The organism is Amphibacillus jilinensis Y1, from assembly GCF_000306965.1.
In the GTDB taxonomy this organism is placed as follows: Bacteria; Bacillota; Bacilli; order Bacillales; family Amphibacillaceae; genus Amphibacillus_C; species Amphibacillus_C jilinensis.
In genome coordinates this window covers 8,415-66,085 of the sequence record NZ_JH976442.1, presented here as the reverse complement: position 1 = coordinate 66,085, position 57,671 = coordinate 8,415, and the positions used below count along the sequence as shown (strand labels likewise).

Here is a 57,671-nt window from a genome sequence, read left to right as displayed (position 1 = left end):
CGCATTAAATACTCATTCCAATGATCCTAGAGAACAATATTATCTAATCGGAACAGTATAGGAAGTGAAAATGAGCTATAAGAATATATGATTGTTAAGATATCGACTGAAAATCAACATGATATATCATTCTTTTTATCGATGGCAGCTAAGGGACTATTTTAAGGATAAAACGGAAATAATCCACTGTGTCTATACCTCAGTGGATTATTTCGTCGCAGTACTTTTCAATTGGGGAAAGCCAACCTTACTTAATAATAATTTGTCACCTTATATAACTATGCTGATTACATAGTCTATACTGAAATATGTTGCAGTCGCAGTTATCCCTATAAAAGGAAGAGATAGTATCACTACTAACGATGCCTTTGGTAGGTGCATGGGTCCGAAGCTTCTGTTATTCAAAAAGTAATAAATGACAGGCATTGCTATTCCTATTCCTACTATAGAACTTATGGGTAATAAAGGGTCAAATTGATAAGGAGAAAAAAAACTACCAACCAAATATATTCCAATACTATAGAGAAGCATTTGCATGAGCAAGGATTTAAAAATGACTACCCTTGTTTCTATCTCTTTATCCGCTTCCATTAAAATTCTCCTCTCTTACTGCATTTGATCAAAATCACCTTAGCAGAGACAGTTATTATAACTTGGGTGAAGGGAAAAGAAGCCATAAAATACTCATAACAAGAACACCCAGTAATATTTTTGAATATCTAATCCCATCTATTTTACATTTATGGTATCATTTTTACATTTAAATGTAAAGTCATTACCATAAATAATTTTGTAAAGGTGTCTTGTTTCTACTGGCTTTAACTAATTATTTAAATTAAGAAAGAGGTTGTGATCGATAGTATTTACAAGCGTTGTTTAATTCTTAGGAAGGACGTTTCCCTTAGTGAGAAAGGTAGTTGGCTTTGCCTGTAGGAAAGATACTGAAAGATTAGAGATATGTATTAATTATAAATCAAAAAAATATGGAGAAAAGGAGTGAGACACTTAATCAATACTTAGTGGGATGGCTAGGTTATTACCAATTAGCAGAACCCCCCCTCTATATTCAAAGCGCTAGATGCCTGGGTGAGTAGAAGGTTGCGAATGATTCGGTGGAAAGAATGGAAGAAAACCACAACGAAAAAGAAAAATCTGATTCGTTGTGGTATTGAACCAGGTAAAGCATGGGAATGGGGGAACACGAGAAAGGCTATTGACGGACGTCACATAGCCCGATATTAGGTCGAGCACTTAATAATCAATACTGGGGGGCAGGTCAAGAACTTAAAAGTCTATTTGGTAGATACGAAACTGCACGTTGGACTTAAATGAAACCGCCGTATACCGAACGGTATGTACGGTGGTGTGAGGGGACGGGGGTTAATCACCCCCCTACTCGATTAGACTTGCTTGATAAATCGCAACAGAGTCCTCGCGTGTTAGCTTTTTAAAATTACCAAAGCTTGCATGCGCTGTGACTGTTTTGTCTGCCATTTCTGCAATGGTTTCTTCATTAATATTATAATCTGCTAATCGACTTGGCGCTCCGATTGACTTCCAGAAATCGCTTAGAGCGTCTATTCCTTTGATAGCAACCTCGCGATCCGAAAGGGCACCTTGTTCAATGTCAAAGACGCGCTCGGCGAATTTTTTGAAACGTGCCACGTTCTCATCTAGCACGTGCTTCATCCAGTTTGGGAATAAAATAGCCAGCCCACCGCCGTGAGGAATGTCGTGAACTGCAGAAACAGCGTGCTCTAAGTTATGTGTTGCCCAATCGCCTTGATAGCCCATATTGACCATCCCATTTAAAGCCATTGTCCCACAGTATAAAATAGTAGCACGATGCTGGTAATTTTCAAGGTCAGCTAGCAGTTTAGGGCTCGTTTCGATTACTGTTTTTAATAAGCCTTCTACCATCCGATCTTGAAATGGCGTATTGGTTTCGTGATGGAAATAATGTTCAAGTGCATGTGACATCATATCAACGATCCCATATACAGTCTGATCGCGTGGGATAGTATATGTATATGTAGGATCTAAAATAGAAAATCTAGGATAAGTGACCGCACTTCCCCATCCATGCTTTTCTTTTGTTTCCCAATTCGTAATCACCGAGCCTGCATTCATTTCCGAACCAGTTGCTGCTAACGTAAGGACAGTTCCGAACGGCAATGCATCCTTAGCTTGATATTTTTTTGTAACAATATCCCAGATGTCATGCTCCGATTTGGCGCCAGCTGCAATAGCTTTGACACAGTCGATTGTGCTTCCACCACCAACAGCTAAGATAAAATCAATTTGCTCATTTTTGCAGATCTCAATCCCCTTACGCGCTGTCGTGACGCGTGGGTTTGGTTCGACACCTGATAACTCAAATATTTCAGCGTTTATTTCATTTAAAAGATCAAGCACTTCCTGGTAGAGTCCATTGCGCTTGATGCTACCTCCACCATAAACGAGTAGCACACGGTTACCATAAGTGGGGATCTCTTCTTTTAAATGGTTTAACATATCCTTACCAAAAATAAGTTTTGTAGGGTTGTTAAAGATAAAGTTATTCACTTTATATCGCCTCCTTATTTATATAATGGTCACAAATAAAAGATAAGTAAAGTAATAAGCACAGTGGTGTTAGTATATGTCTTTGGATAGGAGGTTATGACAAACGGTGAAGCAAGAGGAATTTGTTGATATTTGGAATCCATTCAGATTCACCTGTATTAATATTAATATATAAAATAAGTAATACAGAATGACACAGAATAAATTACGTGTTAAAAAGGACGATGTATAACTTCAATTTCAATTAATTAAAATGCGATAAAAACAGCTAATATAGCGTTATCATAATTTAGATACTATATCATCGCTTTAGTTAACTAAAATTTGAACAAAATATGAACTTTTATTATAACAGTTTTAAAATGTGATCTTTTTCACTTTATTTTTAGCTAGTAAGGGTATATACTTTAAGTAAGATGATATGGTATTAAAAAAGTGTTGAAAAATGAGGAGGTAACGGAAATGAAAGTAGCAGAAGAAGTTACAAAAAATAATCCTTGGAATGGTTTCGTTGATGGTAACTGGCAAAAAGAAATTGATGTCCGTGACTTTATTTTAAAAAATTTCAATTTATATGAGGGTAATGAAGAGTTTTTAGCTGGACCGACAGATGCAACGAAAGCATTGTGGGATCGCGTTATGGATTTAACAAAAGAAGAACGTGAGCGTGGTGGTGTTTATGACTTAGATACAAAGATTGTATCAACCATCACTTCACATGATGCGGGGTATCTTGACAAAGGTAAAGAGAAGGTGGTTGGTGTACAAACAGATGTACCTTTCAAACGTTCTCTACAACCATATGGTGGTATTCGTATGGCGCAGGTATCAGCAGAATCTTATGGATATAAGCTAGATGAAGAAGTAGAGAAGATCTTTACGGATTATCGTAAAACGCATAACCAGGGTGTATTTGATGCTTATACTCCAGAAATTCGAGCGGCGCGTCGTGCAGGTGTGGTAACAGGTTTACCTGATGCTTATGGCCGTGGTCGAATTATTGGTGACTATCGCCGCGTGGCACTTTATGGTACAGACAAATTAGTTGAAGCGAAAAAAGCTGAGTTGGATTTAATTGGTGGAAATGGTGTCATGTCAGAAGATATTATCCGCGATCGTGAAGAGCATATGGAACAAATTCGTGCGCTTCAAGAACTTAAGCAATTAGGGGATATTTATGGTTTTGATATTTCTAAGCCAGCAACTACTGCTCAAGAAGCTTTTCAATGGTTATATCTTGGCTATTTAGCAGCAATTAAAGAACAAAATGGTGCTGCGATGAGTCTTGGTCGTGTCTCAACATTTTTAGATATTTATGTTGAGCGTGATCTTGAAAATGGCGTGCTAACTGAAGAAGAAGTACAAGAACTAGTTGATCACTTTGTTATGAAACTACGTCTAGTTAAGTTTGCTAGAACACCTGAATATAATGAATTATTCAGTGGTGACCCAACATGGGTAACAGAATCATTAGCGGGTATTGCTGAAGATGGGCGTCCGTTAGTAACGAAGAACTCTTATCGTTTCTTGCACACACTAGATAATTTAGGACCAGCACCAGAGCCTAACTTAACGGTATTATGGTCTGAGCAGTTACCAGATAATTATAAAAAATATTGTGCTGCGATGTCGATCAAAACAAGCTCAATCCAATATGAAAATGATGATCTGATGCGTACGCATTATGGCGATGACTATGGTATCGCATGTTGCGTATCGGCAATGCGTATTGGTAAGCAAATGCAATTCTTCGGTGCACGTGTAAACTTGGCAAAAGCTTTACTTTACGCGATTAATGGTGGTGTCGATGAAAAGTCAAAAGCGCAGGTAGCGCCTAACTACGCACCAATCACTTCTGAATATTTAGAGTATGATGAAGTTAAGAAAAAATATGATGTCATGTTAGATTGGTTAGCTGGTGTTTATGTGAATGCACTTAACATTATTCATTTCATGCATGACAAATATAGCTATGAAAGAATTGAAATGGCACTTCACGATCGTGAAGTCTTACGTACAATGGCTTGTGGGATTGCAGGATTATCAGTTGTTGCCGACTCATTAAGTGCAATTAAACATGCAAAAGTTCGTACGATTCGCGATGAAGATGGTATTGCTGTTGACTATGAAATCGAGGGAGATTATCCTAAATACGGTAACAATGATGATCGTGTCGACGAAATTGCTTCTGATTTAGTTAAAGCATTTATGAATAAGATTAAAAAGCATAAAACATACCGTCAATCCGTTCATACGCAATCTATTCTTACCATTACGTCAAATGTTGTCTACGGTAAGAAAACAGGAAATACACCAGATGGCCGAAAAGCGGGAGAACCATTCGCGCCTGGGGCTAATCCATTACATGGTCGTGATACAAATGGTTCGTTAGCATCATTGAATTCTGTTGCTAAAATGCCGTATGACTATTCATTAGATGGTATTTCTAATACATTCTCAATTGTTCCTAAAGCACTTGGTAAAGATATAGACACTCAAAAAGCCAACCTTGCGGCGATGCTTGATGGATATGCTAAGAAAAAAGGTCATCACTTAAATGTTAATGTGTTTGATCGTGAAACATTGTTGGATGCTATGGAGCACCCTGAGGAATATCCGCAATTAACCATTCGTGTGTCTGGCTATGCTGTTAACTTCATTAAGTTAACAAGAGAACAACAGATCGATGTTATTAATCGTACTTTCCATGATAGTTTATAAATAATTCTAGCTGTAGGAGAAGATTTATCTTCTCCTACTTTTATCAAATTTAGGAGGGGAACAACATGAAAGGTCGCATTCATTCAATAGAAACCTTAGGTACAGTAGATGGTCCTGGTTTGCGGTATATCATTTTCACCCAGGGATGCCTGTTACGTTGCCAATTTTGCCATAACCCAGATACATGGAAGATGACCGGTGGTAAAGAGATGACAGTTCAAGAAATTGTTGAAGATGTTAAATCTTATATTCCATTTTTCGAATCTTCTAATGGTGGTGTGACAGTTAGTGGTGGAGAACCATTGATTCAAGCCGAATTTTTACTTGAATTATTTACTGAGCTTAAGAAATTGGGTGTCCATACATGTATTGATACATCTGGTGGCTGTTTCAGTCGTTCACCTCGTTTTATTAAAACTTTAGATGAGCTAATGGAAGTAACTGATTTGATTTTATTTGATTTGAAACAAATTGATAACGATAAGCATAAAGAACTTACCGGTGTGTCTAATGAGCACATTCTTGATATGGCACGTTATTTGGATGAGAAGCAAGTGCCAATTTGGGTACGGCACGTGTTGGTTCCGGGTGGCAGTGATGATGATCAATTGTTACAGCGCTTGTCGGATTTCATTACAACTTTATCTAATGTTGATCGAATCGATGTTTTGCCCTATCATAAGTTAGGTGTTTACAAATGGGAGAATTTAGGTCTGTCTTATCCGTTAGAAGGTATAGAGCCACCTTCTGAAGAACGGGTGAAAAATGCAGAGGCTATTTTAACGCGGAAAAAGAGTATTGCTTTAACATAAATTGAACGTTCAATGTGTAGGGGGGATTCGATTTTCTCCCGGTGATTTTATTTGTCGCTATCTTTTGAGAGTAAACACGCACGATTTTTATCGTGCGTGTTTTTTGCGTTATAAGCAATTGAATTTAACAAAGGAACATACTAAAAAAGGAAAGAATACACGGTTTTGTGCAAAATGAATCTGATCGTCATTTTCCTACATAATAAGTTTCTGGTGGTCCAAGATAGCTAGCTTTTGGCTTATTTGCTTTGGAATAAATAACGAGCTTTTCTAAGACAAATCCTGGACTGATAGCATAGATGCGTAGCAAATTTACACCTTTCTTGACTTTAATTGTACTAACGTGCTTATGGATATTATTTAGCACCCCTTCTGCCCAGGTGTGGCCGTTAACACGGTAGTCATCAGGTAGAATGTTAACTGTTTTCACATCATCATCGTTAATTTGAATGCCGCAAAATAGCTTACTTACTTTGGTTACTGGATTTAGACGGCTGCATGTATAGTTCTAGCTCATAGTTGCCTGCTTCTGTTAACATAAATTGATAGTCGAGATAAGGAGCATCTTTTTTGAGCACAAAATGCTCTGTCGTTGGGAAGGCTTTAACGGCGGATAAGGTTTTACCGTAGCCTTGGATCACTTGGAATTGGTTCAATTCACCTTTTGTGTTGGTGCCATGGTGAACCTTCAGTGTGCTGTTCGGTTCCGTCGACGGTGATGATGAGCCTGGTCTTATTAGCTGGTCACACCTGCATAAGCACTGGGTTTTGGTTTTCATCTTCATTCCAATGCGTAAAGCCTATATGTTCAGATAGTCCAAGTCCATACCATTTCCCATTTTCAATCGTTTGGTACTGTTCAACAAGCTTTTTTTAAACAAGCCCGCACCTGTTCAGCCTGTTTGTTTGCCTTGAGTTTGCCTCGTTTGGCAGCGGCATTATTTTTTTCCTGTAAGGAGCCATAGCTTTTGAAGGTTTAAATTCCCTACCGCTGGATAGTAGACAAGAGCGAAATAAGCAGAAAGGTTGTCGGGATCGACAGCATGATAAAGCTCTTCAGCTATTTGCAATAGTTGATCAATTTTCGAAAGCATCAAGTCTGTTTCCTTGTAGTTAACGGGGTGATAAACATTGACATTCATCGCTTCGGGTCGTCGGTTATGGGCGAGCTTTGTATAACCTATTATTAGGTCAAACAACTTTTCTTGATGTTCCTCAGTGCATTTGTTTGCAAAATTCTGTTCAATCCAATGCTTGGTATAAAAGTCAGTTTGGTTAATTGCGTTTGTACCCCATTTATCAAAGTCGTAAGCTAAGTCCAGGAAATAAGATAATGGGAATTCCTGAGTAGCAATACCACCTACGTTAACAATCCAAAGATCTCGGACACCAAAATCGTATGCCATGGTCATCTGCTCCCAAATTTTAGGTAAGTAAGAGCTGTTGATCCATTCGTATGAAATCGGACCCCCATGATAATCAAAGTGATAATACATGCCATAGCCGCCTTTATGATTAAGCATTTCTCTTGTTGGTAGAGTCCGGAGATTGCCATGGTTATCATCACAAAGCATTAATATGACATCTTCAAGTTCCTCTGAATGTATAAGCCCTGGAGTATTTTCATCACCATAAAAGAAAGGTTCTACTTCTTTATATAAGGCGAGCATCCTAGGTACCTCTGATAGATCAGGGTGTATATGTTTGTGGATGAGTTGATTTTGGTTTTGTAATACATCTTGAAGCATGTTGATATTGTCTGCTAACGTTGCTTCTTTCCCCATGATGGCTGTATCCTGTTCGCCACGCATCCCGACGGTAATCACATTCTCGAATTGGCCACTTCGCTTTAAGCCATCTTCCCAAAACTTGATAATACCTTCTCTGTTTGTGATGAAATTCCAAGCATCGCCTCATTAGATTTCCTAAAGTATTTTTTGGAATGATTAGCTGGTAGTGTATGGTTTAATTGTAGCGTAGTCGTAATGATCTGATTAAAGTAATTACTTTAATAATCACATCTTCTTAGTAACCAACGACCCATTAGTAGGAGCAAAATGCTCAATGATTAAAGGTTTTATGTTTAATAATTGATAAAAAAGGAATAGTTAATCTAGAGGCTAATATATTAAGGAGTGATAAAAGAATGAGTGATGTATTATTTACCTCGCGTGCTGTAGCTCAAGGTGGGCGTGAAGGTCATGTTAAGTCTGATGATGGTGTGATTGACTTAAATTTAGTTGATCCCGCAAGTAAAAGTAGTGAAACGGGCTCGAACCCTGAACAACTATTTGCTGCTGGATATGCCGCTTGTTTTGATGGTGCATTAAATTTAATGGCCTCAAAAGCCAAAAAAAATATTGAATCAACGCTATCATCTGATGTCAGTTTATTAAAGGATAGTGCAGATAATGGTTTTAAAATAGCTGTTGTTCTACACGTGGAAATTAAAGGTGTTTCACAGCAAGAAGCGGAAGATTTGGTTAAACAGGCCCATGACTTCTGTCCGTATTCTAAAGCAACAAGAGGCAATGTTGATGTTGAACTAAAAGTAGATGCTGTCTAAAACTGATAGGAATCGATGGAGTCTAGGCTTCATCGATTTTTATTTCTAGCTAAAAGGATGATCAAAATAAATTATCTTTTAGATAACGTTGTCAAGCTTCGTTCGTAGAGGTATAGTAGAAATGGAGAGCAACTTGCTTCAATCGACTACATAAGGATAAGAGGCATTTAAATGTTTGAAGCGGCTACAAATTGGTGGGGAATTTTAAAAATGGTAAATGCATAGTACTTGAGGAGGGTGAAAAAAGTGTCGGACGAAAAAATATTAATCGTTGGTGCAGGTAGAATGGCGCAGGCGATTATAAAAGGGTTGAAGAAAGCGGACTTTGTTAATATACTCGTTGCTAATAATGGTAATCATGAGCGGTTGAGTGAAGTGGAGAGAAGGTTTTGTGTCGATGCCACAACCCAGTGGCAGGAACATGTATCAGATCAAGATATAGTGATCTTGGCTATGCCTCCAGAAGCACACGAAGATGTATTAGCTAACTTGGCGCAAGTGATGACTGATCAACTCGTTATAACGGTAGCTGCCGGAGTTGATATTTCTTATATGGAAGAACGCCTCCCTGATCAAGCTGCTGTTGCGTGGGTAATGCCGAATACTGCAGCATCAAAAGGGGAATCGATGACGTTGTTTGCGCCCGGTACACATGTAACAGATGAACAAGAATATTTTGTTGAAAAAATATTGTTTAGTATTGGTAAGTTTAAAAAGTTAACGGAGCAACAAGTACATGCCTTAACGCCGATAACAGGGAGTTCGCCAGCTTTTGTATATCGGATGGCAGATGTGTTAATTAGAAAAGCTGAAGATACAGGTGTTTCTGAAGTTGTGGCTAAACAACTTGTAGCCCAAATGGTTAGAGGGGCTGCAGAGATGCTAACGTCAGATTTGAAGTGCCCTAAAGATCTTATTGATGATGTTGCTAGCCCTGGGGGAGTTACAGCAGCTGCGCTAGAGGTATTTGATAAGTATCAATTTGATCAAATGATGGAAGAGGTTCTCGTTGCTTGTTATGATAGAGCGAACAATCCGAAGTCATCGTAGAAAGCAACTCTTGACATTGATAATCATTATCAATTAATATAGTCAAGAGGGAGTGAACAAGTGTGAAAATTGTTTTGGTTTATGCGAGCATGTCAGGTAATACTGAAGAAATGGCTGGGGCTATTGGTGAGCGAATAAAGTCCTTGGGTTTTACGGTTGAGTCATTTCAGATTGATATTGATGATATTGCAGCTTTTGATCTCGTTCATTATGATGCAATTCTGTTTGGTACTTACACATGGGGAGACGGAGAGCTCCCTTATGAAGTAGAAGATTTCCATCAAGACTTAGGTGAAGAAGATTTATCGGGAAAATTAGTCGGACTTTTTGGCTCATGTGATTCCTATTACCCTGCTTATGGGGTGGCATTAGAAATAATGGCTGAGCAATTTAATGCGGTGGGATCAACAGTGGTTGAACCCTTATTGAAAGTCGACTTAACTCCGGACCAAGACGATATTGAAAGATGTCAACAATTTGCTAATAAGTTCATTGAAGAGCTTAAGAATAATCAATAAAAATGAGCGCAATGAGACCATTGCGCTCATTTTTATCACAGATAAGTATCTGTAAAGCGTTAGTCCTAAAATAGAGAAGAGAAAAAATCTGTTTAGGTGGGAGATAACGCATGTTAATCTTCTGATCCGCCCAACGATCAATCGGAGGATGGGTAAGATCGTAGACTAAAAGCTTCACATCTTTAAGAAGGATTACAGAATAAGACCGCCACTTCTTGTAGACCTCGTCCGCTAATTAAGTGGTCCTTTTATATCCGTTACCAAAAGACGAGTCGAGATATGTAAAAATTTTAGTGAATCTGCGCTTACTTAATTGGTAGCTTTTACTGGAATTTAATCGTATAATAAGATTAATATTGATAGAAAATGAGGATGACTTAAATGGTAAAGGAAATCATTTCTTGGTTAAAAGCGATAATTATTGCTTTGGTTATTGTATTTGTCGTTAGAGAATTTGTCATGACGCCTTCAATAGTAAAAGGTGACTCAATGTTGCCTAATCTTCGTGATGGCGATCGCATAATTATTAGTAAAATCAGTTCTATTGATCGCTTTGATGAAATAGCATTTTATGCACCTGATGCAGATGATAACTATGTTAAGCGAGTGATCGGTTTGCCTGGAGATCAAATTAAAATAGAGAATGATGTCCTCTACATCAATGATGTACCTTATGAAGAGGATTACTTAGATGAGTTAAAGGTGCAATTGCATGATAATCAGTTGTTCACTTATAACTATGACTTGGAGGAAGAGCAAGGCTATCATGTTGTTCCAGAAGGCTCATATTTTGTTCTTGGTGATAATCGCCCGATTAGCCGAGATAGTCGGAATTTTGGAGTGATTTCTGAAGACGCTATAATCGGAGAAGTTGTGTTTCGAATTTGGCCATTAAATGCGATGGGTGTTATTAATCATTAATGAATAGTTTGACAGAATAAGAGATAAGTGTTTTAGTGTAAATATAATCATATATCTATCCACTAGGGGCGCGTATTAAACGCTGAGATAAAGTTTTTTCTTTGGTCCCTTTGAACCTGATTTGGCTAGTACCAACGGAGGGAAGTGGGGCGTTGTCATAGACTACCTTTCTTTATCTAAAAAGATAACCGCTCCAATTCGTTGGGGTGGTTTTTTATCGCTCTAAAATATAGGTTGGGATAAAGGGAGCGTTAAGATAAATAAAAGCTACATTATTAAAGGAGGAAAAGAAATAGTGCTAGTGAAAACAGCTCTAACTATTGCGGGAACTGATCCTACTGGAGGGGCAGGTATACAAGCGGACTTGAAAACTTTCCAAGAGCGACAAGTTTTTGGGATGAGTGTATTAACGTCAGCTGTTGCTCAAAATACACTGGGCGTACAAGCTGTTGAGAATATGCCGATCACTTTTATTGAACAACAATTGGCGTGCGTATTTAATGATATTGAACCAGATGCAATAAAAACAGGTATGATTTCTACAATTGATATGATGGAGTTAATTGCGACATATTTAAAGAAGTGCCCTTCCATTCCTTATGTGATGGATCCTGTTATGGTTGCGACTAGTGGCGATGCTTTGATGGAGACTGCGTCGCAAGCTGTTATCCGTGACTTGCTATTACCGCTAGCTTCCATAGTAACGCCTAATTTACCAGAAGCAGAAATATTAATTGGGCAAAAAATTGAAGGTTTAAATGAAATGGAAAGAGCGGCCCGTTACATTGTAAATGATTTGGGGGCATCCTCGGTCGTTATAAAAGGTGGACACTTGGAGGAGCAAGCTATTGATGTATTTTACAATGGTGAACAGATAGAACATTTCGTTGGGGATCGATATCAAACTAAGCATACTCATGGTACGGGGTGTACGTTTGCAGCTGCTATTACTGCAGAATTAGCCAAAGGTCAGGATACCTATCAAGCTGTTTCGTTTGCAAAGCAATTTATTACGGATGCAATTCGATTTCCGTTAGGTATTGGTAAAGGAAACGGTCCGACTAATCATTGGGGGTATCGATTAAAAGGTTTGCCAACTCAGAGAGGAGATGCGTAATTATGATAAATACAAAGGCGATTATAGAAGCGGTTAAGTCGCAGCAACCTTTAGTGCATAATATAACCAACCAAGTCGTGATGAACTTTACTGCAAATGGACTATATGCACTTGGGGCTGCCCCTGTTATGGCGCACGATCATAACGAAGTTGCAGAAATGGCAAATAATGCTGATGCCCTTGTTTTGAATATTGGAACCTTGACATCGGAATTAGTAGAAGCTATGGTTATTGCCGGAAAATCTGCTAATCAAAAAGGCATTCCAGTTGTTTTTGATCCGGTTGGTGTCGGTGCGACCACTTTGCGTAATCAGGCGGCTGAGCGCATTTTGTCGGAAGTAAAGTTAAATTTAATTAGAGGGAATGCAGGTGAAATTAGCCAACTTGCAGGGGTGAAAGCTGATGTGCGCGGTGTTGATGTACGTGGTGATTTGGATCACCTTTACGTTGCTAGACAAGCGGTTAAGAAGCTTGATATTCCTGTAATGGTTACAGGTCAAGAGGATGTTGTTGCCGATGCAGAGGAGAGTATCCTTGTAAAGAATGGTGCGCCTATTTTAACCCAAGTCACGGGGACGGGCTGTTTATTAAGTGCCGTAACAGCCGCATTTTTAGCGGTAGATCTTCAAACCCTTGAAGCTGCAACTGCAGCGGTAGGCTATTATACAGTTGCGGCTGAGTTAGCCAATGAGCAGGCTAAATATCCAGGTCAATTTCAGCTGGCTTTTCTGGATGCGCTGTCTTATACAACGGCTGAACATGTTCAAGGGCGTCTGTCTGTTGAACGTGTAAAAGGAGCGTGATAGCGTGTTTAATAAAGCATGTTTAAATGTTTATTTCATTTTAGGAAGTATGAATACACCTGGGAGAGATCCGTTGGATGTCCTTGAGCAAGCGTTGCTAGGTGGGATTACTTGTTTTCAATTCCGCGAGAAAGGTCCAGGTGCTAGAATTGGGTTGGACAAGTTTCATTTAGCCAAAGAAATGCAAAGGTTGTGTGCGCAATATCAGGTTCCTTTTATTGTTAATGATGATGTTGGTTTAGCGCTAGCTATTGATTCAGACGGTGTCCATGTCGGGCAAGAAGACCAATCGATTCAAGAAATTAAGGCCATTGCACCAAAAGGGATGATTGTTGGTGTGTCGGCAACTTCTGTGGAACAAGCTGTCCAAGCTAAACAAGATGGAGCTGATTATCTTGGTGTGGGCCCAATTTATCGAACAACGACAAAAACTGACGCCAAAGAACCGATTGGTTTAAAAGGCATTTCTCAGATAAGAGCGGCAGTTGGTACTTTACCTATAGTAGCGATTGGTGGTATTCAAGCAGAACATAAAAATGAAATAAAAGAAGCTGGAGCAGACGGTGTCTCGGTTATTTCTGCGATTAGTGCGGCTGAGCATCCTCAAGAAGCTGTGCGTTCATTTTTCGCAGATAATGACGCGTAAAACACCTAGAGTAGCGTTCAATCTTTCGAAGAGGGTGCTAATGGGCTGATTCACTCAACTAAGTAAGGTCGTAGACTAAAAATGCAGAAGGATTACAGACTAGAACCGGCACGTCCTTAAGAAGGGTTACAGACTAAGATCGCCACGTCCTGTGGCAACGTCTGCATGACCTACATCTTGTAGTCTCCCAGCTCACCGATTGAAGGTTGAAGTTTCGTTTTCATCATGTGGTTAATGTTTAAAGCGTTTCGATAAGGGTTAATATATCTGTAATGTAGATTGAAAAGGAGGGGTGATATGCGACTGGAAAATAAAAAGGTGCTTGCGCTTGTCGAAGATGATTTTGAAGACCTGGAGTTATGGTACCCTGTTCTTCGGTTAAGGGAAGAGGGGGCAGCTGTGGTGCTAGTAGGTAAGGAAGCGGGCAAAACGCACACTGGAAAATACGGTGTTCCAGCACAAGCGGATGTGAGTTTCTCACAAGTGAATCCGGATCAATATGATGCATTGCTAGTTCCTGGAGGTTGGGCGCCTGATAAATTGAGGCGATATCAAGAAGTCATTGAATATGTTCGCCACTTCGATCGAGAAAAAAAGGTGATTGGTCAGATATGTCATGCTGGATGGGTGCTTATTTCTGCTAATATTTTAGATGGGGTTAAAGTAACGAGTACGCCCGGAATAAAAGATGATATGACTAATGCTGGTGCGACTTGGTTTGATCAACCGGTGGTGACAGATGGACATATTATTTCAAGCCAAAGGCCACCTGATTTGCCACCTTATGTCAAAGCGATTGCTGATCAGTTGGCAAAGAGCTAGTTTAAGGATCGATAAGGTACTTAAGTGAATAGCTTAAAAAGACGAAGGCTCCCATCAATGATGGAAGCCTTCGTTCTTTATATGATAAAAGGAGAAACTAATATTTATCACAGATAACTGTCCGTAAAGCCTTATCTCAAAATAGAGGGCAGATATTAATCTATTTAGGTGGGACAGTAATGTCTTGGTTCAAATCAGTGGGCGAAGAACGAAAATGCCCACTGAATCGAAGTTTCATTTTATTAGGAAGTTGCTTTGTTATCATTTAAATTATTCAAACGATCGGCCAATCCAAATTCCCCGTTTTTATCCATCGTTTCCTTTCCGGAAAGGGTATCTTTAAATTCGTAAGCGCTAGAACCGTGCTCTGAAATATCAAGACCTATGATTTCTTCTTCTTCAGATACACGAATAGAAGAGAAGCGTGTTAGGATAAAAGTGAATCCGCCAACGGTTGCCATTGTCCATGCGATAACAGCGATGATCCCAATGGCTTGAACGGCTAATTGACCAACTCCAAATCCGTAAAACAATCCAGTGTCTAGTGAGAATAGCCCGACTGCTAAGGTTCCCCAAATTCCACATAAGCCGTGAACACTTGTTGCACCGACAGGATCATCGATTTTTAATTTTGTATCAATGAATGTAACACCTTCAACTAAAATGATACCAGAGATTAAACCAATAATAATTGAACCGACAATAGAAACTTCTGCTGTCCCAGCTGTTATACCGACTAAACCAGCTAACACGCCGTTTAATGCCATCGAAGCATCAATTTGTTTGAAGCGGAATTGTGAATACAATGCTGTTGAAATAAGTCCGCCAGCACTAGACATTAAGGTTGTTGCTATAACCATAGGAACCAATGAAGGATCAGCTTCTAATGTACTACCACCGTTAAAGCCAAACCATCCTAACCATAGAATGAAAACACCTAGTGCACCCATGGGGATATTGTGTCCAGGAATTACATTAATTTTCTTGCCGGCGTATTTACCGAGTCTAGGTCCTAAGAATAATACAACAGTTAGTGCGCCAACTGCACCAGTAAGGTGAACAACAGTTGAACCGGCAAAATCACTAAAGCCCATATTAACTAACCAACCATCGTCTGACCAAATCCAATGTCCTACTACTGGATAAATTACCCCAGTCATGGCAATAACAATTAACACATACATACCTAGTTTCATTCGTTCAGCAACCGCGCCAGAGATGATCGTTGCACAGGTTGCAACAAACATAGCTTGGAAAACGAAGAAGCCAATATCTTCAACGCCACTTAGTAAAAAGCTATCTGAACCGATAAATGATCCAGCGGATGAGCCGAACATGACGCCATATCCGATCAGGTAAAATAAAATAGGTCCAATACTAATGGTTAAAAAGTTCTTCATAATAATATTTAATGAATTTTTAGCCCGAGTAAAACCTGATTCAACCATTGCGAAGCCAGCGTGCATAAAGAATACGAGGAAAGCGGCCAGCATAACCCAAAGCATATCTGCGGTTGCTTGTGAAACAGCTTCACCTGTTTCAGCGTACACAGGGGATGCCAGTAATAAACCAATAAATGATAAAAGTCCAATTTTCTTTAACATAATGTATTTCACTCCTTCTATTTATTAAAGTACGGCCTCTCGTCCGCGCTCGCCTGTACGGATTCGAATTGCATCTTCGACAGGATATACAAAAATTTTCCCGTCACCAATTTGTTCGGTGCTGCATGTCTCGATAATTAAATCGATGACTTCATTAGCTTTTGCTTCAGGAACAACAATTTCAATCTTAATTTTTGGAACAACCTTTATCTCATAAGGCGTCCCTCTAAACACACCGGTTTGGCCTTTTTGTTTCCCGGTACCAGCGACCTCCGATACAGTAATGCCGCCAACACCAACATCTGCTAAAGCATCACGTAAGACTTCAAACTTTTCGGGACGAATGATTGATTCAATCTTTTTCATTTTACCGCTCCTTCCATGTAAGGATAGTTAACATCTTAAGTTATGTAATTTATCATAAACCTATTTTTCAGAAAATTCAAGTCTTTTTTAATGCTTTTTTTGAAAAAAGTTAATTTAAGCGCTTACGAGCGCAACGTCATAATGCTGGTGATTGAACATGTTGTGACAAGGCAAAAATCGAAGAAATAGATAGATGCTTTTTCCGTCTGCATAAACAAACCTTCAATCAGAAAGGTAGCGGTCATAGTTGAGTAAGTCAGATCCTTAGCGCTCGTCTAAATAAATAAGATTTACGCTCTATGTCTAGTCGAACGTGGTTATCTATGATAAGACTTCTGCGAGCGACGTCTTGATATAGGTCTTAAACCCCTTAAAGCATTTAGGCTTAATGAAGCATAGTGAAGCGGCGATCGCATGTGTTAAAATACATAATGGTGTAAGGATTTGAGAGGTGATATATGAAGGATGGTAAATTGGAAAGTGGAGAAGTTTTTAATTGTTCTAGGCAGTATTTTCTATGCCCTTTTTGGGATGTATAGTGTCGCTGGATTAATAGGTCTACTATTTGCAGGGATGATAGGGGAAATGGTTGGCGTCTTTGTTGAGAGTTATAGAGATTCAGTGCTATTAATGATACTTTTATAATACTTCTCGTATTTATTGAAGTCGTAACTATTATAGGCATTGTTGTAGGTGTATTAGCAATTAGCCTATTGAAAGGCAATCGCCGAATTAAGTTAGCTGGTGTGTTACTGTTGATTGTCGGAGGCTTAACAATTTTGTTTCGCATCTGGCTAGCTGTGGTTTGTGGTTTGTTATATGTCATCGCTGGTGCGATGGTATTAATAAAAAAATCAAAAGATCAACCTGATGATTTAGAAATAGAAAAAAATAGTGACGAAATGAACAGTGTGAAATTTTAATTGTGGCATTGAGTCGGAGCAATCAACATATAGCTATTAAACAATCTAGGATGAATTAAATGTAGTGGAAGAACGATTGAACGTGTTAGAATACATAATGAGGTGAGAAAGTGAGAGGAGATACGATATCTATGATAAACAGGAAAGTTGAAATGGCTTTAATTGTTCTAGGCAGTATTATCTTTATCTTTCTAGGGATTGCTGGCATTAATGTGTTGAGGGCATTAAGTGATGAAGAAGTTATGTCGGATGTGCACAGTGGTCTCATTGCAGAGGTGGATGATGCAGAGATACTGAGCTTAACAGAGTTTACTGATGCGCTTCGAGTAAATGGTATATTGATGATTGCTATAGCTGTAATAGTTGTTGTTACAGGACTATTGGCAATTAGGATGTTGAAAGAGAATCGTCGCCCCAAGCCAGCTGGTATTTTATTACTGGTTGTCGGTGGGTTAACAAGCTTCCTTCAAATGGGATTTGCGTTGTTTGGTAGCTTGTTATATGTCATAGCAGGTATAATGGCGTTAGTGAAAAAACCTAAAGACCAATCTAGTCATTGAAAATAGAGTAATCATACAGAGTCTATGAAATGAGGAGAAATATGATGAAGAAAATAACAGTGGGAATCGTATTTGGTGGTAAATCAGCTGAGCATGAAGTATCATTGCAATCGGCAAAAAATATTGTTGAGGCAATCGATCAAGAAAAATATAATGTGGTTTTACTTGGTGTTGATAAAAAAGGAAAATGGCACCTCAATCATCAAGATTCATACTTATTAAATGCTACAGATCCCAAAGCGATCGCATTACATCATAGCAACCAACATGTAGCGGTTATACCAGGTGAATCTGCAGCTCAAGTGATAAATGTTACGACAAATCAACCTCTCGCACAGTTGGACGTTATCTTTCCGGTTGTTCACGGAACACTTGGAGAAGATGGGAGTTTACAAGGGCTATTAAGAATATTGAATTTGCCATTTGTAGGCGTTGATCTTCTTGGTTCTGCTGTAAGTATGGATAAAGATTTTGCTAAGCGGATTCTTAGTGGTGCTGGCCTTTCAGTTGCGAAGGGGCTTGTGTATAAAGAACATCAACAAAGTGAGATTGATTTTAATGAGATTAAGAATAAACTAGGATTACCTGTTTTCATTAAACCTGTTAATCAAGGTTCCTCAGTTGGTGTGACTAAAGCTAACACCAAAGCTGAATTTGATCTAGGTATTAATGAAGCTTTCTTATATGATGATAAAATCTTGATTGAAGAAGCAATTGTTGGTCGTGAAATAGAATGTGCTGTCCTAGGAAATCAAAAACCAATCGCTTCATTACCGGGTGAAGTTTTACCGCAAGATGGTTTCTATTCCTATGAATCGAAGTACATTAATGAAACGGGTGCGATCTTATCTGCACCGGCTCAATTATCCGATCAACAAACGGAAAAAGTCAGAGAGGAAGCTTTGCGGGTGTTTAAGGCGTTGGATTGTGAGGGAATGGCTCGAGTTGATTTCTTTATGAAAGAAGACGATCAACTGATTGTTAATGAAGTGAATACGATCCCTGGGTTTACGAAAATAAGTATGTATCCAAAGCTATGGGGAATTACGGGTATTGATTATCCAGCGTTAATTGATCGTTTAATTGAATTAGCCTTCGAACGTCATCGTCGTAAACAACAGTTAAAAAGCGCTGTATTTGAATAAAGTTGATAAGGGCTGGGACAAAAACATGATGGAAAAGGTGAATGCCGGACCGTTTAGCTAAGTATACAAACACGTCGCTGTTTCTAAGGTGGACCGTGCGTATTTTGCATCGTTTTTTGTCTCAGTCCCAGCTTTCGAATTCTTTATATCAACATAATGTCCATAAAACGTTAAATCTATTAAGGTGGGTGATAACGGACGCTAATGGCCTGATTCACTCAACTAACAATTAATGATTTCTAAATTTTTCGTGTGACTATCCTTTGTTTTTCACATAATATTTGTGGATGAACCAAGCCAGCACTGATAATATCAATAAGATAGGTAAGTTGCCAATAATAAAGATAAAAAAGTTGATCGTGCCCACTACTAAGATATTATAACTTGTCAGCCATTGATCTTTTATTCTGTCCCAAACATTTAAATTTTGATCATGTACAGGATCAGTTCGTTGCTCGGAAATTGATAAGTGAATAGTGGCGAGTTCAGCCCGATTTTCATAGTAATGTATTTGTCCCTTTAATTGTTCAATTTCAAGTTGAACATCCGCTAACTCATTCGATATATTTAATAAATCCTCGGTTGAATCCGCTTCTTCCATAAGTGAAATGAGCCTTTCCTCTACTTTTTCTTTTGATGTTAGGCGTGTTTCTAAATCAACATATGCTTCTGTTACGTCTTCACCACTTATGTTTTGATGATGAATCGTTATGGCTTCTGTTTGAAGTGTATCGATAAAATTGTGTAAAAACGCTGCTGGAATACGCAAGATTAATTCGCCATCGTATAGATGTTCATCTATTCGGCTGGTTTGATTAGACACAATGTAACCGTCGTATTGACTGAGTGTATCTTCAATTGAATTAATCGTATCTAAGTATTGTACCACTTCTAGCTTAAGAAAAGCGTTATAAATAATCTTGCGATTTTCTTCTGTACCCTCGTTCAACTCATTTACTGTATCTTCAGCTATCTCTTGATCGTTATTTAAGTCATATGACTCTAAGGATGCTTCAGATCGTTCGCTAATCATTGTATTATCATGTTGTTCCTGGTTACATCCAGTTATAAAAAATAATGTCAGTAACATAAAAAACAATGTTGTCCTCAATGTTTGTCCCTCCAATCCTTTTGGTACTCAATCAGACGATTTTGCCGAAAGTTTGTTACATATGTATAAATATTAAATGTGTTGAATATGTGAGTTGCAAAGGAATTCAGCTTTAACCTAAACAATAATAACAATTTTTTGCTGTTTTTTTCTTTAATTAAATGCAAATAAGGGTTGAATTATTATTCTTTTTAATGCATAATAATACAAAAGAAAGCTGATCGAAATTAAATGATAAATAACAACCATTAAGGGGAGATTAAATATGACAAAAGACAAAATTGTATTAGCTTACTCAGGTGGATTAGATACTTCTGTTGCGATCAAATGGCTACAAGATCAATATAACTATGATGTCATCGCAGTAGGATTAGATGTAGGAGAAGGAAAAGATTTAGAATTTGTAAAGAAAAAGGCGATTGATGTTGGCGCAATTAAATCTTATTCCGTTGATGCTAAGGCACTATTTGCGGAGGAATATGTTTTACCAGCACTACAAGCTAATTTATTATATGAAGGAAAGTATCCTTTAATTTCAGCACTATCACGTCCGCTAATCGCGAAAGTACTTATTGACATCGCTGAGAAGGAAGGTGCAGTAGCTGTTGCACATGGCTGTACAGGGAAAGGGAATGATCAAGTTCGATTTGATGTTGCTTTTACCGCATTAAACCCTAATATGAAGATTGTCGCACCGGTAAGAGAATGGAAGATGACGCGTGATGAAGAATTAGCGTATGCAGATAAACACGGGATTCCAGTGCCGGTTGGAAAAGAAAGTCCATATAGTATTGATCAAAATTTATGGGGAAGAAGTAATGAATGTGGTATTTTAGAAAACCCATGGGCTGAAGCGCCAAAAGACGCCTTCGATTTGACGACTGACCCGGTTGATGCGCCTGATCAACCAGAAACGATTCAAATTAGCTTTGAAGCAGGAAAGCCCACGGCAGTAAATGGTGAGAAAATGGACTTAGATGAATTAATTTTACACTTAAATCAAATTGCAGGTAAGCACGGTGTCGGTAGAATTGATCATGTAGAGAATCGTTTAGTTGGTATTAAATCAAGAGAGATCTACGAAGCGCCAGCTGCTGTTACACTAATTGCTGCTCACCAAGAGTTAGAAGCTTTAACGTTACCGAGAGAAGTGGCGCAATTTAAGCCGATTATTGAACAGAAATTAGCTCAAACGGTGTATGATGGTTTGTGGTATTCACCACTTACCGATGCTTTGCAGTCCTTTATTGAGCAAACGCAACAATATGTATCAGGTAATGTAAAAGTGAAATTATATAAAGGTACAGCATTTGTCGTTGGTCGTGAATCAGATCACTCGCTTTATGATATCGATCTAGCGACATATTCTGAAGGAGATGCATTTGATCATGAAGCGGCACTAGGTTTTATTAAATTATGGGGATTGCCGACACAAGTGCATGAAACGGTAACAGGTGCTCAACAAAATAAAAAAGCATCCATTACTAAAACAACGATTGATGTAAAGGAAGCGGTCAAACAATGAAATTATGGGGCGGACGATTTACAAAGCCAACCAATCAACTTGTAGATGAATATACGGCATCGATTAGATTTGATCAAAAGCTAGCAATGTTTGATATTCAAGGCAGTCTCGCCCACGTAAACATGCTTGCGGAATGTGCGATCATCACGAATCAAGAAGCACAACTAATCACTGATGGCTTAAAAAAGGTCGCCACACAAATTGAGCGTGGTGAAGCTGAATTAACAGAGGCAAATGAAGACATTCATATGAATGTTGAGAAATTATTGATTGATCAAATTGGAAGTGTTGGTGGGAAACTACACACAGGGCGTAGCCGTAATGACCAAGTTGCACTTGATATGCGTCTCTATTTACGTGATGCACTAATCACGATAGCCACACTATTGCTTGAGCTACAGCAAGCGTTAGTAAAGCAAGCTGAAGCTAATTTAGATACGGTCTTACCTGGATATACGCATTTGCAACGTGCACAACCTGTACTGTTTGCTCACCATCTGATGGCCTATGTTTTTATGTTTCAACGTGATCTTGAACGATTGACGGATAGTTGGAAGCGCGTCAATCGTTCGCCACTTGGAGCAGGGGCGCTTGCAGGAACGTCTTTCCCGATTGATCGGGCATTGGTTGCTGATCAACTAGGCTTTGATGGTGTGACGGAAAATAGTTTAGATGCGGTCAGTGATCGTGATTTTGTTGTTGAATTTTTGGCAGATGCGTCTTTGGTCATTATGCATTTATCGAGATTGTCAGAAGAACTTGTCCAATGGTCAAGTGCTGAGTTTAACTTTATTGAATTAGATGACGCCTTTTGCACAGGAAGTAGTATGATGCCACAGAAAAAAAATCCTGATGTGCCAGAACTCGTTCGTGGTAAGACAGGACGTGTCTTTGGTCATTTAATGGGGATGTTAACCACGCTGAAAGGTTTGCCCCTTGCTTATAACAAAGATATGCAAGAGGACAAAGAAGGTATGTTTGATACGGTTGAGACATTAAAAGGAGCGCTTGCATTATTTGCTCCAATGATTGGAACGATGACTGTTCATAAAGACATCATGTATCAGGCGGTTGTGAAAGATTATTCGAATGCAACCGACTTAGCTGATTATTTAGTTGGCAAAGACATCCCATTTCGTGAAGCGCATGCGATTGTTGGGCAGACCGTTTTATACAGCATTGAACAAAGTAAATATTTACTTGATCTATCATTAGCTGAATTCAAAGATTTTTCTAAAGCGATTGATGAGGATATTTATGAGGTTTTATCAGCAAAAGCCGTCGTTAATGCACGGGATGTAGCAGGTGGTACGGCTAAAAATCGTGTCAATGACCAAATTAAACAAGCTTATCAATTTTTTGAGGACCATGAAGCATGGATCCAAGGAAAAGTAACGTTACTGAAGAAGTTAATAGTTACTTAATGCGCTTTGCTTTAATAGAAATGAGAAAACTTGATTAATGATAAATCAAGTTTTTCTTATACACGTTTATGTATAATTATAAAATTTAAGGTATATTTATTCGTTGTTAGGGGGAACAGTTATGGATCAATTTGAAGGCTATTTGGTTCTTAATACAGGGGATGTATTGTCTGGGAAATGGTTAAGTGAGCCATTTTGTCAAGAAGGTGAGCTTGTTTTTAATACAGCGATGACGGGTTACCAAGAGGTTATAACTGACCCTTCATATGCAGGTCAAATCGTTTCACTTACTTATCCATTGATCGGCAACTATGGCTGTAATGACCAAACAAATGAAAGTGTTCATACCGCATTGTCTGGATTAATTATTTCTACACCATGCTTTGACCCTGAACATTATCAATCGCACTACTCTCTGGTGGATTTTGTTAATCGTGTTGGGATACCAACACTTTATGATATTGATACACGTGCCTTGACAAAAATTATTCGTGAGCACGGCGAAGTTTACGGAAAGATAACGACTGATCCTAATGATCAGCCTGTGCAAATGTCGGTTGATCCAGAGCTGGTAAAGCATGTATCGGTCAAAGAAAGCGTCTATTATTCACCGCAAGCAAATCTATTGGAAAAACATGTTGTTGTGTTCGATTACGGCCATAAACAATCGATTGTAGACGCGTTGCTGAAGGCAGGCTGTGAGGTGACAGTGGTTCCATATGATACTAGCTATTTGACGATTCAAAGTCTAGATCCAGATGCGGTTATCTTTTCTAACGGCCCTGGTGACCCAGCGAGTCTTTCCGCGTTTTTGCCAACAGTTAAAGCCGTCGCTGAAACGTATCCAACGCTTGGTATTTGCTTAGGTCATCAATTAATTGCTTTAGCTTTTGGTGGAAAAACATCGCGTTTACCATATGGTCATCGTGGTAGCAATCATCCTGTAAAGGATTTGGCTACTGGAAAAGTGATGATCACCTCGCAAAATCATGGTTATGTTGTTAAGGAAACAACGATTGATCAGTCGCAATGGTGTATCTCACACCTAAATGTTAATGATCAATCTGTTGAAGGATTAAGGCACAAAACCAAGGCAATTCAAACCGTTCAGTTTCACCCTGAAGCACATCCTGGACCTGTTGATACGCACCATATATTTGCAGATTTTGTTGAGTCATTATGTTTAAAGGGAGCGAAACAACATGCCTAAGTTAACAGAGATAAAAAAAGTGTTAGTGATCGGGTCCGGACCGATTGTAATTGGTCAAGCGGCGGAATTCGATTATGCAGGGACGCAAGCTTGTCTTGCCCTAAAAGAAGAAGGGATTGAAGTCATACTTGTTAATAATAATCCGGCAACCATTATGACTGATGAAAATATTGCAGATCAGATTTATTTAGAACCGCTTACCGTAGAATCGGTTAGTAAGATTATAGCCAAAGAAAAACCGGACGGTCTCCTACCAACTTTGGGCGGGCAAACCGGTTTAAATTTGGCTATGGCACTTACAGATGCAGGGGTGTTAGCCCAACACCAAGTCACTTTGTTAGGGACGCCGTTGGAAACGATCCAAAAAGGTGAAGATCGAGAAATATTCAAGTCAATGATGAAAGAAATTAATGAGCCGATTGCAGAAAGTCAATCGGTTGAAAGTGTAGCAGAAGCTTGTGAATTTGCCAATCAGATTGAATATCCTCTTATTGTCAGACCTGCATACACGTTGGGGGGAGCAGGTGGCGGAATCGCGACTAACCAAGCGGAACTAACGCGGATTGTTAAAAATGGTTTACACCAAAGTCCGATTCACCAAGTATTAATCGAACAAAGCGTTAAAGGTTGGAAAGAAATTGAGTATGAAGTGATGCGGGATGGTAATGATACATGCGTCATTATTTGTAACATGGAGAATTTTGATCCTGTTGGCGTACATACAGGGGATAGTATAGTGGTTGCTCCTACACAAACATTAACTGATCAGCAACATCAAATGTTGCGCTCATCATCGGTTAAAGTGATTCGAGAACTTGGTGTCATTGGCGGGTGTAATATTCAATTTGCCCTTGATCCAACTAGTGATGATTATATTATTATTGAAGTGAATCCAAGGGTCAGTCGATCAAGTGCACTTGCTTCTAAAGCAACCGGCTATCCGATTGCACGGATTGCTGCAAAACTTGCACTGGGTTATCATTTGGATGAAGTGTTAAATCCAATAACGGGTGATACATATGCAAGCTTTGAACCAGCAATTGATTATATCGCTTTGAAAATTCCGCGTTGGCCCTTTGACAAGTTTTATCAGGCGGATCGATCGCTAGGTACACAAATGAAAGCGACCGGTGAAGTCATGGCATTAGCGCGCAATTTCCCAGCTGCATTAAACAAAGCGGTTCGATCACTAGAGTTGGGATTAGATAGTTTAGTATGTCCAGGTATCGAAAAATTAACAAATCAACAATTAGAGGAAGGCATTGTTAGCCCAACTGACCAACGCCTCTTTTTATTAGCCGAGATGTTGCGTCGGGGCTATAATATAAGTCAGTTAAAGGCATTTACCGGTATTACTAAGTATTTTCTTGAAGAACTCAAACGCATGATTGATTTTGAAGTGTCCCTTTCTAAAAAAGGTTGGGAACACGTTGCAGCTAGTGAATTAAAGCAAGCCAAACAGTATAGTATACCAAATTCAAGATTAGCTTCACTTCTCGCTATTGAGGAACAAACCGTTCTTGATATAATAAATCAACTGGATCTATCTGCGAGTTATAAGATGGTTGATACGTGTGCGGCTGAATTTTCGGCAGACACCCCATATTTCTATAGTTCATGGCAAGAATATGATGAAGTTGAAGCACTAGACAAAAAACATCGGGTGGTCGTTTTGGGTTCTGGACCGATTCGAATTGGGCAAGGTGTTGAGTTTGATTATTGCTCTGTTCATGCTGCATTTTCGCTAAAGGATCAAGGCGTGGCTGCCATTGTTATAAATAACAATCCTGAGACGGTAAGTACAGATTATAGTACGGCTGATCACCTCTACTTTGAGCCTTTAACGGTAGAAGATGTTCGTCAGGTTGTAAACAAGGAGCAAGCAGACGGTGTCTTAATTCAATACGGTGGACAAACGGCAATTAATCTAGCCGAAGGTCTAAGCCAGCATGGAATTAATGTGATTGGAACGGATCTTTCTATGATTGAAAAAACAGAAGATCGCGAACAATTCTATCAACTACTCAATGACTTAAGCATTCCGCATATCCCTGGTGCTACGGTTATGTCAGTTGCTGATGCTAAAGCTGTTGCAGCGGAAATTGGTTACCCTGTTCTGATGCGCCCTTCGTATGTCATTGGTGGGCAAGGTATGGTTGTGCTAAAAAATGAACGGGAACTTGATGACTACTTGTCTACGTTAATCGAGCAAACCCCTTCATCACGGCTTTTCCCTCTACTGATTGATCAATTTATTATAGGTGACGAAGTAGAGATTGATGCAGTGTGTGATGGTGAAGATATTATAATTCCTGGCATTTTTGAACATGTTGAACGTGCAGGTGTTCACTCTGGCGACAGTGTAGCCATTTTTCCGGCACCGAATTTAACGTCTGAACATAAAGCAACAATTGAAGATTACACGAGAAAAATATCACAATATCTTAATATAAGAGGCATTATTAATATTCAATTTGTAATGAGTGAGGATCGTCAAACGATTTACGTGTTAGAAGTTAATCCGCGAGCATCGCGGACCGTGCCGATTGCAAGTAAAATAACCGGTGTGGAAATGATTGATCTTGCTACAAAGGTCCAAATGGGAAAAAAATTACGTGATCAAGGTTGGATGCTTGGGTTGCATAAAGAAGTCCCTTTCTATGCTGTCAAAATGCCAATCTTCTCTTCAACAAAGCTTCCAGGTGTTGATCCGATTTTGTCTCCAGAGATGAAGTCAACAGGTGAAGCGATAGGTATTGGCAACACGGTTGAAGCTGCACTAGCTAAAGCTTTTGGTTGGAAAGAAGAACATTTCTTACCAATTAGCGAAGAGAAAGGTCTATTTTTGTCAATAGCAAGTGTATCTGAGGAATTGATAAAGGCATTAAAGACAATAACTGGGAAAGTAGTAGCGACAAAAGATACAGCTCAACTTTTATTAGCCAATGGTTATCAAGTCGATCATGTACTAACCGAGCAAGATGCGCAAATGGCTATTGAGAATGAGCAATTTAATGTTGTCTGTGATCAACAATCGCCAATGATCCGTGCTCAAGGGCTCATGGTTGGAGCGGTCGTGTTAAGTCGTATCGAGACATTAACGGCTTACCTCAATGCTTGGCAACATAAAGAAGTTGAGCCGAACACGTTGAAAGGCTATCAAAACGGTGTAAATGATCTTAATAAGGTGAAAGTAGAGGTGTAAAGATGTTTGTTAATGTAGCGAATCAATTAAAAGGTAATGATTGCTTGACGTTGTTTGATTTCACATCCGAGCAAATCACTTATCTATTACAATTGGCCAAAGATGTTAAAGCGAAGCAAAAGGCTGGTCAAATTTATCAACCATTAAAAGGTAAAGTGTTAGGAATGATCTTTGAAAAATCTTCAACACGTACACGGGTATCATTTGAGTCAGGGATCTATCAACTTGGTGGCATCGGCTTATTTCTGAGTACCAATGACTTGCAATTAGGAAGAGGTGAACCGATCTCAGATACAGCTAAAATACTTTCAGGCTATTTGGACGGTATAATGATTCGGACGTTTCACCAATCAGATGTCGAAGAACTGGCTGAACATGCATCGATCCCAGTCATTAATGGATTAACAGATGATTATCATCCCTGTCAAGTGTTAGCTGATTTACAAACGATTGAAGAAGTGAAAGGGAAATTATCTGGTTTAAAAATGGCCTACATTGGTGATGGCAATAACATGGCCCATTCGTTAATGGTTGGAGCTGTCAAGATGGGAATGGATTTCAGTACTGCAGCGCCAGAGGCCTATTTGCCGAAAAAGGAAATGGTTGAACGGGCGCAAGCAATCGCAAATGAGAATGGTGTAACGATTACAGTGACAACAGATCCGATTGAAGCGATTAAGGATGCAGATGTTGTCTACACTGATGTCTGGGCAAGTATGGGACAAGAAAATGAACAGAAAAAACGTGAAGTATTATTTGCTGATTATCAAGTCAATGGAGCGTTATTAAAGCACGCCAAAGCAGATTATATGTTCATGCATTGTCTGCCTGCGCATCGTGGCGAAGAAGTCACAGCTGAAATTATTGATGGTGATCATTCGGTTGTTTTTCAAGAAGCGGAGAATCGTTTACATGCACAGAAAGCATTAATGATTGCTTTAATGACTGAATAAATGTTTTTAATGAGGCAAGCAAACCTCTGGTCAATATGACTAAGGTTTGCTTGTTTTCTTGTGATAGAAAAGGAACTATTTTAGTAATTATACTTTAAGCGTCCATAAAGCACCTAGCGCAAAATAGAAGCGGGTCGAAGGAACGCTTTATTTATCTTCATCTTCTGTTTCAAAATAGAAAGGATCTATTAGTGTTTTGAGACGATTAGCTAGCTCAAGGAGGGTTGATCCCATTTGATAAGTTTTTTCGATTTGGTCGGCTTGGCTTTCACTTGCTATGATTAATTCTTCTGAACTTGCTAATGTTTCTTGAGATATACTGGATAATTGTTCAGAACTGGCATCTATTTTTGGTAACGTCATTTTCAATGCTTCCATTTCACTACCCACGAGTTCTAGTGATTGACTAACACTTTCTATTTCATTTAATAGGTTGTAAAAAGCTAATTTTGTATTTTCAGCATATGTATGATTATTTTTGCTCTCTTGCGCAACCTGTTTCGTTACACTCACCGCTTGCTCAGTGGCTTGTAACATTTGCTTAATCGTTTCAAAGACTTTATCTGTAGTCGTCTTTGATTGTTCAGCTAAGTGACTCACCTCTTTGGCTACAATTGCAAACCCTTTTCCAGAGTCGCCTGCTCTAGCTGCTTCAATAGAAGCATTTAACGCCAATAATTTTGTTTGATCAGTTATGTTTTCTACTTCCGTTATAAGTTGGTTAACAGATTTAGAGGCTGTTCTTACTTGCTCTACTGATGCTGTTGATTTCGCAATTTCATTATCAAACGTTGTTAAGGTTTGTATAAGACCCTGCATATAGGCTTCGCCTTGAGAGGCTGCCTGATTCATCTCGCTTGATCGGGCGGAGGCTTTTTCTAATTGTTTCTTTACATTTGTGATTAAATGCTGAACCGTTTGAGTGACCTGGTTGTTGTTCTCTGTTTGTGTAGTCGTTATTTCTGCACCACTTTTAACGTGGTCCATTGCTTTTATAACTTCTTGATTAGATGCTAACGTTTGTTCAGAAGCTTGCTGTAAATTTAAGCCTGTTAAGTTAACTTTTCTCGTTGTCTCCTTGATTTGAACAAGCAGGTTTGTCATTTGTTTGACCATTAAGTGGTAACTCTCGGCTAAAGAAGCCAATTCTGGAATTCTTGAAGTAATTTTTCTTGTTTGATCTAAACGTCCTTCTCTCACCTCTTGCATGGTTTTTTGCATCTTTATTATGGGATGGGTTACACCTCTCATGAAAATGATGGTGATTATAATGGACGCAAGTAAACTAATTGATGTTACGATTGTAGTAGAGTGTTTAATTTCGTTAACGTTGGTCATATAGCTTGTTTCCGGAACAATAATAGCATAGATGCCCTCAATTTCAGGCATCGGCTGAAATGCCAGTGTATAAGATTGATTATCAATGCTTGTGTGGATAATACCTTCTTGTTGGTCAAGAATATCCTCGATTAAGTGATTGTCAACATTTGTGATGGTATCATGACTTACTTGAAAAGGTGTAACGGTTTGGTCTGTAATGTAAAAGAAGTCGGATGATAATTCATCATTTATAAGGGTTTCTTGCTGTTCGCGGACATGGGTTTCAAGTTGTTGGAAGAAATAACTGTAATCACTAATATAAACAAAATTTAAATTGCTTGCAATGTGACCCATTAAATTAACTTCCCTTATGAGTCGCTGTTCTACCTGTTTAATCGTGTAGTTTTTAGCGGATATAAATGAAGTCAAACCTATGATTACATTCGATACTAAAAGTAATAGTCCTGTTAATAAGATCAGGCGTTTTGCCATTGTGAAGCCTTTTGACTTTTTCTGATTCTTCATAAAATTCGTCCCTTCTCCATTTCATCTATAAGCAGTATAACGATTGTTTATTAAGTATTCGTAAATTAAATGTAAGGTTTTAGATAAGAAACACAGTGTTGAAAAGGCGTCTCGTTAATGCTCGCTTTTACCACAGCTAACTGTCCATAAACTTCCGCCTCAAAATAGAGAGTAGATTAAAGAGGCGTTTTATTGCATCGGTTTATGTTTCAAGTTAAAATAAGTTAACGAATTTAAAGAGGTGATAAAGGTGAAGCGTGGTTTAATTCATGTCGATTATACGTATGATTTTGTAGCTGAAGATGGAAAGTTGACTTGTGGAAAGCCAGGACAAGAAATTGAGGGCAACGTACTAGCGATAACTAAGCAGTTTGTTGAGGCTGGTGACTTTGTAGCCTTTACCATTGATCGTCACGAGGAAAACGATATTTATCATCCTGAAACGCAACTATTTCCAGCTCACAATATTGCAGGCACGATCGGCCGTCAATTATATGGTCAACTTGAATCCTATTACCAATCTATAAAAAAACAAGAGCATGTCTTTTATTTCGATAAAACGAGATATAGTGCTTTTGTAGGCACAGAGCTTGAAATAAAGTTGCGAGAACGTGGCATAGAGGAGATGCACATTATTGGTGTGTGTACTGATATTTGTGTGCTTCATACAGCGATAGATGCTTATAATAAAGGTTTTAATATTGTTATTTATAAAGATGCGGTAGCTAGCTTTAATCAACAAGGCCATGAATGGGCGCTTGGACATTTTCAATCTACACTCGGTGCAAAGGTCGTCTGACAAAAACAGTGTTGAATTGCTATTGGCGTTAAGAAGGACTACTGCTATAATTGAGATTGTGCAAATTTGCATTTGCAACAATCATTTAAAGGATGATGGAAATGACGAGCGGTCATTCAATTAAACAAGCATTAATTGATATTGTTGGTGAAAATAATCTATTTATTGATGAGCTGATTCGTAATTATACTTATACAAAATTAGGAGGTAAGGCTGATTATTTTGTCATGCCAACTTCTGTTGAGCACGTTCAGGCGATTGTAAAGTTAGCCAATCAAGAAAAAATCCCGTTCACCTTATTAGGCAATGGATCGAACTTGATTGTTCGAGATGGTGGAATTAGAGGAATTGTCATGTCATTAAAACATTTAAATCGCATACAGCATGATGGTGAGGTGGTGATCGCTCAAAGTGGTGCGCGTATAATTGAAACGTCTTATTATGCACTCGAGCAATCGCTGTCCGGCTTGGAATTTGCATGTGGTATTCCAGGGACGGTTGGTGGCGCCTTGTATATGAATGCAGGGGCTTATGGCGGTGAAATTAAAGATTGCTTAAAAGAAGCAGTTGTTGTTGACAAAACAGGTAATAAATTAACGCTAGCATTAAATGAACTTGAACTTGACTACCGGACGAGCAATATCCCTGACCACGGTTATATTGTGATTGAAGCAAGATTTCAGCTGCAACATAAAGAGCAAGCGGTTATTAAGGAAGTAATGGATGATTTAACTGAACGACGTGAATCCAAACAACCGTTAGAGTATCCTTCGTGTGGCAGTGTCTTTAAACGCCCACCAGGCTACTTTGCTGGGAAATTAATTCAAGATAGTGATTTGCAAGGAAAAGGGATTGGCGGTGCTGAAGTATCAACTAAGCATGCTGGATTTATTGTTAATAAAGATAATGCAACCGCTAAAGATTATATTGCAGTTATTGAAATGGTTCAAGCTAAAGTTAAAGAGAACTTTGGTGTGGAACTTGAGCGAGAAGTGCGTATTCTTGGAGAAGAATAGTTAAAAAACGATCCTAAACCGGGGACATTTTTTAACTGATAGGGAACAGCCAAGACATGAAAACTAACAGTTGAAAATGACCGTTGCTTTACTTCATTGGTTAATTTGGTATAATGTAAGGAGATCATCACAAAAATAAAAGTAACCGCTAAGGTGCGGCTAACACCTTAACGGTTTACGACAGATTGCCCAAGAGTGGTAATCCTTATTAATTGGGAGAACCACCCTATTTCAAGCAAAGTTGCTTAGATAGGGTGGTTTTTACTTATGATCATCATGTTTCGTTATCATCACAATCAGTGTAGCAAAACTAATCATAATGACTAAACTTTCATAGATGGTCATAATAGGCATCACCTCCCCTCGGGGAAGGAATGACTACCACCCTATAAGCTTTCTATCGTAATGTGATTATAACACAGATATTGTCACAGATAACAGTTCGTAAAACGCGCCGGATAAGGAACTACTATAATTAGCCTTGAAAGAAACGAGATTAAGTTACCATGCCAAATAATCTAAATGCCTACGTATCTGCTTCCGATCCAACGAACATTTTTGGGCCGTCTATACAGGACCTTATCACCATTTTACAGTAGCGATCGAACTGCCAGGTCAGAAACGTTTTTCGGACGTGGAACAGTTCTCTGTTCGACTGATTAATCCAGACCTTCCATCTGTGACGGTAAAAGGCATCAAAGTTCTTTCATATAATGAAAAGACAGGTATCATGATTCATCTAAATGATAGCTTTCGAAGCCGCTTAACGAGTGAGCAATCTGAACAGCTCATTTGGACAAAAGCAACAGGAGTATGTGCTGATGCAGACACTATTTGAAACGACAGCAACATTGTCACGAGAAAGTACCCAGTCGCATTCAGCATTTACGTTTTTCATGCCGATCGAGATAGATAAACTAGTAATCAGCTTTGACTTTTCACCAGCCTACTTGGATGATGATGTTCAAGCGCAGCACATCATTTCACATGCCCTTGATCGCTATGATGGCTGGAATGGCGGAGACAGGGTCAGTCAAGTTGATAAATATTTACCACTAAAAAATCTTTTAACCCTTTCTATTGATGATCCAAATGGGTTTAGAGGAGCACGTCACTGTCATCTGGCTACACAAAAGCTTGTGTGGAGTGAGGAAGAAGTTTCGCCTGGCATGCTAAAAGGTTTGTTGCCTGCTGGATTGTGGAGCATTACCGTGAGTGCGCATGCGATTGTGACGCCATCGTGTACCTTTAGACTTAAGGTTGAAGGTATGAGAATCAGTCAAGTGCAAGGATCATTAACGTATGCCCCTTGGCATCATCGTTTAACGGTTGATGAGTTGCCTCTTAACCAGGCGGAGCAGCAACCTCTATTTCGTGCTAATGAAGCGAAGAAATGGCTACGTTCAGAATTACATGTGCATACCAATCATAGTGATGGTCGCCAATCTGTAAAAGAAATTGCTGAATGCGCAGAGCAATTGGGATTAGATGTTGTCGCTATTACAGACCACAATACGGTTAGCCCACTTGAAGAATTAAGTACAATAAATGCCGCAGCAGACATTCAGTTTTTATACGGGCTTGAGTGGACGACCTTTTACGGCCATATGCTCACGTTAGGCTACCAAGAGCTCACCTACACGGATTGGCGCTCTGTGGGGCCAACTGATCTCGAGCAGGGGTTAGCGAACATTCATCAAAAAGGCGCGATTGCTGGAATAGCTCACCCATTTCGGGTGGGAAACCCATTAGGAACAGGCTGTCACTGGGAGTTTTGGATGAATCGTATTGATAATATTGATTTTATTGAGGTGTGGAATGGAAGCGATCCAAGCAGTCGTTACTATAATCAGAAGGCGTTTCATTTTTGGACATCATTATTAAATAAGGGCTATAAGATTCCGGCCACATCGGGAAGGGATTGGCATCATAATGAGGAAGAACAACCGGACCTAGCTTTTACATATGTACATGTTGATGAGACAAGCATAGCTAATCAAGCTAGCTTTAGGCAGGCCTTTATCACGGCAATAAAAAAGGGTGCGATGACCATTTCTTATGGACCACCACTATTATTAACAGCTGTAGCAGGCGGTGTAACATATAACATTGGCGATCATATTAAAGCGAGTGATGAAGCAGTTGAAATCAGTGTGACTTCAGAACAATGGTTGCAAGGTGATCAAACGATTCAATGGGTGTTAATGTCGAACAAGTGTGAATTGGCAGCAACTGAAGAGGATCAAAAGCTGACGTTCACTGGTGTGCCCACTGATTTGAAATGGATAAGAGCAGAGTTGTATGATCGAACAAATCAACGGTCAAAATTATTGGCCTTTACCAATCCGATTTATTTCAACCATGCTCTTAATTAAAGCTTTTAGAATCAAACGGAGAAGTTAATTGAATTTTTTATGTGCATTTTGGCTACTAATGTGGTAAAATACTCTCAATTGAATAGGATAATTCTTTTGGGGCAGGGTGTAATTCCCGACCGACGGTAAGAGGTAGCCGCTATACCTTAAGTCCGTGACCCGGATCAGCTTCTGCTGAGAAGGTGGATTTGGTGAAATTCCAAAGCCGACAGTTAAAGTCTGGATGAGAAAAAGAATTAAATAATGTATGCTTTTTGCGTATGTTTATTTAGTAATCGTGTAAAATAAACCGAGCCCCAGTTGTCAATACATCTGGGGCTTTTTTAATTTAGTTAGAAAGGAGGTTATCAATTGAATAAACACGACTATATGGCGTTAGCAATTAGCTTAGCAGAAAGCACGATTGGACAAACAAGTCCTAATCCATCAGTTGGAGCGGTGGTGGTCAAAGCAGGTCGGATCGTTGGTATTGGGAGTCACTTGAAAGCAGGTGAAGGTCATGCAGAAGTGCTAGCATTACAGCAGGCCGGTGACCATGCAGAAGGTGCTGATGTATATGTTACATTAGAGCCGTGCGCACATTATGGTCAAACACCACCTTGTGCGAAGTTGTTGATTGAGAAAAAGGTTAAACGTGTATATATTGCCACTGTCGATCCAAATCCTAAAGTAGCTGGTCAAGGCATCGCTATGCTTAAAGATGCAGGTATTGAAGTTGAGCTTGGAATCGATGAACAACGCGCGCGTCAAATTAATGAACGATTCTTTTATTATATAAAAAATAAGCGGCCATTTGTCACCTTGAAAGCGGCGGTGACATTAGATGGTAAGATTGCAACAAACACAGGAGATAGTCAATGGATTACATCAGAGCAAGCGCGAGAAGATGTGCATAATGAACGTGCTAAACATGATGCGATTCTTGTCGGTAGTCAAACGATAAAAGCCGACAATCCTCACCTGACCGTTCGTCAGCCCCAGAACGGAAAAAATCCCATTCGAATTATTTTATCAACAGATTTATCAATTCCAGCAGACCGACATATTCTAAATGAACAAGCACCGACTTGGGTAGTCTGTGGTCACGACGCAGATGTAGAAGGATTCAAAGCTAAATATCCGCATGTTAAAGTGATTGACATGGCACAAGCGACAATTGAAATTTGTCACTTGTTACAGGTATTAGGCTCACTCGGTATTCAATCATTATATGTCGAAGGTGGAAGTGCAGTTCATGCAAGCTTTATTAAAGCGAAAGCATTTCAAGTGTGTCATTGGTATGTCGCGCCCAAATTACTTGGCGGTCAAGATGCGGTTAATGTTGTCGGTGGTTACTCACCTGAACAAATGGCTGATGCGATTCCGCTACAATTTGAATCGGTTACGCAAATTGGGCAAGATATTAAAATGATTGCCCGATTAAAAAAGGAGGCATAATAGAGAATGTTTACAGGGATTGTTGAAGAAAAAGGGACGATACAAGCAATGACTAAACAGGGAGCAAGTATGGCGTTGACGATCCATGCGAGTGAAGTGCTAGCAGATGTGAAAATTGGCGATAGCATTTCAGTTAATGGGGTATGCTTAACGGTCATTAAATTTGATGAAAAAGGTTTCACAGTGGATGTCATGCCTGAAACCTTCCGTGATACAGCGTTAAGTCGATTAACGATTCGATCAATTGTCAACTTGGAACGTGCAATGGCAGCTAATGGGCGTTTTGGTGGTCATTTTGTTTCAGGGCATGTTGACCGTGTGGGTATCATTGAACGGATCTGGTATGAGTCAAACGCAAAATATATGTTAATTACTGTGGACCCGGTTGATATGCGTTACTTAGTTGAAAAAGGTTCCATTACAGTTGATGGTACGTCGTTAACTGTTTTTGATCTAACCGAGAGCGGTTTTATTATTTCGTTAATTCCAGAAACGCAAGCTGCAACGATTTTAGGTGAAAAGCAACAGGGTGATCATGTTAATTTAGAATTTGATATGTTGGCAAAATATATTGATCGTTTACTGAACAAACGTGAAGAGCCGAAGAACCCCGTTCATTTAACAGAAGAAAAGTTACAACGCTATGGTTTTTTTAGTTAAGGAGGGATGATAAATGCATACAATTGACGAAGCGCTAACCGCGTTAAAACAGGGTGAGATCATTATTGTAGTAGATGATGAGGATCGTGAAAATGAAGGTGATTTTCTGATGTTAGCAGAGCATGCGACACCTGAAGCGATTAATTATATGGCGACAAAAGGAAAAGGGTTGATTTGCACGCCAATCACTAAGCAAACGGCAGATCAATTGGGTTTAGCACAAATGGTTGCAAGTAATACCGACGCACATGGCACGGCATTTACGGTTAGTGTTGATCATATAAGCACACACACTGGAATTAGCGCTTATGAACGTTCTGAGACGATTCAAGCATTAATAAATGTGAAAGCAACAGGTGCAGATTTCAAACGACCAGGTCATGTTTTTCCATTAATTGCAGAAGAATTGGGGGTGCTTTCCCGTCAAGGTCATACCGAAGCAGCGGTTGATTTAGCGAGATTAGCAGGTGCCTTTCCGGCAGGTGTGATATGTGAAATTATGGAGGAAGACGGTACGATGGCCCGACTCCCATCATTACAACGTTTGGCAAAACAAGAGAACATGCCAATTATTACGATTCAAGATTTAATACAGTATCGCAAACGATACGATCAATTGGTTAATAAAGAGGTTGAAGTAAAGCTGCCTACTGAATACGGTCAATTTAAAATGGCTGCATTTACGGAAACAGCAACAGGAAAAGAACATTTAGCCTTAATAAAGGGTGAGATCACTCCAGATGATATCCCACTGGTACGGATTCACTCTGAATGTTTGACTGGTGATGTGTTCGGTTCATATCGTTGTGATTGTGGCCCTCAATTGGAAAAAGCTTTATTAGAGATTGAGGACGCCGGAAAAGGTATTCTTGTTTATATGCGTCAAGAAGGCAGAGGGATTGGATTAATTAATAAATTAAAGGCTTATAAACTTCAAGAGGAAGGCTATGATACCGTTGAAGCAAACCACCAACTCGGTTTTGCCGATGATTTACGAGATTATGCAGTCAGTGCCCAAATCATTAGAAATCTGGGTGCGGAAAAGATTATTCTATTAACGAATAATCCACGTAAAATGAGTAGTATGACTGATTATGGCATAGAAGTCATTGAACGTCGACCGATACAGATTAAAGCAAATCAAGATAATAAACACTATTTGTTTACGAAAAAATCAAAACTAGGTCATTTATTTAAAGATTAGGGGGAATTTAACATGAAACAACATATTGAAGGGAATTTGGTCGGTACAGATTTAAAAGTTGGTATTGTAGTCGGACGATTTAATGAATTTATTACAAGTAAACTATTAAGTGGGGCGGAAGATACCCTTCGACGTCACGGGGTTCAAGAGCAAAATATTAGCGTAGCTTGGGTACCTGGAGCATTTGAAATACCGTTGATCGCTAAAAAAATGGCCGAATCAGGTGGATATGATGCGGTGATCACATTAGGAACCGTGATTAGGGGGGCTACCCCACATTTTGATTATGTGTGTAATGAGGTGGCAAAAGGGGTTTCACAAGTGGCTATGTCTTCTGGCTTACCCGTTATTTTCGGTGTGTTAACAACAGAAACGATTGAACAGGCGGTTGAACGAGCGGGGACGAAAGCAGGCAACAAAGGGGCAGAAGCAGCAGTTTCAGCCATTGAAATGGCCAATTTAATTAAAACATTAAATTGAAGCTGTCGTATAAATAAAGATTAAAATAAAGACCAGTCTGTGACATAACTAAATAGTGAAATTTAATATCCGACCATTCTCAACTAAGCGTAGGTAAAACACGTAGACTCCTCGAAAATATCGAACGATTTTCTTCGTGCGATGTACGATCGAGGACGCTTTCCTTATCCTGTGAGAACAGCTCGAGCTGACGATCCATCGTGTGAAGTGTCCTTCTTCACACAGTGAAGGAATGTTAGACTAACCCCGTCCCGTCCTGGGACAACGTCTAACTGACCTACATCCTGTAGGCCCGAAGCCGTGCCCACGGCTAGGGAGACACTGCGTTTACCAAGATGTCTCCCTTGTGCTAGGGAGAGTGAAAGCGAAGTGTTTTGCCGAAGCGCTATATACATTGAGACATTAATGTTCGGATTTTTTTTATTTAGTTACTCTTTTGTCCCGACCTCGTCTTTTATTAAATTGCTGAACATATTCGCCGGAGATGAATCGGCTCCGATGTGATGGATGACTTGCTTCTAAATCATCGACATGCCTATGCTAAAATACTTAGTTGGATAGTAATAGAAAGAAGTTGTTATAGGATTAAAGTTTTTTGGGTTATGTATAACAGAATTAGCAAACGACTTGCAACCTAACATATGATTTAAAGCGAAGCCGAATAACGATTAGATGCGATGAACTTGAGGTAATAAGATGGGATGTTGCCGCATGCACCTGGATGCCCTATCTAAATGAAAAGCGTCGCTTGGATTGTTTGAAGTGATGGGATAACAGAAAAAGCTATTTTGGAAAATTAATGGATGACCAAGGTGAAAGCATTATAATAATAATTAATTGCAGTAATATTGGAGGACAACAATGAATAATAACGATATATTAATGAGACTAAGGTATGCGATAGATCTAAAGGATATGGAAATGGTTGAGATTTTTAGATTGGGTGATTATGAAATAAGAAAAGAAGACATACAAAAAATGTTGACGAAACAACAAAGTGACCATAAGGATTCGGATCAATTTTCGGAAAGTGAATATCTCAAGCATTGCGACAACAATATGTTGAATGCATTTTTAAATGGTTTTATTGCATTTAAAAGAGCATTCCTGTAATAAGAAAATTTGAAGGATAATCGCCGAATCTGACAAATGCATAAAAAAAGTCCCCCTGGTACGATAGAGAGTGTCATGCATGACCTCGAATTAAGTACCGAAGGAGGACTTCTAATATGGATTTTACACAAAATAAACGAATAGCACAAGTCAACGAGCAAAGCTTGATCATTGGGGTTGATGTAGCCAAACACAAACATGTAGCACGGGCAATAGATGATCGTGGTCGAGATCTGGTGAAACGACTGGTATTCACCAATTCTTATCAAGGGTTCTTAGCGTTGATAGAATGGGCCAAAAACCTGTCCGAGCAACATGACCGACCTAATTTACTAATTGGTATGGAACCTACTGGCCACTATTGGCTTAATCTAGCCTATTATTTGAAGGCGCGAGACATTTCCGTGGTGGTTGTCAATCCGATGAAGGTAAAGCGGTTCAAGGAAATGGACGACGATTCTCCAACGAAGAATGACACAAAAGATGCGAAAGTCATCGCACAGGTCATGCGTGACGGTCGTTACCACGAACCAACGTTACCAGAGGATGTTTATGCGGAATTGCGAGAAGGTATGAAGCTCTATGACATGATTCAAGAGGATATAGCGTCGATTAAAGCGCAAATGCATAATGCATTAGATCGCTATTTCCCAGAGTTTCTGACGGTCTTTAAAGATTGGACAGGAAAAGCTGCCTTCCATTTACTAGATAAGGGTTATTTGCCAGAAGATATTCGAGCGGCATCTGAAGAAACCTTACTGATGGAAGTCAAACAGGCTGCAACACGGGCAGTGGGAATCAAACGTATTCAGGCCTTAAAAGAAGTAGCAGAAAATAGCGTGGGCCTTCAAGTAGGATTACAAATGGGACGCCAAGAGATTCGTTATCTTCTTGATCAGTATCAGGCGTTGGAAGAACGACTAATCGCTCTCGAAGCACAACTAAAAGAACTCGTTCTTCACATCCCTGGTTCTGAAGAGATGATGGCGATCAAAGGTGTCAGCGCCATTACTGTTGCTGGTTTTTTCGCAGAAGTTGGTGATTTATCGAATTATCAAGATCCACGCCAAATCATTAAATTAGCGGGATTAAATTTAAAGTTGAACCAATCAGGTTACTTCAAGGGTCAGACAACTATCACCAAACGAGGACGTAAAAGACTGCGAAACTTATTGTATCAAGTGGCCAGACCCTTATCATTACACAATGATGGTTTTAAACAACTACACCATTATTATCGCTATCGAACGACCAATCCATTGTCAGGAAAGCAATCTTTTATCGCATTAAGCAGGAAATTAATTAAGATCTTTTTCTTAATAGGTACACGAAACTGCACATTCAGTGAAGAACAAATGATTCGGGATATCCCAATGATTTCAGACACACCGGAAGCAGCATAACAAAAAACAGTACCATCGTTTTACAATCAAACTTTTGACAATTGAAGCACGGAGAAGCCGGTCGTTATTACATCCATCAGGGCAACGACCCACTAAAGGAGCATTTCCGGCCTCCACCATGGTCAGGTCGAACGAAGGAATTTACGCGCATTGACGCCGAGAGACGTGGGAGGGTCCACCGCCATGTGAAAGTGGAGATCCATTGTGCGATCATACGTTATTAACCATTTAATGGAAAAAAGTCCGTTACCTTGTCCGACGTATGTCATCTAAATTCCATATTTATTATAATTTAGAAACAATAGTAAGTGCACCTGGCGTGAGCTTCAAGTAATCAAGAGAAATAAGAAGTAAAGCGTTGAAATTCTAAGAATATATTAATTTATTGAGGGAGGAAAACAGGATTCAAGACAGAAAGAACCTCAAAAACATGATTTGAATCAGGGAAATGTCAATAATGTTATGCTTAAAAAAGTTAAAATCGCACTTTCACTAACAAGTGAAGAGATCCTTGCTCTTTTAGCAGAATCAGGCGTTTATCTATCGAACAGTGAACTGAGTGCAGTTCTGCGAAAAGAAGGGCATCGAAATTATAAAGAATGTGGTGATCGATACGCAAGGAACTTCTTGAAGGGATTGGCAATAAAGTATCGTGGCTAATCAAACTCGAAGTTATTCGAGATGATAGCTTAAGACGGACATTTTTTAAGATGGGGTGAAATCGTTACTTTCTTTCCATGAAATAATAAAGATAATGTTCTATGGTGTTGATTGGTAAGACTCAAAGCCTTTTGAAAATGCCAATTAAGAAATTAATCAGAGGTGATAGTGTGAAGATCTTATTAGTGGAGGACGAAAAAACGATTGCTTCGGGTTTGGAGTACTCATTGCAACAGGAGGAATACCAGACAGTGCTTTGTCATGATATGGCGTCAGCGAAAAAAGTAATTGAGCAACAGTTAGCCGAGATTGATCTCTGTTTATTTGATTTGTCGTTGCCAGATGGTAGTGGTTATGATTTGTGTGCGTTGGTGAAGAAGCAAAGTGAGAAGCCGGTGATCTTTTTGACGGCATTTGATGATGAAGTGAATGTGGTGATGGGTCTGGATATGGGAGCGGATGATTATATTTCGAAGCCATTTCGAGTTCGGGAGTTGCTTTCGCGGATTAAGTCGGTGTTACGTCGTTACCATACCCAAACGAACACACAGAGTGAAACGAATATCATTGTGATTGATCATATTCGGATTAATACGTTGGCCGGCAAAGTTTATAAAAATGATGAGGAAGTCTTCGTGACAGCCCTAGAATATCGATTATTGCTGATCTTTGCTAATCATATTGGACAAGTGTTAACGAGAAGTCAACTACTGGAGCGGATTTGGGATGTGACTGGGGACTTTGTTAATGATAACACGTTGACGGTATACGTTAAAAGATTACGAGAGAAGTTAGAAGAGGATCCACAAAATCCAACATTGGTTAGAACGGTTCGTGGCATGGGCTATAAGGTTGGTGATTAATTTGTTACGCAATCGAGAAATCAGATACTACCTCATCATTTTTAGTCTAGTTAGTCTAATTGCCACAGGACTAGCTCGAGTCTTTTTATCTTTTGAAGCAACCGTGTTTGTTTTAATAACTGCTCTTTTGTTAATGAGTTGCAGTCTGTTATTTACCAGCTGGCGGTATCGAGAAATTGAAAGACTATCCGATTATTTGAGGCGAATAACGAATGGCGATCATAGTCTTGATATGCGTGATAATGCAGAGGGCGAACTTAGTATTTTAAAGAATGAAATTTATAAAGTGACGACGATACTTTCTGAGCAGGGATCACTTTTGCGCGAGGATAAAATCAAGCTAATCCATGCTATTTCTGATATTTCACACCAACTAAAAACACCGCTGACATCAATGATGGTAATGGCTGATTTGTTGAGGGATTCAAAGTTGAATGAAGAAAAACGAATTGAATTCACCCGTAATATTAGTGTGCAATTAGAAAGAATGGAGTGGTTAGTGTCCTCATTATTAAAGCTTTCAAAGATAGATGCCGGGACGGTGCTCTTTAAAAAAGAGCAGGTAAAGGTACTTGATTTAATTCGAAAAGCTGTCGGACCAGTTTTGATTTCAATTGATATAAAACAACTAAAGCTCGTGGTCGGAAATGATGAGACAGTATCTTTTTTAGGAGACTTGAATTGGACAGCGGAAGCAATCCTCAATATCTTAAAAAATTGTGTCGAACACAGTAAGAATAAGGGGACGATCAAAATCAACTTTTCGGAAAACGCATTATCCACGGAGATAACAATTGAAGATGATGGTCCTGGTATTCCAAAAGAAGATATCCCTTATATTTTCAAACGGTTTTATAAAGGGAAAAATGCAAATGAGGACAGTGTGGGTATTGGTTTAGCCATGGCGTACAGTATTATTAAAAGTCAAGGTGGGGCGATCGAAGTGATCAGTCAACCAGGGCAAGGCGCGCAATTTCAAATTAAATTTTATAAGCAAGTCATATAGAGATATGCACTTTATTCTAAGAAATGTATGGAAGTCATGCTTTGTTACTTTACTTTTGATCAATTATTTTCCTAATCATCCTAATTCATAAACACACTTAAAACTGTTGAAAAACAGCAGCAAAGTGGTCATTGCATGAGATGATCAAACGAATCAAGTCGTTGAATTTATACCAGCAATCCGCGTTGGCGTATTTGTCTGCTACTGCATTTGAGAGCGCTTTTTTTATAAGTGACTAAAATGTCACTTGTTCAGTCACCTTATCGTCACTTTAGATAGATATACTAGCGGTAATAATAATTTATGGAGGTAACTTAATGAGTATTTTAGAAATAAAAAATCTATCTAAAGTTTATGGTAAAGGGGACATGGCAGTTAAAGCACTGGATAATGTTTCGTTTTCAGTTGAGAAGGGTGAATTTATTGTAATCATTGGTCCGTCTGGATCTGGAAAATCAACCTTATTACACTTGTTAGGTGGTGTTGATCGACCAACAAGTGGTAGTGTCTTTGTTGATCATACGGATATTTATCAGTTGAATGAGACGAAATTAGCAATTTTCAGACGACGTCAAATCGGGTTAATCTATCAATTTTACAATCTTATCCCTATTTTATCTGTTGAAGAAAATATTACGCTACCCATGTTATTAGATCAACATAAAGTTGAAAAAAAACAACTGGATTCGATTGTCGCGCGTTTGGGGTTAGAGAATCGCTTATCCCATTTGCCGAATCAACTCTCTGGCGGACAACAACAGCGGGTGTCGATTGGAAGAGCATTAATTAGTAATCCAGCACTGATGTTAGCTGATGAGCCGACTGGTAACTTAGATAGTAAGAACAGCAGTGAAATTATGGAGTTATTAAAGCTATTTAATAAAACGTACAATCAAACGCTGATTGTGATTAGTCATGATGAGCGCATAGCTGCCCAAGCTGATCGGGTGATTTCCATTGAGGATGGCAGGATCGCTAAAGATGAGGTGATTCGGTCATGAATGTCATCAATAAACTGACAATCAGACATTTAAAGGAGAACAAACGAAGAACGCTCGTTACCATTATCGGTGTAATTATTTCTGTAGCGATGCTGACCGCAGTGGCAACCATTGGTGTTTCATTTGTGGATTTGATGAAAAGGGAAACCATCGCAAGGGGTGGAGAATGGCACGTTGAATACCAGAATATCAATTCCGAACAATTAAGTCTAATTGAACAGGATGATGTAACAAAAGATCTAATCATTTCCAATGATCGTGGCTATGCGGTGCTAGAAAACTCAGAAAATACCGAAAAGCCTTATCTGTTTATTAAGGAATATAGTTCAGAAGGCTTGGAGCGATTTCCAATTGCATTAACGAGTGGTCGTCTACCCAGAGCTGAAAAAGAGATTGTTATCTCGGATACTATTGCAGATAATGCTAACGTAACTTATCAAATTGGTGATCAATTAACCATCGATGTGGGTAAACGCTCTTATGACCTAGAGGATCGTGAATTGTTACAAGATGATTCACTTAGACGGAATGAAGACAATGAGATAAGTGAGCAGTTGGATAATACAGAGACAGAAACATACGAGATTGTGGGTACGATTGCTCGACCAGAATGGGAACCTTATTGGTCACCCGGTTATACAGTCATTAGCTATCTTGATGAGGAACTATTGACGCCAACAGATACGGTCAATGCATCGGTTGTACTTAATAAGATCAATCGATCGCTTTATCAACATGCCGAAAATTTTGCTGACCAACATAATATTGAACACGAAAATATCAGATATAACAGTGAATTACTCCGATATTATGGTGTGACTGGTAATGATGGTTTACAAGCAACTATGTACTCGTTAGTGGGCATTATTATGGCTGTGATTATTGTTGGTGCTGTTTCGCTTATATATAATGCGTTTGCTATTAGTGTTTCGGAACGTTCGCGACATTTAGGAATGCTTTCGAGTGTAGGCGCGACGAAAAAACAGAAGCGAAACTCGGTCTTTTTTGAAGGGGCAGTTATTGGCGCAATGAGTATTCCTGTTGGAATTGTAGCTGGTCTTGTTGGGATGGCGATTACTTTCCATTTTATTAACACCTTGATTGGTGACGCATTATATACGACCCAGAGGCTTGAAGTGGTGGTAACACCAGTTTCCATTTTAGTCGCCTGTAGTGTTTCAATCGTTACCATTTTTATTTCTACCTATCTCCCAGCGCGAAAAGCAGCTAAGATTTCTGCGATCGATGCCATCAGGCAAACACAAGATGTCAAACTGTCTAAGAAAACAGTAAAAACGTCGAAACTTGTTCGAAAGATATTTGGACTTGAAGCGGAAATAGGTTTGAAAAACTTAAAAAGAAATAAACGGAGATATCAAGCCACTGTTTTCTCCTTAATAATCAGCATTGTTTTGTTTTTGACCGTTACCTTTTTCACCTCTAGTTTAGAGAAAGGATTGGAATTAACGCAAGCTAATTATAATTATGACATTCAAATATTCAGTAGTGATGAAATCTCGGAATTAGACGTAGACGTGTTTGCTAATCTAAGTCATGTGACGGAATCTAGTTCGATTGAAGAATATTACTTTTCAACATCGATTGATCAATCAGACATTGCGCAGAGTTTGAAAGAATCTGTTGAGAGCGATGAAGAGGCATTGCAAGACGGCAAATATAATTACAGTATAAATTTAGTCGCGTTGGATGATGAGAGTTTTCAAGCCTATGCAAAAGAGATTAACTTTGATCCCAATGCTCAGGAGAATGCTACAGCAATTGTGATTGATAAGAGCATACATTACAATGGATCAGGCAAGATCATTGAAGAAAAATCTATTTATACTGAGCCTGGAGAACGGCTTAGTCTACATCCCGATAATCATGAAATAGAGGAAGAGCAGGATGTAAGCGAAATAGAGATTGGTACATTAACGGATCACGTTCCAATGGGGATTAATTTAGCGAGTCCGGGCACTCTAATTGCAATTGTTTCCAATAACATGATTGACGATTTAATCACAGAAGACTTAAAATCAGATGGGAATCACTACCTATACATGAACAGTTCAGACCCAATGGTAACGCAAGAGGCAATAGATGATGTGAAAGAGTCATCTATGCATGTCTACAATGTTTACCAAAGGAGGCAAGAGGACCAACAGTTGATTTTATTGTTATCCGTCTTCATCTATGGTTTCATCACCTTGATTTCGTTAATCTCGATTGCGAATATTTTTAATACGATTTCGACGAGTATTTCATTGCGTAAACGTGAATTTGCGATGCTAAGGTCTGTTGGTATGACGCCAAAAGGCTTTAACAAAATGATTAATTATGAAAGTATTTTTTATGGAATAAAGGCCCTAATTTATGGATTACCAATCAGTGTTGGTGTGATGTTCTTGATTTACTGGTCCATGCAAGAAACCTTTGAATACAGCTTTATGCTACCATGGATGGGCATTCTGTTTGTAATCGTAATGATCTTTATTATTGTCAGTGCTGCCATGCTATATTCTAGTGGTAAAATTAAGAAGGAAAATATCATAGATGGTTTAAAACAAGAGAATATCTAACTGAATTTTACTTTAGACGAGGTGAGATCGATACTTTTATGCAAAATAAGCATGGGGTGAATATTGATGGCTAGAAGAAATGAAAGAGAAATGGACGCAAAACGAAAACGATCAAATAATGAAAGAAACGTTTGTTGCAAAGAGTAATTAGAATAAAGTAAGGATGCCAGGGTCTGGAACAAAACATATTTTTGTTTTGTCTCAGACTCAATGCTTTTTTCTAGTTAGTGAAACGCTGATATTGGTACGCATAGCGTCGTAGTAAAGACCACTTTCAAGAGGAATTAAAGGCGAAGGACTAAACATGAACAGCAAATGAATGACTAAATTGAACTAGAATTCCCTAGATGGTGACATGTAGAAAAGTAAAGCTATGCATCATGCTGTGACGATGTGAGAGGACGACTAGTCTATTAATGGCTAGCCTCCTAATCAATGGTTCAATTTATTCGTTTTTTTCTATCAATAAAGCAATCGTTTGATTGCCTTCGGTATAGTTTTTTCCAGAAACATCATCGTAAATTTCTTTTATAGTAAACCCTACAGCAGTTACCTCTTCGATTAATAATTCCCTTGTGAAGAATTGATGCCAAATGTTGTAGGTTTCTATTTTATCATCGGTTACCACTGTTGTTTGCTCTAATGTTACTCTATCAGAATATTTAAGATTTCTACCGATCGCTACATAAGAATGCTTTGACCAAAAACCACCATTTTCATTAAAACTCCAATATTGTTCCTCCTTGAACTGATCAAATTTTTTCTGAGAGAAAACATCTAATAACAACTGTCCACCGTTCTTTAAACTGTTCCAAATATTTAAAAGTAATTTACTTCGATCTTCAGGCGCAAGAGCACCATAATCACAATATATTAATAGGGCTAAGTCATAGATGTTTGAAATATTTAATTGCAAATAATTCTCATAGCGATATTCAATATCAAAATCTAGTTTTTTTGCTTGTTCTTTAGCATAATGAATCGAGTTTTCAGAGAAATCAATTCCTGTTACCTTATAACCAATTTTGGCTAATCGCTCACTATAAAGGCCCGGACCACAACCTAAATCTAATACCTTTTGATAAGCTTTTGGGGGAGCAATTTGTTGAATGAAATCAATGGATTTATCAATAAACGCAAAACTCCTACTAGCGCCTTCAGTATTAGAACTTAAATGAGCTTCTAATAATTGTTTAGAAATATAAGGATTTTGCCAAAAAGCATTATCAGCTTGTTCAAATCGTAAAGGTACATGCAACTGGTTTAATAAATTGTTGATAAAAATTCCTCCTAAAATTTTAAAAGATACAAAGAAACCGCTGTTTGTAGTTTATACCATGATCAATCAAGTAGACTCTCTTCCCAAGAATCTTATGTCTTTAGTCATGAGAGCTTTAAAACAAAACTTGTATATCTTCAACCATCTCTTCCGGTTCTGTGGTAGGAGCAAATCGTTTAACAACGTCACCGTTGCGATTAATAAGGAATTTAGTAAAGTTCCATTTGATTGCCCCACCTAACACCCCTGATGTTTGATTGGTTAAATATTGATAAAGGGGGTGTGCATCTTTTCCATTCACCTTAATCTTACTAAATATCGGAAAATTAACACCGAAGTTCAATTGACAAGTTTGTTGAATGTGTTGGTTGCTTCCAGGCTCTTGATGTAAAAATTGATTGCATGGAAAACCCAACACAATAAATCCTTGATCTTTGAAATCATCATAGAGTTGTTGTAAGCCATTAAATTGATTTTTTAAACCGCACTTTGTAGCCGTATTAACGATTAATAGTACACTGCCACGATAATCAGCGAGTGATTTTTCTGCGCCATCTATTGTTGTAATGGTAAAATCATAAACGGTCATGCGAAGCACCTCCTTAATTCAAAGATAGCAAGCTCTAATAACAATGTCAAAAAATAGAGAGCAGAGTTCATCTATTTTAAGCCGGAGCTAGGACGCTAATGTTTTGATTCCCTCAACGACCCATCAGTGGGAGATGAATGAAATGGCCCATTGATTAAAGTGAAAGTTTATTATGGTATCGTTAAAAGGAATGAATCAAAACTATTGGTTAATATCAGAAAAGAGGCCTCGCGTTTTCCTTCACTTCACGCTACCATAAATAGTGGGTAAGATCATCTGCTGATAACCTTACCCACTGTTTTTTGTATATTCTCTTAGGAAATCTCCTCGTCTTAACTTTTAAATGGCGTTATGTTGTTCTTCTTTAGCGATCGCACTTAAGCGAGCTTCAACTTCATCGTTTGTTAACTGATTTTGGTCAATATATCGATTGCGTGGGTGTGTACGACATGCATGAGTACAACCACCTAAATATTTATGCTCGTTTTCTTCTGAACAAATAATTTGCTTGTTGCATTCAGGATTCCCGCAATTGATATAGCGTTCGCAAGGTGTACCATCAAAGTAATCTTTACCAACAATGACGTGTTCAACCTGATTAATCGGAACGCTAATGCGTTCATCGAAAACATACATCTTACCATCCCAAAGCTGTCCTTTGGTTTCCGTATCTTTAGCATAAGTTGCAATACCTCCATGAAGTTGATTGACATTTTCAAAGCCTTGTTCAAGCAACCAACCAGAGAATTTCTCACAACGAATACCGCCGGTACAATAAGTTAAGATACGTTTGTCCTTAAATTTTTCTTTATGCTCTTTAATCCATTGTGGTAATTCACGAAAAGTACGAATTTCTGGACGTATTGCACCACGAAAATGTCCGAGATCATATTCGTAATCATTACGCGCATCGATCACAATCGTATTGTCATCTTTCATCGCTTGGTAAAATGCTTTGGGTTCTAGATAATTGCCAGTCACTTCACGAGGGTTAATATCCTCTTCTCCTAACCGTAGCGTGACAAGTTCCGGTCGAGGCTTAACTTTCATCTTTTTAAAAGCGTGTCCATCGGCTGTGTCAATTTTAAAGGGCATCTCACTAAAGCGAGGGTCAGCATGCATAGCATCCATATAGGCCTGTGTGGCATTAATCGTTCCGGAGACCGTTCCGTTGATCCCTTCTTTAGCAACAAGGATGCGCCCTTTAAGTCCTAGGGAGTCACAAAATGTTTTATGCTCTTCAGCGTATCTCTCAGGGTCATCAATATTGACATAGTTGTAGTATAATAATACTTGATAATTTTCCATTTTTCTAACCACCTATTTATCGTATTTGCAAGATACGGATGTAGGGGTAATCATGAGTCTCTTGCAATCTCTAATTATAAGTAATTCAAATTACTTTTTCAACCTTTTAGTTGTTTAAGTTAAAAAGTCTCAATAGTTGATGAAATTTGCAATTCACTGTTGTAGACGTTATATTTTTGACAGATGAGGTGATTCACTATGAATGAAAAAGAACGTGAGCAATATATTATCGAGCAATACCAAGCGGGGGAAGATCAGATGATTCTCTTGTTTGCGCAATGGTGCATTAATCATCAATTAGATCCATACGTCGTTTATCAACAGGCATATCCGCATCAAAAGGGATTAGACAAGTTGGTTGAAAGTATCGATCATACGGTAGCTTCGGAGCAAGCAGATGAGATTGATACACCACTTTTAATCGAAGTTTTACAGGTGTATGGTAATGATGATTTGGCATGGGTAGTTGCTCAGTATCAAAACAGTCTTCGAAAACAATAATGTTTGACATAACTTAAAAAGCCTATCATGAATGCCTTTGGAACATCTGCATTCGTGATAGGCTTTTTATATAAGCGATTGATTAACAAATGACAAACATGGACGAACCTTAGTTGAAAAGTTTGATTAAGGCTTGTGTTCCACTGTCTTGCTCGCCCGCTTCCGCCAATTGTTGATAAAGTTGATAGGCAAGTTGTAATCCAGGAGTAGAAAGCTCCATTTCTTCTGCGGTCTCGAGGGCGATACACATATCCTTAATAAAGTGTTTGACATAAAATCCTGGGCTGAAATCTTCATTAATCATTCTTGGTGCTAAATGAGAGAGCGACCAACTTCCTGCTGCACCTGAGGTAATGCTCTTTAATACTTGATCCGGATTTAGTCCCGCTTTTCTCGCATAAGCCATTGCTTCTGAAACGCCAATCATATTAGAAGCGATGGTTATTTGATTACACATCTTCGTATGCTGTCCAGCTCCAGCGGGTCCTTGATGGATAATATTCTCACCGATGATCTCAAATAAAGGTCGCGCATGTATAAAACCAGTTTGATCACCGCCGACCATAATAGAAAGCGTTCCGTTTTGTGCACCGATATCCCCGCCTGATACGGGTGCATCCAAAGCGATTAATTGCTGATGTTGCGCTTCTATAGCAATTTTTTCTGCAAGTGCAGGTTTTGAAGTGGTCATATCAATTAGAAGACTGCCTGGTTTTGCATTTGCAATAATGCCTGTCGAACCGAAATAAATGTCTTCTACATCACTTGGATAGCCAACAATGGTTAGGATCACTTGACAATTTTCCGCAACGGTTGGGATTCGATCATGCCAAGTGGCACCTTGCTCTATTAACGTTTTAGCTTTCTCCTTTGTTCGTGTATAAAGGTGGAGTTCATGACCTGCGCGGATAAGATTTAAACCGATACCCTTTCCCATTACACCTGTTCCAATCAAACCAATTCTAGTCATTTCCATACCACAATCCTTTCAAATTTGTTATGATCATTTTATCACAGTTAACCGTCCGTAAAACGCCTGTCTCAAAAAAGACAGAGTTGGTCAATTAAGCGAGTGGCGTTAACGGTCGCTAATGTCCTGATTCACTCAGCTACCAATCAGTGCGAGGAGAACACTCTCACTGATTGAAGGTTCGTTTTATCACAGTTAACCGTCCGTAAAACGGTCCGCCTCAAAATAGAGCATAGTCATCTATTTAGGCGGGAGCTAATGTCCTGATTTATTCAACTAACAATCAGTAGGAGAAAAACGAAAACCCCACTGATTGTTAGTTCATTTAATCGCAAATAAGTGGACAAGCATATATTTTATTGTGCTCGTTTACTAATAGAGAGAATTTAAGGGGTGATGTCTTGTTAAACTGGAGGCTTAAAAGCTTTAATGAATTAGACAATAGGGAGTGGTATGAAATAGCCAAATTGCGTACAGATACTTTTATCGTTGAACAAAACTGCCACTACCAAGACTTTGATAATTACGATCAAATGTCCAATCATTTATTTTTAAAGAAGGGTAATGAAATTGTCGCTTATATGCGCTTAATCCCAAGTGGACATTTTTATCCTGAGGCTTCTTTTGGTCGTGTGATTGTAAAAGCAACAGAAAGAGGCTACGGTTATGGTAAGATGATGTTAGAAAAAGGCTTGAGGCATTTATTAATTAACATGGGGGAACCGGTGATTAAAATTCAAGCTGAAGCCTATTTAGAAAAGTTATATCGTTCCTTTGGCTTCCGTGTTATATCAGAACCGTATCTAGATTATGATATTTGGCATGTTGATATGTTATTGGAGGCGGATTTAAATGTATTGGGAAGCTAAAACATTTGAGCAATTAGCTTTAGATGAACTTTATCACATTTTGCAAAGTCGAGTGGCTGTTTTTGTTGTTGAACAAAACTGTGCTTATCCAGAAGTAGATGGGATTGATCAAACATGTGTCCACCTATTTGCAAAAGAAGGGGATGAAGTGGTTGCTTATGCACGCTTAATTCCTAAAGGTGTTCTTGACAGCTATGCTTCGATTGGTCGAATTATGGTTAATCCAACTTATCGAGCACAAGGCTATGGTCGTAAGCTAGTCGATCAAGCAATAAGGACCATTACTGAAGATTGGAAAGAAAATCAAATTAAAATTCATGCGCAAGTCTATTTGCTTAAATTTTATCAATCGTTTGGTTTTAAGCCGATTTCTGATCATTATTTAGAAGATGACATTATGCATGTTGATATGTTATTTGAAAAATCGAAAAATCTCAACTAACTCTCCATGTTGAGTAAATGTGAGGCAATTGATTAAAAGTTAAGTCCGCTCACCATTGATAAGATGAGCGGATTTATGTTAAATTCATAAAAGATAATGGGGAATCTTTTATGAATGAATCGTTTATCACAGATACCCGTTATAAAATGCCTGCCTCAAAATAAAGAGCAGATCCCTTCTGTTTAGGCGATAAATAACGGGCGTTAATATGTTGTTTCAATCAGTGGGGAAAGAGCAAAAATGCCCACTGATTGGTTGTTTTATTCGCCTTGTAAAGTAACTGTTGTTTCTTCAGCTACACCGTCACGATAGTAAGTAATCGTTATCGTGTCGCCAACTTCTGTTTCCGAATACAAATACTGTCTTAGATCCATCATATCGTCGATAGGTTCCCCGTTTATGGTAGTGACAACATCATAAACATTGAGTCCGGCTTGATCCGCTGCAGATCCAGGGTGAACTTCGGCAATGACAATCCCGCTTTCAATTTCATTAGGATCCAAATTCAATGTTTGTTGAATATGCTGTTGGGGTACACTCGAGAAGTCAATGGCGCTAATACCCATAAATGGACGCGTTATCGAGCCATTTGTTTCAAGTTGTTCAATTACGGGTTGGGCTTCATCTATTGGAATCGCGAATCCAATACCTTCTACCGTGCTTAATGCTATCTTCATTGAGTTGATGCCGATCACTTCACCAGCACGATTAACGAGTGCTCCACCACTGTTCCCAGGGTTAATCGCTGCATCCGTTTGAATAACATCAACGTTCCAATCAGCGGTACCGTCATTATTCAAATCAACATCAAGTGAACGATCTAAGCCACTAATAATTCCTTTTGTCACTGTTCCGGCAAAATCAGTCCCTAATGGATTTCCAATAGCAATTGCTGATTCTCCAACGACTAAGTCAGAAGAGCTACCAAAAGTGGCGACTGTATCTACATGCTCGGCATCAATGGATAGAACAGCTAAGTCTGTGAGTTCATCTGAACCATGTAACTCTGCATTCACATGTTCATCGTCTGATAAAATAACTTCTATTTCATTTGCTCCATCGATAACATGATGATTCGTCACGATATAGGCACGATCATCTTCGATTTTATAGACAACACCTGAGCCTGAACCTGACTCTGCATTATCCGACCACAAGTCAAGCGATTGAACATTGGCAATGCCAACGACTGCCCCCGCTACATTACTTAATACCTCTGATGAAACGCCATCATCTGCTGTCGACGTTTGAATGACATTTTGCGAAGTGGTTTCTTGGCTAACAATATCTTCACTTTGCTCAGTTATATTTAATGGAATAAGCCCAGTAAATAATAAGAGAAAACCGATGATCGCAACGGTTAGTCCACCTGTAAGCCCGCTAAGCCAAATCATCCAAGCATTCGGCGTTGTTTTTTTATCCTCTTGATTAACTTCTGCATTTGAATGGATCTGATGATCGATCACCTGTGATGGTTGATCGTTAGATATTGACTGCTGCTCTTCATCATTTGGTTGATGTTGATCATGGAATTCACTCATACTTTCCACTCCTTCCTTTTGATAAAAAATTGTCTGAATTTCTGCTACACTTTATAGTATAACGATCACATTTGGCAATAATTCGGTATAATTGTGAAAAAAGTATGGAAGATTTTTAACTGGTCAGATTGGGTATAAGTGTGGGAAAATAAAGCTAGATAAAGGAGGCTGGAGAGATGCCCTATCATATATTTATTGTTGAAGATGACCCGAACATAAGAGACATTGTTTCGGCTTACTTAAAAAAAGATGGTTACAAGGTATCAATGGTAGATAATGCAGAGGATGCTTGGGAAATGACTCGCGAGCAACAACCCGACATGTGGATTCTTGATATTATGCTACCAGGTATGGATGGCTATGAACTTTGTAAGAAAATTCGCCAGCAAAGTGAAGTGCCAATTGTGATTATTTCAGCTAAAGATGAAGAAGTCGATAAAATATTAGGTCTTGAATTAGGTAGCGATGATTACTTAACGAAACCATTTAGTCCACGAGAGCTTGTCGCCCGTGTCAAACGTTTATTTAAGAGGACTTCAGCTGTGCAAGAGAAGTCGGATAACTTAGCAACAACAGAGTATAAGGCTGGAGAGCTTGTTGTTCGAGCAACAGATAGACGTGTGTTCTGGTACGGTAAGGAGATAGAGGTGACAGCAAAGGAATACGAGCTTTTATCCAACCTTATTCAAAGTCAAAATCGCGCTTTTTCACGTGAAGAACTGCTATCATTGATTTGGGGTGACGACTATTTTGGTAGTGATCGTGCGGTTGATGATCTTGTCAAACGTTTGCGTAAAAAAATTGATGGTTTGCCTATTGAAACCGTTTGGGGTTATGGTTACCGATTGAGTTGTGAAAACGAGGATGAGCAATGAGATTACAAACACAATTAACGCTAGCTTTTACTACATTACTGGTCATTACCATGGCTATCGTTGCTGTAACTATTCATTCGTTGTTGTTAAATGTATTAATTCAAAATGAACAAGATCAGTTGCAGGAAAAAGGAGAAATATTAACGCAATTTCTTTTTAGTGAAGTATCTCCACGTAACTTTGCTAATTGGCTGAGTGATGAAGAACTCCATTTATTTGTCTATGATCGCTCAATGGATCAAGTCATGCTTTATTCCACTTCACTTGATATTGGCGTCATAGAACAATGGGTTGCACACTATGACTTAACAAGAGGAGATCAACCCCTATGGATTGACGGTGATACAAACTATGTTGTTTCCATTTTACCGATGTATCCAGACTTGCTAGAACGGGATCTTGTTTTAATTACTCCCTTGGATGATATACAAGAAATTCAGCAAACATTTTTTAATCGGTTAATGATTGTTTTTCTTGTTGGTATTCTGATCATCATCTTGCTTACGCATTATCTGACACATCGGTTGGTTACACCACTCACACAATTGAGATATCAATTAAAGAAAATAGAAAAGCGTCATTTTGATGATATTGAAAGAATTAAAGCAACGGGTGAAATTAAAGAAGTAGAAGAAAGTGTGATTGATATGGCCACGGAACTACAACGCTATATGAAATCACAACAACAATTCTTCCAAAATGCAAGTCACGAATTGAAAACACCATTAATGACCATCCAAGGATATGCAGAAGGGATTAAAGATGGGGTCTTTCAAGGAAAAGAATCAGAACGTGGTCTTGAAGTGATGGTCGCTGAAATTGCACGCTTGAAAAAAATAATTAATGAGATGATTTTATTAGCCAAGCTCGATAGTGATGAAAATGTTTATCAAGAAACCACGCTTTATACAAGTGAATTGGTTCAAGCTACAGTAGATAGGGCCTTACCGTTGGCTACCGATCAACAAATCGCCCTCTATCATAAAGTGATTGATGACATGACCATTCATGTTGACGAGGAAAAAATGCTACAAGCGATGATGAATATTGTAACCAATGCGATCCGACATGCGAAGTCACAGGTCTATATTGAAGTAACCCAACAGTCGGGACGGATTTCAATTATTATTGATGATGATGGTACTGGGATTGAAGATGCATTAATGCCGCACCTGTTTGAACGTTTTATAAAAGGAAAAGGTGGAGAGACCGGTTTAGGCCTTGCGATTTCCAGGGCAATTGTTCAACGCTCCAATGGTACCATTACAGTTGAGCATTCTCCAATGGGTGGTGCACGTTTTATTATCATGCTGTAGTTAGCAATAGAGCAAGGAGATCTATGTATCTTCTTGCTTATTTTTTGTGTCTGGCATGAGTGTCAACTGCTGTGAAACCTAAGTGCTGTTGACTTGACGTATCGCAGGATAGAATCTGAACAAGAGAAGTGGCAATCCTTTCGTCTGAGGAATATAAACTTTATACAAGGGTATTTAGTATTAAGTGCAACACATTGCATCATTAAACAGAAAAAAGCTTGCTAAATTGATACATGTGAAAAATGTAAAAAAAGGAATAAATGTGGATTTATATATTTTTGTTATTGAAAATAATTGGAATAAGTGGTAGCCTTGAAGCATAATACATAAATTGTAATATAACTTCTAAAATATAACGCATTCGCTATCTGATCACATACATTTTTAATAAAAAACCTATACACAATAGATGAATACGGTTAAACATATTGACATATGTTTTCCTTAAAGAATGCTACTTAAGATTTACAAAATCCCTGTTTTATTTAAGTAACGTGCAAACAATTAATGGTGTTTCAATAGCCTTTTTAATTGAAGTTATTTTTATGTTATATAGAAATGTAATAACAATATAAAAGAAAAGAATGGAGAGAATCGATATGAAAAAAGAGCAACGAAGAGTGTTTCTAACCGTCATAGTTATTGGAGGAATTACGATAACTGTGGGGATAGTAAATATTGTCTATGTTTTGTTTTTTAGGTAGTAGAAATGATTATAGAATAAATAACTTCTTATCTGAATGAATTTCATAATTGCTTATACGAGTTCCAAACACGAATATTAAATCGTTCTGTCAGCCAATGGACTCGCTTTCACCCACCGGCACAAAAGCGTCATCTATTTTCACTCCTTACGTCGTAAAATAGTGACGCTCTAGCCTGAGGCATCACCTCAGCTAACTTGAGTAGAAAAAGCGCTATTCAAGTGGATCTTCGGCTGGCTATTCCTCAAGGAGTCTCATCCATTGGCTTC

At 38.7% G+C, this 57,671-nt stretch carries 54 protein-coding genes, 1 pseudogene and 2 riboswitches; of the genes and pseudogenes, 41 read left to right on the top strand and 14 right to left on the bottom strand.

Annotated elements, in window-relative coordinates; translation table 11 throughout:
* Nucleotides 1–270: 270 nt before the first annotated feature.
* A complete protein-coding gene (locus tag B494_RS0116690; RefSeq protein ID WP_017473523.1) occupies nucleotides 271–591 on the bottom strand; it encodes a hypothetical protein in 321 nt (106 codons plus the stop codon).
* 392 nt (nucleotides 592–983) lie between these two features.
* On the opposite strand from B494_RS0116690, the gene B494_RS21765 reads away from it, so the two are divergent.
* Nucleotides 984–1,094 carry a group II intron maturase-specific domain-containing protein gene (locus B494_RS21765; RefSeq protein WP_277422593.1) on the top strand — a complete coding sequence of 37 codons (111 nt, stop codon included), beginning with the start codon at nucleotides 984–986 and terminating at the stop codon, nucleotides 1,092–1,094.
* 10 nt (nucleotides 1,095–1,104) lie between these two features.
* A complete protein-coding gene (locus B494_RS21525; protein ID WP_241211441.1) occupies nucleotides 1,105–1,242 on the top strand; it encodes a hypothetical protein in 138 nt (45 codons plus the stop codon).
* A 150-nt stretch (nucleotides 1,243–1,392) separates the two neighbouring features.
* On the opposite strand, the gene B494_RS0116680 is transcribed toward B494_RS21525, so the two are convergent.
* Nucleotides 1,393–2,565, bottom strand: coding sequence for an iron-containing alcohol dehydrogenase (locus B494_RS0116680; protein WP_017473522.1), 1,173 nt, complete (start codon nucleotides 2,563–2,565; stop codon nucleotides 1,393–1,395).
* A 462-nt stretch (nucleotides 2,566–3,027) separates the two neighbouring features.
* Here B494_RS0116680 and pflB point away from each other — a divergent pair, with 462 nt between their 5' ends.
* The gene (pflB, locus tag B494_RS0116675) at nucleotides 3,028–5,286 is read left to right on the top strand and encodes a formate C-acetyltransferase (RefSeq protein ID WP_017473521.1); all 2,259 of its coding nucleotides are present in this window, start codon (nucleotides 3,028–3,030) and stop codon (nucleotides 5,284–5,286) included.
* A 65-nt stretch (nucleotides 5,287–5,351) separates the two neighbouring features.
* Nucleotides 5,352–6,098: a pyruvate formate-lyase-activating protein gene (pflA, locus tag B494_RS0116670; protein WP_017473520.1), complete on the top strand. Its 747-nt coding sequence runs from the start codon at nucleotides 5,352–5,354 to the stop codon at nucleotides 6,096–6,098.
* Nucleotides 6,099–6,285: 187 nt separating this feature from the next.
* Here the strand turns inward: pflA and B494_RS21625 are convergent, their stop codons facing one another.
* The 3 genes from B494_RS21625 to B494_RS21515 all read right to left on the bottom strand — a co-directional run bounded on the left by B494_RS21625 (nucleotide 6,286) and on the right by B494_RS21515 (nucleotide 7,972).
* Nucleotides 6,286–6,528, bottom strand: coding sequence for a hypothetical protein (locus B494_RS21625; protein WP_026065297.1), 243 nt, complete (start codon nucleotides 6,526–6,528; stop codon nucleotides 6,286–6,288).
* A gap of 34 nt (nucleotides 6,529–6,562) precedes the next feature.
* Entirely contained in the window at nucleotides 6,563–6,754 is a 192-nt protein-coding gene (locus B494_RS21620) for a hypothetical protein (protein ID WP_026065296.1), read from the bottom strand.
* Nucleotides 6,755–7,036: 282 nt separating this feature from the next.
* Nucleotides 7,037–7,972 carry a glycosyl hydrolase 115 family protein gene (locus tag B494_RS21515; RefSeq protein ID WP_241211440.1) on the bottom strand — a complete coding sequence of 312 codons (936 nt, stop codon included), beginning with the start codon at nucleotides 7,970–7,972 and terminating at the stop codon, nucleotides 7,037–7,039.
* 272 nt (nucleotides 7,973–8,244) lie between these two features.
* Here B494_RS21515 and B494_RS0116650 point away from each other — a divergent pair, with 272 nt between their 5' ends.
* From B494_RS0116650 to B494_RS0116615, 8 genes are all read left to right on the top strand, one after another.
* Nucleotides 8,245–8,664, top strand: a complete 420-nt coding sequence (locus B494_RS0116650) for an organic hydroperoxide resistance protein (RefSeq protein ID WP_017473519.1) — start codon at nucleotides 8,245–8,247, stop codon at nucleotides 8,662–8,664.
* Nucleotides 8,665–8,910: 246 nt separating this feature from the next.
* A complete protein-coding gene (gene proC / locus B494_RS0116645) occupies nucleotides 8,911–9,714 on the top strand; it encodes a pyrroline-5-carboxylate reductase (protein WP_017473518.1) in 804 nt (267 codons plus the stop codon).
* Nucleotides 9,715–9,776: 62 nt separating this feature from the next.
* Nucleotides 9,777–10,232, top strand: coding sequence for a flavodoxin (locus B494_RS0116640; RefSeq protein WP_017473517.1), 456 nt, complete (start codon nucleotides 9,777–9,779; stop codon nucleotides 10,230–10,232).
* 381 nt (nucleotides 10,233–10,613) lie between these two features.
* Entirely contained in the window at nucleotides 10,614–11,153 is a 540-nt protein-coding gene (lepB, locus tag B494_RS0116635; RefSeq protein WP_017473516.1) for a signal peptidase I, read from the top strand.
* Between the two features lie 54 nt (nucleotides 11,154–11,207).
* Nucleotides 11,208–11,313, top strand: a riboswitch (TPP riboswitch).
* Between the two features lie 132 nt (nucleotides 11,314–11,445).
* Nucleotides 11,446–12,270 carry a bifunctional hydroxymethylpyrimidine kinase/phosphomethylpyrimidine kinase gene (gene thiD / locus B494_RS0116630; RefSeq protein WP_144032273.1) on the top strand — a complete coding sequence of 275 codons (825 nt, stop codon included), beginning with the start codon at nucleotides 11,446–11,448 and terminating at the stop codon, nucleotides 12,268–12,270.
* Between the two features lie 2 nt (nucleotides 12,271–12,272).
* On the top strand, nucleotides 12,273–13,073 hold the full coding sequence (thiM, locus tag B494_RS0116625) for a hydroxyethylthiazole kinase (RefSeq protein ID WP_017473514.1): 801 nt from the start codon (nucleotides 12,273–12,275) through the stop codon (nucleotides 13,071–13,073).
* A 4-nt stretch (nucleotides 13,074–13,077) separates the two neighbouring features.
* Nucleotides 13,078–13,719 carry a thiamine phosphate synthase gene (thiE, locus tag B494_RS0116620; RefSeq protein WP_017473513.1) on the top strand — a complete coding sequence of 214 codons (642 nt, stop codon included), beginning with the start codon at nucleotides 13,078–13,080 and terminating at the stop codon, nucleotides 13,717–13,719.
* Nucleotides 13,720–14,016: 297 nt separating this feature from the next.
* Nucleotides 14,017–14,541, top strand: a complete 525-nt coding sequence (locus B494_RS0116615) for a type 1 glutamine amidotransferase domain-containing protein (RefSeq protein WP_017473512.1) — start codon at nucleotides 14,017–14,019, stop codon at nucleotides 14,539–14,541.
* A gap of 242 nt (nucleotides 14,542–14,783) precedes the next feature.
* Here the strand turns inward: B494_RS0116615 and B494_RS0116610 are convergent, their stop codons facing one another.
* Together B494_RS0116610 and B494_RS0116605 are read right to left on the bottom strand one after the other, a co-directional pair.
* Complete coding sequence (locus B494_RS0116610) at nucleotides 14,784–16,145, bottom strand: ammonium transporter (protein WP_017473511.1); 1,362 nt, start codon at nucleotides 16,143–16,145, stop codon at nucleotides 14,784–14,786.
* A 24-nt stretch (nucleotides 16,146–16,169) separates the two neighbouring features.
* Nucleotides 16,170–16,511, bottom strand: a complete 342-nt coding sequence (locus B494_RS0116605) for a P-II family nitrogen regulator (protein WP_017473510.1) — start codon at nucleotides 16,509–16,511, stop codon at nucleotides 16,170–16,172.
* Between the two features lie 465 nt (nucleotides 16,512–16,976).
* Between B494_RS0116605 and B494_RS0116600 the strand changes: the two genes are divergently transcribed.
* The 4 genes from B494_RS0116600 to ddlA all read left to right on the top strand — a co-directional run bounded on the left by B494_RS0116600 (nucleotide 16,977) and on the right by ddlA (nucleotide 19,139).
* Nucleotides 16,977–17,156 (top strand): hypothetical protein, encoded by a 180-nt coding sequence (locus B494_RS0116600; protein ID WP_017473509.1) that lies wholly within the window; start codon nucleotides 16,977–16,979, stop codon nucleotides 17,154–17,156.
* Between the two features lie 68 nt (nucleotides 17,157–17,224).
* The gene (locus tag B494_RS0116595; protein WP_017473508.1) at nucleotides 17,225–17,434 is read left to right on the top strand and encodes a hypothetical protein; all 210 of its coding nucleotides are present in this window, start codon (nucleotides 17,225–17,227) and stop codon (nucleotides 17,432–17,434) included.
* A gap of 131 nt (nucleotides 17,435–17,565) precedes the next feature.
* Nucleotides 17,566–17,994 carry a DUF4064 domain-containing protein gene (locus B494_RS20295; protein ID WP_017473507.1) on the top strand — a complete coding sequence of 143 codons (429 nt, stop codon included), beginning with the start codon at nucleotides 17,566–17,568 and terminating at the stop codon, nucleotides 17,992–17,994.
* Nucleotides 17,995–18,038: 44 nt separating this feature from the next.
* On the top strand, nucleotides 18,039–19,139 hold the full coding sequence (ddlA, locus tag B494_RS0116585) for a D-alanine--D-alanine ligase (protein WP_017473506.1): 1,101 nt from the start codon (nucleotides 18,039–18,041) through the stop codon (nucleotides 19,137–19,139).
* 256 nt (nucleotides 19,140–19,395) lie between these two features.
* Here the strand turns inward: ddlA and B494_RS0116580 are convergent, their stop codons facing one another.
* The gene (locus B494_RS0116580; protein ID WP_017473505.1) at nucleotides 19,396–20,250 is read right to left on the bottom strand and encodes a DUF4349 domain-containing protein; all 855 of its coding nucleotides are present in this window, start codon (nucleotides 20,248–20,250) and stop codon (nucleotides 19,396–19,398) included.
* Between the two features lie 265 nt (nucleotides 20,251–20,515).
* Here B494_RS0116580 and B494_RS0116575 point away from each other — a divergent pair, with 265 nt between their 5' ends.
* The 5 genes from B494_RS0116575 (at nucleotide 20,516) to argF (ending at nucleotide 28,567) form a co-directional block, all read left to right on the top strand.
* A complete protein-coding gene (locus tag B494_RS0116575) occupies nucleotides 20,516–21,775 on the top strand; it encodes an argininosuccinate synthase (protein ID WP_017473504.1) in 1,260 nt (419 codons plus the stop codon).
* Entirely contained in the window at nucleotides 21,772–23,199 is a 1,428-nt protein-coding gene (argH, locus tag B494_RS0116570) for an argininosuccinate lyase (RefSeq protein WP_017473503.1), read from the top strand. Before B494_RS0116575 ends, argH begins: the two co-directional genes overlap by 4 nt.
* Before the next feature lie 121 nt (nucleotides 23,200–23,320).
* Complete coding sequence (locus tag B494_RS0116565; RefSeq protein ID WP_017473502.1) at nucleotides 23,321–24,409, top strand: carbamoyl phosphate synthase small subunit; 1,089 nt, start codon at nucleotides 23,321–23,323, stop codon at nucleotides 24,407–24,409.
* Complete coding sequence (carB, locus tag B494_RS0116560) at nucleotides 24,402–27,614, top strand: carbamoyl-phosphate synthase (glutamine-hydrolyzing) large subunit (RefSeq protein ID WP_017473501.1); 3,213 nt, start codon at nucleotides 24,402–24,404, stop codon at nucleotides 27,612–27,614. Before B494_RS0116565 ends, carB begins: the two co-directional genes overlap by 8 nt.
* Before the next feature lie 2 nt (nucleotides 27,615–27,616).
* Complete coding sequence (gene argF, locus B494_RS0116555) at nucleotides 27,617–28,567, top strand: ornithine carbamoyltransferase (protein WP_017473500.1); 951 nt, start codon at nucleotides 27,617–27,619, stop codon at nucleotides 28,565–28,567.
* 147 nt (nucleotides 28,568–28,714) lie between these two features.
* Here the strand turns inward: argF and B494_RS0116550 are convergent, their stop codons facing one another.
* A complete protein-coding gene (locus B494_RS0116550) occupies nucleotides 28,715–30,412 on the bottom strand; it encodes a methyl-accepting chemotaxis protein (RefSeq protein ID WP_017473499.1) in 1,698 nt (565 codons plus the stop codon).
* 250 nt (nucleotides 30,413–30,662) lie between these two features.
* On the opposite strand from B494_RS0116550, the gene B494_RS0116545 reads away from it, so the two are divergent.
* The 15 genes and pseudogenes from B494_RS0116545 to B494_RS0116470 all read left to right on the top strand — a co-directional run bounded on the left by B494_RS0116545 (nucleotide 30,663) and on the right by B494_RS0116470 (nucleotide 47,008).
* The gene (locus tag B494_RS0116545; protein ID WP_017473498.1) at nucleotides 30,663–31,211 is read left to right on the top strand and encodes a cysteine hydrolase family protein; all 549 of its coding nucleotides are present in this window, start codon (nucleotides 30,663–30,665) and stop codon (nucleotides 31,209–31,211) included.
* Between the two features lie 101 nt (nucleotides 31,212–31,312).
* Nucleotides 31,313–32,227 (top strand): UDP-N-acetylmuramate dehydrogenase, encoded by a 915-nt coding sequence (gene murB / locus B494_RS0116540; RefSeq protein ID WP_017473497.1) that lies wholly within the window; start codon nucleotides 31,313–31,315, stop codon nucleotides 32,225–32,227.
* A gap of 634 nt (nucleotides 32,228–32,861) precedes the next feature.
* Nucleotides 32,862–33,065: a hypothetical protein gene (locus B494_RS0116530; protein WP_017473496.1), complete on the top strand. Its 204-nt coding sequence runs from the start codon at nucleotides 32,862–32,864 to the stop codon at nucleotides 33,063–33,065.
* On the top strand, nucleotides 33,049–34,602 hold the full coding sequence (locus B494_RS20290) for a CehA/McbA family metallohydrolase (RefSeq protein WP_017473495.1): 1,554 nt from the start codon (nucleotides 33,049–33,051) through the stop codon (nucleotides 34,600–34,602). The genes B494_RS0116530 and B494_RS20290 overlap by 17 nt, the downstream gene beginning before the upstream one ends.
* Before the next feature lie 88 nt (nucleotides 34,603–34,690).
* Nucleotides 34,691–34,841, top strand: a riboswitch (FMN riboswitch).
* Between the two features lie 112 nt (nucleotides 34,842–34,953).
* Nucleotides 34,954–36,039, top strand: coding sequence for a bifunctional diaminohydroxyphosphoribosylaminopyrimidine deaminase/5-amino-6-(5-phosphoribosylamino)uracil reductase RibD (gene ribD / locus B494_RS0116520; protein ID WP_017473494.1), 1,086 nt, complete (start codon nucleotides 34,954–34,956; stop codon nucleotides 36,037–36,039).
* Nucleotides 36,040–36,045: 6 nt separating this feature from the next.
* On the top strand, nucleotides 36,046–36,699 hold the full coding sequence (ribE, locus tag B494_RS0116515) for a riboflavin synthase (RefSeq protein WP_017473493.1): 654 nt from the start codon (nucleotides 36,046–36,048) through the stop codon (nucleotides 36,697–36,699).
* 13 nt (nucleotides 36,700–36,712) lie between these two features.
* The gene (locus B494_RS0116510) at nucleotides 36,713–37,903 is read left to right on the top strand and encodes a bifunctional 3,4-dihydroxy-2-butanone-4-phosphate synthase/GTP cyclohydrolase II (protein ID WP_017473492.1); all 1,191 of its coding nucleotides are present in this window, start codon (nucleotides 36,713–36,715) and stop codon (nucleotides 37,901–37,903) included.
* A 12-nt stretch (nucleotides 37,904–37,915) separates the two neighbouring features.
* A complete protein-coding gene (gene ribH, locus B494_RS0116505; protein ID WP_017473491.1) occupies nucleotides 37,916–38,383 on the top strand; it encodes a 6,7-dimethyl-8-ribityllumazine synthase in 468 nt (155 codons plus the stop codon).
* A gap of 861 nt (nucleotides 38,384–39,244) precedes the next feature.
* Entirely contained in the window at nucleotides 39,245–39,496 is a 252-nt protein-coding gene (locus tag B494_RS19710; protein WP_017473490.1) for a DUF1456 family protein, read from the top strand.
* 116 nt (nucleotides 39,497–39,612) lie between these two features.
* Entirely contained in the window at nucleotides 39,613–40,899 is a 1,287-nt protein-coding gene (locus B494_RS0116495) for an IS110 family RNA-guided transposase (RefSeq protein ID WP_017473129.1), read from the top strand.
* 393 nt (nucleotides 40,900–41,292) lie between these two features.
* Nucleotides 41,293–41,559 (top strand): annotated as a pseudogene (locus B494_RS19705) (DUF1456 family protein); the annotation flags it as partial.
* A gap of 170 nt (nucleotides 41,560–41,729) precedes the next feature.
* Nucleotides 41,730–42,422, top strand: coding sequence for a response regulator transcription factor (locus B494_RS0116485; protein ID WP_026065292.1), 693 nt, complete (start codon nucleotides 41,730–41,732; stop codon nucleotides 42,420–42,422).
* 1 nt (nucleotide 42,423) lies between these two features.
* A complete protein-coding gene (locus B494_RS0116480) occupies nucleotides 42,424–43,428 on the top strand; it encodes a sensor histidine kinase (RefSeq protein ID WP_026065291.1) in 1,005 nt (334 codons plus the stop codon).
* 317 nt (nucleotides 43,429–43,745) lie between these two features.
* Nucleotides 43,746–44,429, top strand: coding sequence for an ABC transporter ATP-binding protein (locus B494_RS0116475; protein WP_017473486.1), 684 nt, complete (start codon nucleotides 43,746–43,748; stop codon nucleotides 44,427–44,429).
* The gene (locus tag B494_RS0116470) at nucleotides 44,426–47,008 is read left to right on the top strand and encodes an ABC transporter permease (protein ID WP_017473485.1); all 2,583 of its coding nucleotides are present in this window, start codon (nucleotides 44,426–44,428) and stop codon (nucleotides 47,006–47,008) included. Before B494_RS0116475 ends, B494_RS0116470 begins: the two co-directional genes overlap by 4 nt.
* A gap of 445 nt (nucleotides 47,009–47,453) precedes the next feature.
* On the opposite strand, the gene B494_RS0116465 is transcribed toward B494_RS0116470, so the two are convergent.
* The 3 genes from B494_RS0116465 to trhO form a co-directional block, all read right to left on the bottom strand.
* Nucleotides 47,454–48,266 (bottom strand): class I SAM-dependent methyltransferase, encoded by an 813-nt coding sequence (locus B494_RS0116465; protein WP_017473484.1) that lies wholly within the window; start codon nucleotides 48,264–48,266, stop codon nucleotides 47,454–47,456.
* Nucleotides 48,267–48,402: 136 nt separating this feature from the next.
* Nucleotides 48,403–48,876 carry a glutathione peroxidase gene (locus tag B494_RS0116460; RefSeq protein ID WP_017473483.1) on the bottom strand — a complete coding sequence of 158 codons (474 nt, stop codon included), beginning with the start codon at nucleotides 48,874–48,876 and terminating at the stop codon, nucleotides 48,403–48,405.
* A 339-nt stretch (nucleotides 48,877–49,215) separates the two neighbouring features.
* The gene (trhO, locus tag B494_RS0116455) at nucleotides 49,216–50,184 is read right to left on the bottom strand and encodes an oxygen-dependent tRNA uridine(34) hydroxylase TrhO (protein WP_017473482.1); all 969 of its coding nucleotides are present in this window, start codon (nucleotides 50,182–50,184) and stop codon (nucleotides 49,216–49,218) included.
* A 198-nt stretch (nucleotides 50,185–50,382) separates the two neighbouring features.
* Here trhO and B494_RS0116450 point away from each other — a divergent pair, with 198 nt between their 5' ends.
* Complete coding sequence (locus B494_RS0116450) at nucleotides 50,383–50,685, top strand: hypothetical protein (RefSeq protein ID WP_017473481.1); 303 nt, start codon at nucleotides 50,383–50,385, stop codon at nucleotides 50,683–50,685.
* Nucleotides 50,686–50,794: 109 nt separating this feature from the next.
* Here B494_RS0116450 and B494_RS0116445 read toward each other — a convergent pair whose 3' ends face one another.
* Entirely contained in the window at nucleotides 50,795–51,661 is an 867-nt protein-coding gene (locus tag B494_RS0116445) for an NAD(P)-dependent oxidoreductase (protein ID WP_017473480.1), read from the bottom strand.
* Nucleotides 51,662–52,056: 395 nt separating this feature from the next.
* Between B494_RS0116445 and B494_RS0116440 the strand changes: the two genes are divergently transcribed.
* Nucleotides 52,057–52,524, top strand: coding sequence for a GNAT family N-acetyltransferase (locus B494_RS0116440; RefSeq protein ID WP_017473479.1), 468 nt, complete (start codon nucleotides 52,057–52,059; stop codon nucleotides 52,522–52,524).
* Complete coding sequence (locus B494_RS0116435; RefSeq protein WP_017473478.1) at nucleotides 52,508–52,966, top strand: GNAT family N-acetyltransferase; 459 nt, start codon at nucleotides 52,508–52,510, stop codon at nucleotides 52,964–52,966. Before B494_RS0116440 ends, B494_RS0116435 begins: the two co-directional genes overlap by 17 nt.
* Before the next feature lie 260 nt (nucleotides 52,967–53,226).
* Here the strand turns inward: B494_RS0116435 and B494_RS0116430 are convergent, their stop codons facing one another.
* On the bottom strand, nucleotides 53,227–54,507 hold the full coding sequence (locus B494_RS0116430) for a S1C family serine protease (protein ID WP_017473477.1): 1,281 nt from the start codon (nucleotides 54,505–54,507) through the stop codon (nucleotides 53,227–53,229).
* 176 nt (nucleotides 54,508–54,683) lie between these two features.
* Here B494_RS0116430 and B494_RS0116425 point away from each other — a divergent pair, with 176 nt between their 5' ends.
* Nucleotides 54,684–55,382, top strand: coding sequence for a response regulator transcription factor (locus tag B494_RS0116425; protein ID WP_017473476.1), 699 nt, complete (start codon nucleotides 54,684–54,686; stop codon nucleotides 55,380–55,382).
* A complete protein-coding gene (locus B494_RS0116420) occupies nucleotides 55,379–56,698 on the top strand; it encodes a sensor histidine kinase (protein ID WP_017473475.1) in 1,320 nt (439 codons plus the stop codon). Before B494_RS0116425 ends, B494_RS0116420 begins: the two co-directional genes overlap by 4 nt.
* Nucleotides 56,699–57,671: the final 973 nt, after the last annotated feature.

Coding starts and splice junctions, on each gene's coding strand:
- B494_RS21525 (WP_241211441.1), top strand. CDS start 1,105: ATGATTCGGTGGAAAGAATGGAAGAAAACCACAACGAAAAAGAAAAAT.
- B494_RS0116475 (WP_017473486.1), top strand. CDS start 43,746: ATGAGTATTTTAGAAATAAAAAATCTATCTAAAGTTTATGGTAAAGGG.
- B494_RS0116460 (WP_017473483.1), bottom strand. CDS start 48,876: ATGACCGTTTATGATTTTACCATTACAACAATAGATGGCGCAGAAAAA.
- B494_RS0116445 (WP_017473480.1), bottom strand. CDS start 51,661: ATGGAAATGACTAGAATTGGTTTGATTGGAACAGGTGTAATGGGAAAG.
- ribE (WP_017473493.1), top strand. CDS start 36,046: ATGTTTACAGGGATTGTTGAAGAAAAAGGGACGATACAAGCAATGACT.
- argH (WP_017473503.1), top strand. CDS start 21,772: ATGAAATTATGGGGCGGACGATTTACAAAGCCAACCAATCAACTTGTA.
- B494_RS20295 (WP_017473507.1), top strand. CDS start 17,566: ATGATAAACAGGAAAGTTGAAATGGCTTTAATTGTTCTAGGCAGTATT.
- B494_RS0116650 (WP_017473519.1), top strand. CDS start 8,245: ATGAGTGATGTATTATTTACCTCGCGTGCTGTAGCTCAAGGTGGGCGT.
- trhO (WP_017473482.1), bottom strand. CDS start 50,184: ATGGAAAATTATCAAGTATTATTATACTACAACTATGTCAATATTGAT.
- B494_RS0116550 (WP_017473499.1), bottom strand. CDS start 30,412: ATGAAGAATCAGAAAAAGTCAAAAGGCTTCACAATGGCAAAACGCCTG.
- ddlA (WP_017473506.1), top strand. CDS start 18,039: ATGAAGAAAATAACAGTGGGAATCGTATTTGGTGGTAAATCAGCTGAG.
- B494_RS0116470 (WP_017473485.1), top strand. CDS start 44,426: ATGAATGTCATCAATAAACTGACAATCAGACATTTAAAGGAGAACAAA.
- pflA (WP_017473520.1), top strand. CDS start 5,352: ATGAAAGGTCGCATTCATTCAATAGAAACCTTAGGTACAGTAGATGGT.
- B494_RS21765 (WP_277422593.1), top strand. CDS start 984: ATGGAGAAAAGGAGTGAGACACTTAATCAATACTTAGTGGGATGGCTA.
- B494_RS0116605 (WP_017473510.1), bottom strand. CDS start 16,511: ATGAAAAAGATTGAATCAATCATTCGTCCCGAAAAGTTTGAAGTCTTA.
- B494_RS0116610 (WP_017473511.1), bottom strand. CDS start 16,145: ATGTTAAAGAAAATTGGACTTTTATCATTTATTGGTTTATTACTGGCA.
- ribH (WP_017473491.1), top strand. CDS start 37,916: ATGAAACAACATATTGAAGGGAATTTGGTCGGTACAGATTTAAAAGTT.
- B494_RS0116575 (WP_017473504.1), top strand. CDS start 20,516: ATGACAAAAGACAAAATTGTATTAGCTTACTCAGGTGGATTAGATACT.
- argF (WP_017473500.1), top strand. CDS start 27,617: ATGTTTGTTAATGTAGCGAATCAATTAAAAGGTAATGATTGCTTGACG.
- B494_RS0116690 (WP_017473523.1), bottom strand. CDS start 591: ATGGAAGCGGATAAAGAGATAGAAACAAGGGTAGTCATTTTTAAATCC.
- B494_RS20290 (WP_017473495.1), top strand. CDS start 33,049: ATGCAGACACTATTTGAAACGACAGCAACATTGTCACGAGAAAGTACC.
- B494_RS0116450 (WP_017473481.1), top strand. CDS start 50,383: ATGAATGAAAAAGAACGTGAGCAATATATTATCGAGCAATACCAAGCG.
- B494_RS0116495 (WP_017473129.1), top strand. CDS start 39,613: ATGGATTTTACACAAAATAAACGAATAGCACAAGTCAACGAGCAAAGC.
- lepB (WP_017473516.1), top strand. CDS start 10,614: ATGGTAAAGGAAATCATTTCTTGGTTAAAAGCGATAATTATTGCTTTG.
- B494_RS0116420 (WP_017473475.1), top strand. CDS start 55,379: ATGAGATTACAAACACAATTAACGCTAGCTTTTACTACATTACTGGTC.
- carB (WP_017473501.1), top strand. CDS start 24,402: ATGCCTAAGTTAACAGAGATAAAAAAAGTGTTAGTGATCGGGTCCGGA.
- B494_RS0116615 (WP_017473512.1), top strand. CDS start 14,017: ATGCGACTGGAAAATAAAAAGGTGCTTGCGCTTGTCGAAGATGATTTT.
- B494_RS0116510 (WP_017473492.1), top strand. CDS start 36,713: ATGCATACAATTGACGAAGCGCTAACCGCGTTAAAACAGGGTGAGATC.
- pflB (WP_017473521.1), top strand. CDS start 3,028: ATGAAAGTAGCAGAAGAAGTTACAAAAAATAATCCTTGGAATGGTTTC.
- B494_RS0116435 (WP_017473478.1), top strand. CDS start 52,508: ATGTATTGGGAAGCTAAAACATTTGAGCAATTAGCTTTAGATGAACTT.
- murB (WP_017473497.1), top strand. CDS start 31,313: ATGACGAGCGGTCATTCAATTAAACAAGCATTAATTGATATTGTTGGT.
- B494_RS0116430 (WP_017473477.1), bottom strand. CDS start 54,507: ATGAGTGAATTCCATGATCAACATCAACCAAATGATGAAGAGCAGCAG.
- B494_RS19710 (WP_017473490.1), top strand. CDS start 39,245: ATGAATAATAACGATATATTAATGAGACTAAGGTATGCGATAGATCTA.
- thiM (WP_017473514.1), top strand. CDS start 12,273: ATGATAAATACAAAGGCGATTATAGAAGCGGTTAAGTCGCAGCAACCT.
- B494_RS0116600 (WP_017473509.1), top strand. CDS start 16,977: ATGGTAAATTGGAAAGTGGAGAAGTTTTTAATTGTTCTAGGCAGTATT.
- B494_RS0116565 (WP_017473502.1), top strand. CDS start 23,321: ATGGATCAATTTGAAGGCTATTTGGTTCTTAATACAGGGGATGTATTG.
- B494_RS0116425 (WP_017473476.1), top strand. CDS start 54,684: ATGCCCTATCATATATTTATTGTTGAAGATGACCCGAACATAAGAGAC.